Below are 55,520 nucleotides of genomic sequence, written 5' to 3' on the forward strand. Positions count from 1 at the left end.
GTAGGAACGGCGTTGTGGCTGCATGGAAAGACCCGCTTAAAAGGCTAGAAATGGTGTCCACTTAAATTAGGTGGACACCATCGCCTTTGGCGTCGGGGTCAGGAAGGTGTGTTGGCCGGACGCATACCTTGCGACGGTTCATGAGATCACTCATCTGACAGTTGAGTACCGCACCAAGTTGGGCGCTGACTCACCTGATCAGATCGTTCTGGCTTAGCAATGAACCCGCAGCACGCATAAGTTCGACGAGGAATTGAACAATGGCCAAGGACATCGAAAATCCCTGTATTTCTGTTTGCCAGCTGAACAGCGAACTGTGCGTTAGCTGCGGTCGCACCAAGGAAGACATCAGAAAATGGAAACGAATGAAGCGTCCAGAAAAAATGGCCGCTGTACAACGCGCGGCCCTGCGTCTGAAGAGCCTTCAAAAAAAGAACTCTTAAGCCACCGTCATTTACGTTTTCTACTGTTTCAGCCGAGACAGATGTCCTGATTCGGGAAGGTGCGCTGAGGGTGCAACGCCATCTCCGAACTTAACACTATCGCGATCAACTGCGCAGTGCTTGTCAGCATGCGGAGGATGGGGTCATCTCAAATTCTTATTGAGGACTGCTGTTCGGGGTTATCTGATTAGGCACAAGCATGCCTTTACGACGGCTGTTGATCGTCTTTAGCCATGGCTTGAGAATGAAATCGAAGGAGCATGTCCCGCTGCATGGTCATGAACGCTGACCATGCTGTGACGGGAGGGATGTGGTGGGATTAGTTTTGAGGGTACTCAGCAATGACCTGATCTGTGCCAGCTTTGGTCAGGCCGATTATCTGGTAGGCCTCATGCACTCCGTCGACTTCCATTCCTGGAGAACCAGGTGGCATGCCAGGAGCAGCGATCCCGAGAAGGTCGTCGCGTTTACTCATCGCAATTATTTGCTCAGCTGGCACGTGGCCTTCAACAAACTTCCCGTTGATCATCGCGGTGTGACAAGACGAGAGTCGTGGAGCGACACCCAGATCTTGTTTGAGAGCACTCATGTTGGTTTCTTCATGATCGATGACGGTGAAGCCATTAGCCTCAAGATGCTGAATCCATTTTTTGCAACATCCGCAGTTTGCATCACGATGCACATCGATGGTGAGGGCCTGCGCCGCTTGAGCCGTTGAGCCAATGAACAGCGCGGCGAATGTTGCGATACGCAGAGATCGACTTGAAAGTCGGAAGCTACCTGTCATGAATATTTCCTTTTCCCTTGGAGACGGCGAGATGTTCTACGAAGCAATAGAACCCCACTCAAGCGTTCATGCCGCTGCAAAGGTTGCATTGAAGGATCTACTCTAGAGTCGGGGAGCTAACTCCCCGATCATTAGAATTCGTAGGGCTAGTGCTCAAATCGCTTAGAACCACATCCGAATACCAGCTACAAATCGGGCCTCGTTTGTTTTTTCCCCTTCATCGCTGGCAAGGTCAGCCGTCTTACCGTATGAGCGATTCCAGCTAACTCCAATGTAGGGTGCGAATTGACGAGTAATTTCGTAGCGCAACCGCAGGCCTAGTTCGGTGTTGGCCAATCCAGATCCTATGCCGCGCTGAGGATCATTTTTCCCGTACAAGTTTACTTCGGCGGTCGGCTGCAAGATCAGGCGATTGGTCAACAGGATGTCGTAATCGCCTTCAAATCGAGCAGCGGTTTGACCGTTCTCACCAATATAAGCAGTCGCTTCAGCTTCAAAGTTATAGAGGGCCATGCCCTGAATACCGAGCGCTCCCCAGGTTTGAGGTGACCCAGGTTTGAAGTCTTGTCGAATGCCGGTGACGACATCCCACCATGGACCGATGGCGTGTCCCCACAGAGCCTGAAGTTCAGCGTTTTCGGTTACGCCATTTGTACGTTCACCTTCCGAACGCAACCAGAGGCGGTCGACGTCACCGCCGATCCACCCTTTTGCATCCCAAGCCAGCGCACTGCCGTTGTCAGCGTCTTGGTACTCAAATTTATCCAGGAGGATGAACGAGTTAATTTTTTTATCGTGCACACCATGGCCTGGTACGTCTGGAAAAGCGGCGGCCCGGTCAGCGTCGGTAAGTACGGGGATCGGGGTTCGGCTTGTGGTAGTCGCCCCTCCATCCATGCTTTCCATACCGTCCATTTGCCCGTTATCCATGCTCATCTTGCTGTGATCCATCGCCCCCATCTTGCTATGGTCCATGGCTCCCATTGAGCCGTGGTCCATCTTGGAGTGATCCATCGCGGCATCTTTCGCTTTGGCTGGTTTGGATTTTTGTGCAGTTGAAGGCTTTGCGTCCGCACTTGATGGCATCGCCATCGACGGATCCATCTCTTCAGCGGCTTGAGCCATAAAAAAGAATGCTGGACCGGTGGAGACTGCAAGTGCCATCAGCGTTGGGCGTAAAAACTTACTGGTCATGATCTCAATCTGCCTTTTTGGTTTTTTGGTCATGATCCATCGACTCATGGCTCATCTTGCTATGGTCCATTGACCCGTGATCTAGCTTCGAATCGTTTGCCGCTGCTGGCTTGTCCGTTGCTGTAGCAGGAACAGTGGTTGAATGATCGCTGCCATTTTCCTCTGCCAGCACCGTGGACGAGAGTCCACTCAGCAGGACAGCGGCAAAGAGGCAACCCACGAGGGAATTACGATTTAGGTATGTGCTCACAGATCGTCTCCTTTACTCATCAACCCGTACTTCACGGAACATGCCCATTTCCATATGGAAAAGCAGGTGGCAGTGATATGCCCAGCGGCCTAAGGCATCAGCGGTGACTCGATAGCTGCGTTTGGTACCAGGTGGCATATCAATCGTGTGCTTGCGCACCATGAACTTGCCGTTCTCATCCTCGAGGTCACTCCACATGCCGTGAAGGTGGATGGGGTGGGTCATCATGGTGTCGTTCACCAAGGTGATGCGCAGACGCTCGCCATACTTCAGGCGCAGCGGTTCGGCGTCAGAGAATTTGATGCCGTTGAACGACCACGAAAACTTCTCCATGTGACCGGTCAGGTGAAGCTCGATGGTGCGATTTGGCTCGCGGCCGTCAGGATCTTGGAAAGTGCTTTTCAAGTCGGAGTAAGTGAGCACTCGACGACCATTGTTCCGCAAGCCTATGCCAGGATCGTTCAGCTTTGGCGTTGGACTCATGGCTTGCATGTCAACCAAGGGATTGTTGGTTTCAGAGGCTGGGTGAGTCTGCATTTCTCCACCCATACCGCCCATGCCAGCCATCCCTGACATATCGCCACTGCCCATTCCTGCCATCTTGCTGTGGTCCATGCCAGCCATGTTGGACATGTCGCCTTTGTCCATGCCAGCCATCTTGCTGTGGTCCATGCCAGCCATGTTAGTCATGTCACCGCTGTCCATGCCGGTCATCCCGGTCATGTCACCTTGGTTCATCCCTGCCATCTTGCTGTGATCCATGCCGGCCATTCCACCCGAGCTGCCATGGTCCATACCAGCCATACCGCCCATCCCCATGTCATCCATAGTTACTATAGGACGTGGGTCAATCGCAGGTATCGGTGCCTTTAGGCCGTCACGCACTGCAAGTGTTCCGCTGGCGTAACCTGTGCGATCCATAGACTGAGCGAAGATGGTGTAAGCCTCATCAGTAGCAGTCTCCACAATAACGTCATATGTTTCAGCTACCGCAATACGAAACTCGTCGACGCTCACCGGCTTGACATGTTGACCGTCTGCGGCAACCACGGTCATCTTCAACCCAGGAATGCGGACGTCGAAATAGCTCATGGCGGAGCCGTTGATAAAGCGCAGACGGAGTTTCTCACCCGGTTTGAAAATACCAGTCCAGTTACCGTTGGGTGCCTGGCCATTCATGAGATAGGTATAGGTATCCGCGCTGACATCGCCGAGGTCAGTAGGACTCATGTTCATCTCAGCCCACATCTTTCGATCTGCTACCGTCGAAGACCAACCTTTGCTGCTGACATCGTCTATGAAGTCTCCGACGGTGCGCTTGTGATGGTTGTAATAGCCCGATTGTTTCTTGAGCTTCGCCATAACGCGACTGGGATCTTCGTCGGTCCAGTCAGTCAACATCACCACGTAGTCGCGATCGTATTGAAACGGTTCAGGTTCTTTCGAATCGATGACGATTGGACCGTAAACGCCTGCCTGCTCCTGCAAACCCGAGTGGCTGTGATACCAGTAGGTTCCGTTCTGATGAAGCTTGAATTTGTATTCGTACATGCCATCGGGTGCGATGCCATGGAAGCTCAAGCCAGGCACACCGTCCATGTTGGCGGGTAAGATGATCCCGTGCCAATGGATTGATGTGTCTTGGTCTAGACGGTTTTTTACACGCAGAGTGACGGTCTCCCCCTCACGCCAACGCAGCAACGGTCCGGGCAATGATCCGTTGATGGTCATAGCTGTGCGAGGCGAGCCTGTGATGTTTACAGGGCTTTCACCAATAAACAGATCAAATTCGTTACCGGAGAGTACGCTCGGCATACCAGGACTTGTCACCGCCCATACAGGAGTGCGCCAAAGGCCAAGGCCGCCGAGAATGCCACCAGCGGCCAAGCCTTTCACGAATGTCCGCCTAGAGGTTTTGGAGTGCATGCCGTTATGTCCAATCAGTCAAAAGGGAAGCCGCGCGAAACAACAAATGAATTGTCTGGATGAGACTCACTCACCGTTACAAAAGACGAACTCAAACGGTAAGCGAGCTCAGAAATTGCCACATTTAAACCACCACAGTGATTACATTTCTGTCAGCTTGTGAGCGTAGCTCAAATATTTAGCAATTTTTGTGGTCCATCGCCCTGGCTTTGCTTTCCGCGACAGGAGGCTGGGCATTTTTCGTTTGGGCTACTTGGTACGATTCCATCGAGTTACTCCTGGCCGCTTCCATACGTTCGAAAGTGCGGTCACCTCCGCCTTCAGCCATAGCAAAAGAAGATACGGTCAGAGCAGCGATGACGAACAAGGTTTTGATAGGGTTCATTTGGGTTTCCTCTGATAGATGGTAGCCCCTGAATCCACAACAAAGTTGTTGATGCTCAGGGAAGAGCTTAAGGCTCAATAGGACTATAAGACTGATTCCCTGTCAGGCAGCTTAGGCCAATATTACAGTTGTGTCAGGTTCCGATATTTCTCTTGAGCTGCGATGTACTTAATCCGTATGGTCTATCCATTGTCGGAATTCGCTGAAATCAAGCTCCTAAAATTTAGCCGTTCGGTGTTCTGTGCTTTCGGTCACTTTCACAGGGCTTGACGTTTTTTGAATTTGCACCGGAGTTATAAGCCGACTCAGACGCACCACATTCAACACATAAGTGTTTGATATAGGTGAAAATGGGAAATAGTAGCGTGACGGAAGGTGGCCGCTTGTGAGCATTAATTTTGAAAAAGCGCTTGGCTCCGCAGAAAGAGCGTTAGTTTATCGCAGCCAAAGAGCTGAGGTACTTAGCAATAATATCGCTAACGCTGATACTCCTAACTTTAAGGCTAGAGATTTGGAGTTTTCTGCTGTGCTCGCCAGCCAGACAAAACGAGGCTTGGATTCTCCGTTCTCTTTGAAAACAACAAACCTAAAACATATTGCCGCAAACGAATTAGCAAGTGATGGTCAAGGTGATGGTTTGTTTTACAGCACGCCTTACCAACCGTCACTTGATCAAAATACTGTGGATGCACAGCTTGAAGTGGCAAAGTTTACTGATAACGAAATTCATTTTGAAAGCGCTTTTAATAGATTGAACGGAGCATTTAAGGGGCTGCTTAAAGCTCTGCGAGGTGATTAGTAAAATTTACCCAACAATGAAATCGGCGCCTTAAGCGCTGATTTGCGATGGGAAACCGAGTGATTCGACAGCTTTACGAACTTGCTCTGGGTTTTCGCTACTTTCAACGCTTACCTTACCTGCCGCGCGATCCACGGAAACTTTAGCCTCGCTGTCCAACGATTGAATCGCTTTAGTGATTTTGCTGACGCAGCTACCGCAACCAATGCCTGATACGTTTAAGACGAACATGGTTATACCTCTTGTGCTGAGCGGTCTCTTTTCACCGCGATGACAGCATCAACGTTGACACCGCGGTAAGGTCAAGAGTTATGTTTTGTGGGGAGCGAGCAACGGTTGCGCTCAAGCTATATGGGTATTCCTCAGTCTCAAAGCATTGAAAACTACTGACGCAGAACTGACGCTCATGGCTAACGCAGCGATCATCGGCGACAGAAGGTGCCCCGTCAGCGGATAGAGTAGGCCTGCGGCCAAGGGAATACCCATTGAGTTGTAAAGGAAGGCGAAACCCAAGTTTTGCCGCATGTTTTTTACTGTCGCAACCGAAAGTGCCCGTGCCCGTAGAATCCCCATCAGGTCGCCTTTTACCAGCGTGAGCTGAGCGCTATTCATCGCGACATCAGTCCCTGTACCCATGGCAATGCCCACATCTGCACGCGCTAAGGCCGGTGCGTCGTTGATACCGTCGCCGGCCATGGCAACCTTTCGACCGTATCGCTGGAGGTCCGCCACCAGGCGCTCTTTGTCCTGAGGTTTAACTTCTCCATGAACCTCTTCAATACCCATCTCCTTGGCGACAGCACGTGCGGTGGTGAGCCCGTCTCCGGTGGCCATGATGATTTTTACGTTATCAGCTTTAAGCTTGGTGACTGCTTCTTTGGAGGTCGGTTTTATCGGATCTGAGACCGCCAGTAATCCTGCCAGAACCCCGTCAACTGCTAGATAGATGATGCTGATGCCTTCAAGGCGCAACAACTCTGCACGGTACTGTAAGACCTTAGTGCTTACACCGGCAGCGTCCATCAGTGCTGTGTTGCCCAGCTGTACCTTCTTGCCATCAACAAGGCCACTGACTCCAATCCCAGACCCGGACTCAAACGATTCAGGTTTGGTGAGCACGATATTTTCAGTTCGGGCATGGTCGACGATGGCGCGCGCCAAAGGATGTTCGCTGCCTTGATCAAGGCTAGCGGCCAGTTGAAGAACATCGTGTGGGTTGAAATCTGGTGTGGCGTCCACACTGTGAAATACCGGCCGTCCCTCTGTAAGGGTCCCCGTTTTATCGACAATCAGCGTGTCGATCTTGCAAAGGTTTTCAATAGCACTGGCGTCCCTGAACAGCACACCCATACTGGCCGCTTTACCCGTCGAAACCATGATCGACATTGGCGTTGCGAGACCAAGTGCACAGGGGCAAGCGATGATAAGTACGGCGACAGCGTTGATCAGGCCGAAGACCCAGCTGGGCTCCGGGCCGAATAGTCCCCAACCTAAGAATGTCAGCAACGCAATCGCGATAACTCCCATCACAAAGTAGCCGGCGATCGAGTCTGCCATTCTTTGCATTGGCGCTTTGGAGCGTTGGGCTAGAGCAACCATTTGCACTATCTGCGATAGCATGGTGTCGGCGCCGACCTTTTGCGCCTCCATCACCAAGCTCCCGTGAGTATTAAGCGTGGCGCCGATCAAACTATCCCCTGGTCTTTTCATTACCGGCACAGGCTCACCAGTGAGCATGGACTCATCCACCGCACTTTCTCCCTCGAGCACAGAGCCATCAACTGGCACCTTTTCACCAGGTCTGACCCGCAAATGGTCGCCCAAGTGAACATGGGTAAGAGGAATGTCTTCCTCCTGACCATCGGCGTTGATCTTGCGTGCAGTTTTGGGAGATAGGCCTAGAAGGGACTTAATTGCTGCGGAGGTTTGTGACCGTGCTTTTAGCTCAAGAATCTGCCCAAGCAAGGTGAGCGAGATGATGACCGCAGCGGCTTCGAAGTAAACGCCGATGCGTCCATCTTGCATGAAGGTGGTGGGAAAACTTTGGGGAAAGAGGGTTGCTGCGACGCTGTAAAGATAAGCTGCGGAAGTACCCAAACCTATCAGAGTCCACATATTTGGACTGCGATTTCTAACAGATGCTATGCCCCTTACAAAAAAGGGCCACCCTGCCCATAAGGTAACCGGTGTCGCAAGAGCAAACTCGATCCAGTTTTGAACCGAACCATGGAAGAGTTGTAATGAATGGCCCGCCATGGCTAGAACGGTCACTATCACGGTTAAAGGCAGAGACCACCAAAAGCGGCGCGCGAAATCACGGAGCTCGGTTTTGTCATCGTCATCTAGCGCCGGAATGACAGGTTCTAATGTCATGCCACATTTTGGGCAATTGCCGGGCCCTGGCTGTTTTACTTCCGGGTGCATCGGGCAGGTAAATTCAGTGGCTACTTGGAGCGCGGGTTCTGTAGCCGCGATGCTGGGTTCAGTGCTGGGATGAATACCACTGTAGTGCTCTGGAGCTGCCCGAAATTTCTCTTGGCATTTCTGGCTGCAAAACTGATAAATCTGTCCCTGATAAGACTCGCCAAATTTACTTGGAGGCGTAATCGTCATGCCGCACACCGGGTCACGTAGATCAGCGTCAGGGGGCGAAGCTGCGTGGGTAGGACCGTGATCGTGGTGGCTCGGTTTATTGGGCATAGCTATTTCTCTTCCTTGTTGGCTTGCGCCTGATTGCCATGGTCATGTGCGCCATGTCCATGCCCAAAAAAATGCATCAATGGACAGATCAACAGAATGAGATAGGGCAAGTATGTATAGACGTGGCTGAAATGCTCCCGCACCACGTAGAAGGCGCCGATCACAATGAACATAATCAGTACAACGCCTGTTTTGCGCGTCCAAAATGGGGTGGTGATGCTTCCAGCCGGATGCTGATGGTTATTCATGATCTAGACCCCAGTGTTTGAGCGAGTTGCTCTGATGTCTGCCTCAGAGCGTAGCCAACTCTTGAGGAGACGCGGGTTTAGCGGTCAGTTCGGGCTCACTTCAGGTCAAATTGACCGACCATCCCAGACTGGTAATGACCTGGTACGTTGCAGGCAAATTGAAGTCCAGTTGTATTGTTGAAGGTCCAGATCAATTCCTTTGTTGCTCCGGGCTCGATCAGCATGCTGTTCGGGTCGTTGTGTTCCATTCCAACCATCTTCATCCCTCCCATGCTGTGACCCATGCTGCCCGTCATTTTCCCTGACCCGGTGGGTGTAAGCGTTCCATTCTGGAACATGCTCGCCATTTCTTTTTGGTGCGCCGCATGAGCGGCGGCTTGGCCGATATTGAATTCGTGCAGCAGTGCGCCCTTATTACGAAGGACAAAACGAATAGTCTCACCAGGCTTCACATCGATGTTTTTAGGCATGAAGAAAATATCACCCATCTCCACATCTACCGTACGGGTCACCGCAGAAGCGACGCCAGGCTGGCCGATGTCCTCTTTGCCATGACCTACGTCTGCCATGGCCGTCGCACCGAGGAATAAGGTGATCGCCGCAATAACTGGGGTAACGAGCTTAGCTTTCATGATGACCTCAAGAGCAAATGGAAAACACTAGCTATGCTAAACGGATAGAGCTGCCAGCTAACTGACGTGAACACTACATTTCTGTCAGTTTCCAAGAGTAGTGCGGCGCGCTTATGACGCCGTACCAACCGAGCGGATCAAACAGCCCATCGGAGGTACCCGGTTACTGATGGCTCTCAGAAAGCATCAGTTTGTGTTCGCGCTGCATTTGGTTCAAAACGTCATCAACCATAGCGTCGTGCTTTTCCATCCAGGAAAGATGTTCCTGAGGCGACATTGATGCTTTTGGGTGATCCTGATGGAGTTGGTTCATGATCTCGCCCAGCAGTTTCATATGCTCGGCCATGTGTACATGGCGCTCTCCCTCTGGGGCTTTTTCAGCTTGTACCAAGGTCGCTTCTGCTTTGTCGCGTAGGCTTTCCATACGCTCCGCAATCCGATCTGCGCCACCTTCAGCCAAAGCAGACGCTGAGATGAGTATCGAACCCACAAAGAAAAGGATTTTTAGATGATTCATGAGGAAGCTCCTTTTTGATCTGTTTTCCGGCTCCCACAAGGTTTCATGCGGCGGCGTCGGTCGAGTACTAGGGAGTACTCATGCTCGAACCCTAGACAGCACTCGCTGACATCTACCTGAAGCCAATATTACTTTTCTGTCAGTTGCTGGTTGGCAGAAGCATTTCCTTGCAGACTCATCATCACAATCATTCGAGAGCCACCCCCATGAGACTTCTGGTTGCGGAAGACGAACCCAAAATAGGCATTTATTTGCAGCAAGGTCTTGCTGAGGCAGGGTTCAATGTTGATCGCTTTACCAATGGTAAGGAGGCGCTTCAACACGCGTTGAGCGAGGCTTATGACCTGCTGATTCTCGATGTGATGATGCCTGGGCTGGACGGATGGGAAGTACTTCAGAAGGTGCGGGCATCCGGAAAAAATGTCCCCGTGCTTTTTCTCACGGCGCGAGACCGCGTCGAGGATCGCGTCAAAGGACTTGAGCTGGGGGCAGACGATTACCTCATAAAACCCTTCGCTTTTTCTGAATTGCTGGCCCGCGTCAGAACGCTGCTGCGAAGAGGGAGTACAGCCCCCTCCCAAACTCATATGAAATTGGCTGATCTTGAGGTTGACCTGCTCAAGCGCAGGGTTGTCCGTGGAGGCAAACGTATAGATCTCACGGCCAAAGAGTTTGCGTTACTCGAATTGCTGCTCCGTCGTCGAGGTGAGGTGCTGCCTAAGTCGCTTATCGCTTCCCAGGTGTGGGACATGAACTTCGACAGCGATACTAACGTCATCGAGGTCGCCGTAAGGCGGCTCAGAGCAAAGATTGATGATGATTTTGAGGTCAAGCTTATCCACACCTCCCGAGGCATGGGCTACATGCTAGATGCGCCGGATTCTGGGACGGGGCTGGAATGAAGCGAATGTCTCTGACTACCCGCATGAGCCTGATGTTCATGCTAGCTGTAACGGCGGTGCTCACCGTCGCTGGACTCAGTTTTAACAGCCTTAGCCGGCATCATTTCAAAATGCTAGATCAGCAGGCGCTAAACGAGAAGCTACACTCGACCCAAAGAATTTTGACGGGATTGAGTAGCATTGACCAGTTCAGTGATGTTAAGCCTGAGTTGGAGGCGCTGCTGGGTGCTCACCGAGATTTGACAGCCCTGATCTTCGATGGTCACGGCAAGACCCTTTTTGCTGATCCAGGTCCAATCGATATTCCTGAAGACTTTCGCACGACCTCAAACAACAATGTTTGGGAGTGGCGTGATGATGAGCAAACGTTCCGGGGAATAACGGCGCAAGCGATTGTGACGGGACAAGAAAAACCGCTGACCGTACTGTTAATCTTTGACGTTACGCAACATATGGCGTTCTTTGAGACGCTTGAACGCTGGTTTTTGATAGGGTTGTTTATAAGCGCGCTGGTCAGTGCGGCGCTGGGCTGGATGGTCGCGAGCAGTGGACTAAGGCCTATTCGCCAGGTTACTCAAGTCGCTGCGTCAATGTCTGCTAAATCGCTCAAAGAACGAATTCCTTTAGCGGCCGTTCCTAAAGAGCTTCAGCAGATGGTGCTTTCTTTCAATGCAATGTTATCTAGACTGGACGATGCATTTGTTCGCTTATCAAACTTCTCTGCGGACATTGCTCACGAACTACGAACACCTGTCAGCAATTTGATGACTCACACCGAAGTGGTTTTATCTAGAAAAAGGAATATTGAGGACTACGAAGACAACTTGTACTCGAATCTTGATGACCTGAAGCGTATGGGCCGGATGATCGATGACATGCTTTTTCTAGCGAAATCTGACAATGGTCTGATTTCTCATGAAAACAAACCGATAGACTTGGTAGCACTAGTAGAAAAATTACTCGAGTACTACCGCTTGCTGGCTGATGAGCAAGGCATCGACCTCAAAGTGACAGGGAGAGGCAGCGTCCGAGGTGACGTTCTTATGCTCGACAGGGCTATCTCTAATCTGCTCTCAAATGCGCTCCGGTACACCCCCGCAGGGAAATGTATTAGCGTCGATATAAGGCAGGAAGGGACGTCAATCTCAGTCTCCGTGGAAAACCCTGGAGAACCTATCGCTCCTGAGCACCTTGAAAAACTGTTTGATCGATTTTATCGAGTGGACCCCGCTCGTAGAGAAGGAAACCCAAGTAATGCGGGGCTAGGCTTATCAATCACTCGATCCATTATCGAGTCGCATGGCGGCAAGATATGGTGCACGTCGTCAGATGGAAAAACAGCCTTTCATATACAACTCCCATGTGCGAGTGCAGAAAATGCATAGTCAACGACACCATATACACCCGAGCAGCTATGTGGTCTTGCGAACGGTTTTCACGGTGTGCACGTCGCAAAACGGAAGCCCGTTTTAACCATTTTTTCAAGAAATTCAGCGTCCCAAAGCAGGTCCAAGCTGACTGAAATGTAATCGAATAGTTTGCGTTCGTGTGGCATCGTGTACTTGCGCTGTGACGTTGGAATTCTTGTGATTATTCCTGTCCAGCCCGCCCTAGAACAAGGAATTTGCTAGGTAGCTCGCCAGTGTTTTTAATAAGCGTAAAAGTAATAACTAGATACTCATCAAAAACCTAGAATCAACAGCTTTTGCTGTGAGGAGTCTTGCATGTCATTCCTTAAAACCACCACCGTAGCTGTAGCACTGACAGCGGGTTTGCTTTTGAGTGCAGTTGCTCAGGCACATCCAAAGCTGCTTTCTTCCACTCCAGCAGAAGGGTCGGATGTTGCTGCTCCTGCGAAAATTGAACTGCAATTTTCTGAGAATCTAACGACTCAGTTTTCCGGTGCTAAGCTGATCATGACCGATATGCCTGGCATGCCTAACTCCCCAATGGGCGTTAAAGCAGCTGTTGCAGGCGGTGGAGATCCTAAGACGATGGTTATTACGCCTGCATCGCCATTGACCACAGGTACTTATAAAGTTGAGTGGCGTGCCGTCTCGTCTGACACTCATCCAATTACCGGCAATTTTTCTTTCAAAGTGAAATGATTCATGAGCGACTCAATAAATATAGCTGTTCGCTTTGCTCTATATTTTGATCTGATGCTGTTATTTGGACTGGCAATATTTGGTCTTTATAGCCTGAGAGGAAAAGAGAGAGTATCGGGAGCAGTTTTAAATTTTGAGTCGCTTCTTTACAGTACATCTGTTTTAGGTGTAGCTCTGTCTCTAGCAGCCATGTTGTTGCTTGCGAAAGCTATGAGTGGTGTGTCGGGCTTCATGGAGCTACATCACCATATTTTTCAAATGGTTCTCATGGGGACGGACGTCGGTTTGACCTGGATGGTCCGGATAGTGGCGTTGCTGACGGCTGTTGTCGGCGTTGCTCTGAGTAAGCGCTTTCCGACACTTAGTCTTTGGATTGTCAGTGTATGTGGCGCCATTGCGCTAGCGACGCTGGCATGGACAGGGCATGGTGCGATGGACGAAGGGAGCCGTCGTTACTGGCATTTTACTAGCGACATCTTCCATCTCTTGGCCGCAGGCGGTTGGTTGGGTGCGTTGGCAGCATTTGCACTGCTGCTGCGTTTAAAATCGCTGAAAGGTGATCAGGAAGTACGAGTTCTTGCTCGGGTACTGACAGGGTTTGAATCGGCCGGCGCGGTGATTGTAGTAATCATCAGTATAACGGGCGTGGTGAATTACCTATTTATCGTAGGACCAAGCCTCGATGAGGTGATGCTCAGCACTTATGGCCAGTTACTATTTTTGAAAATCCTGCTATTTGCAGGGATGATCGTATTAGCCACGCTTAACCGTTTTCATCTAAGCCCCTTATTGGAGCGATCAGTTCGCAATGGCGAATACGCTGTCGCGGTGAATGCCTTGCGCCGTAGCATGAAACTTGAGTTTTCAATGGCGGTCATCATTATCTGTCTTGTCGCATGGTTAGGTACTTTAAGCCCTGTCATGGAAATGAGCGCAGCATAGACGTTGGTAACAGCCAATACAGGAGTCTTAAGGGTGAATTGTAAGGGCCATTTGCACCGTCTACACTTTAGCCCATGAAACGCTATGTGCGGTTTTGCCTGATTTTCCTAATTAGCTTGGCGCTTCCCCTTAGCGGGATGGCGGGTGTTCAGGCATCGACTGAACCATGCCCGATGAAAACCATGGATATAGCGATGAAGGATGGTATGGGTCAAGACTGCTGTCACGACATGAAAAGTACCGCTGAGCATGGCAAACCTTGTAAGTCGGGCCAGGAATGCAAAACGGGCGGCATGCTGCAAGTCTCGATCATCAAGCCTCCTATTACCTTGTCCAGTCCAATCGTTCCGCCCTTCTCCAGCCATTTCCCACTCGTACAAACCCCTTCTGGGTTATGGCGACCGCCCCGTACTTGATTCCTGTACCACACTGAGCCTCATTCCGCGTTAGCGGGATGGCATATCTGCGCGCATGTCTTATGAAGCGCGCGGTGGATCATCACAGGAATCGTGAACATGAACTCCAACTGCTTTTGCACAGGTTGGTCCCTCGTGGCCGGCCTGGCGGCAAGCGTACTGGCATTGCCGAGCCTTGCTGGTGCATTGACACTCGATGAAGCGCTGCGGCTGGCCGAAAACAATGCACCGTCGTTGACCGCACAAGACGCCAAAATTCAAGCAGCCACCAGTGCGGCCATTCCCGCTGGCGAACTACCCGATCCCAAGCTACTGCTGGGCGTGCAGAACTACCCCATTGGTGGTGCCGACAGATGGAGCATCGACCAGGACTTCATGACCATGCAAATGGTCGGGGTCAGACAGGAGATGCCCAACAGCGATAAGCGCAAAGCACGTATCGAGGTCGCGGATGCGGCTGTTGATCGAGCGTCCGCTGAGCGTCGAGTGGCGCGTCTGAACGTCCGACAGTCCACGGCATTGGCCTGGATCAGTAGCTACTCGGTTGAGCGTAAAGATGCGATGTTCCAGGACTTCTACAAAGAAAACCGTCTTCTGACCGATACCGTCAGATCTCAGATTGCGGGTGGCCGCGCCCAACCCGCCGATGCGGTGACACCTAAACAGGAAGCTGCCCAACTGGCGGAGCAGCAGGATGATTTAGTTCGCCAACGTGCACAGGCCCGGGCGGCCCTCAAGCGCTGGATTGGCCCAGCTGCCAATGACAAACCGGCGGGCAGCTTGCCTGATTGGCCCATTGAAACCTCTGGATACTCCCATAAGCTGCAACATCACCCTGAATTGGCGGCGTATGTGCCGATGACCCGTGAAGCACAAGCCAAGATCCGTGAAGCTGAGGCGGAAAAGCAATCTGACTGGAGCTGGGAATTCGACTATCAGCATCGAGGCAAACAATTCGGTGACATGGTTAGCGTCCAGTTTTCATGGGATCTCCCGCTGTTTCCTGACTCTCGGCAAAACCCCAAAATTGCGGCAAAGCACGCCGAACTCAACCAGCTTGAGGCTGAGCGGGAAGCTCTGTCGCGCGAGCATACCCAGCAACTGGAGGATGAGTTGGCCGACTACGAGCGACTCAATCGTGCAGTCAACCGTAATCAGGAAAGCTTGTTGCCGCTGGCTAAAGAAAAGGTTGAACTCACCATGGCTAGCTACCGTTCCGGCAAAGGTGATTTGAACTCGGTTGTGGCCGCCCGACGCGAACTCATCGAAGCCCGTCTCAAGCAGATTGACGTTGAAGAGCAACGTGCTCTCACCAGCGCTCGCCTGTATTTCTCTTACGGGGAGCCCGCTCAATGAATTTCAAAGTATGGAAAGGGACTTTAGTTGTCGGCATCTCGATTGCCTTGGGTGTTGCCGGAGGTTACTGGTTAGCCCAACCGCGAATGAGCGAAGTAGCTGGTGTCGAGCCGGATCAGGAAGCCAAAGCCTCTCCTGATCGAAAGGTTCTGTATTGGTATGACCCCATGTACCCACAACAGAAATTCGATAAACCGGGTAAGTCACCCTTCATGGACATGCAGATGATCCCCCAATACGCAGATACCAAGGGGGACAGCGGCGGCATTCGAATTGATCCAAGCCTGACTCAGAACCTTGGTGTGCGACTGGCTAGTGTCAGTCGAGGGGTATTTGCCTCGACACTGAACGTGGTAGGTGTTCTGGCCTTCAACGAACGGGACGTTGCAGTCATTCAGGCCCGTACGGCGGGTTTTGTCGAGCGCGTGTACGCCCATGCACCTGGTGATGTGCTGAAAGTGAATGCCGCCTTGGCAGATATCTTGGTGCCGGATTGGGCAGCTGCTCAAGAGGAATTTCTCGCCCTCAAGCGTAGTGGCGATGCTGACTTGCTGACAGCGGCCCGCCAGCGATTGAGGCTCACCGGAATGCCAACTAAGTTAATTGCTCAAGTTGAGCGCAGTGGCAAAGTTCAACCGAACCTGACTCTGACCAGCCCTATTGGTGGTGTGCTTCAAGAGCTGAGTGTGCGTGAAGGTATGACGGTGGCCGCAGGCGAGACGCTCGCGCGTGTTAATGGTTTGAGCAGTGTCTGGCTGGCCGTGGCGGTACCAGAGTCGGAGGCTGGGTCAATCGTTGTAGGGCAAGCAGCCGAAGCGCGTTTGTCCGCGCTCCCTGGAGTTGTGCTCAAGGGCGTCGTCAGTGCGATTCTTCCGGAAACCAGTTCGGACAGTCGCACACTTCGCGTTCGAGTTGAGTTACCCAATCCGGATGGCCGACTCAGGCCAGGTTTGACCGCGCAGGTAAGTCTCAATCGTTCGACGGAGCAAAGTGTTTTGTGGGTGCCGAGCGAGGCCGTCATTCGTACCGGTCGACGTACGTTGGTCATGCTCTCTGAAGACGCTGGTCGATATCGCCCGGTGGAGGTGCAGTTAGGCCAAGATAACGATGGCAAAACGCTGATATTGAAAGGCTTGGAAGAGGGGCAAAAAGTGGTGACTTCTGGCCAGTTCCTTCTCGACTCGGAGGCCAGTCTCAAGGGCGTTGTCGCAAGCTCACTGGACGTTTCGCCATCTACTGTAACCGCAGGCGCTTTGCATGAGGCCGATGGTCAGATCGTTGAGATCAACGACAAAGAAGTCACGCTCGCCCACGGTCCCTTCAGAACATTGGGTATGTCAGGCATGACGATGACTTTCCCTCTCGCCGCTCCAGCTCTGATGAAGGATCTTAAAACGGGCGACAAGGTTCGGATCGCTGTCAGCCAGACGGAAGATGGTCTGCGCGTTGAGCGTCTGGAACGCTCTGGGACCCAGCCATGATCGCGGCCCTTATTCGCTGGTCGGTGGCTAACCGCTTTCTTGTGTTGCTGGCGACGCTGTTTGTCACGGCATGGGGGATCTGGGCGGTTCAAAGTACGCCCATTGACGCACTGCCAGACCTGTCGGATGTTCAGGTAATTATCCGTACACCTTATCCAGGCCAAGCCCCACAGATCGTAGAGAACCAGGTCACCTATCCATTGGCAACCACCATGCTCTCTGTGCCTGGTGCCAAGACTGTGCGCGGTTATTCCTTCTTTGGCGACAGTTTCGTTTACGTACTATTCGAAGACGGAACTGACTTGTACTGGGCTCGCTCGCGCGTATTGGAATATCTGAGCCAGATACAAAGCCGGCTTCCGGCCAGTGCCAAGCCCGCTTTAGGACCTGATGCCACTGGGGTTGGCTGGATTTTCCAGTACGCCCTGGTAGACCGAAGCGGCGGGCATGACTTGGCGCAGTTACGTGCCTTGCAGGACTGGTTCCTTAAATTCGAGCTTAAGACCCTACCGAACGTTGCGGAAGTGGCCACGGTGGGTGGCATGGTAAAGCAGTACCAGGTGCAGCTTGATCCGGTGAAGCTGGCCAGCTTGGGTATCACGCAGTCTGAAGTGACCGAGGCGATCGGCAAGGCCAATCAGGAAACTGGTGGGGCGGTGCTGGAGATGGCGGAGACCGAGTTTATTGTGCGGGCTTCCGGGTACTTGAAGACCCTCAATGACTTTCGTGCTATCCCACTCAAACTGGGCACGGGTGGTGTGCCGGTCACTCTGGGCGATGTTGCCACGATTCAGATGGGGCCTGAGATGCGTCGAGGCATCACCGAACTCGATGGCGAAGGTGAGACCGTCGGCGGCGTTGTAATTCTGCGCAGCGGTAAGAATGCTCGAGAAACCATTGCGGCGGTCAAGACCAAACTCGACGAGCTGAAAAGCAGTCTGCCGGCGGGGGTAGAAATCGTCACCACCTACGACCGCAGCAAGTTGATTGATCGTGCCGTGGAAAACCTCAGCCACAAGCTGATCGAAGAGTTCATCGTCGTCGCGTTGGTCTGCGGAATCTTTCTCTGGCACCTGCGTTCATCTCTGGTGGCAATCATCTCCCTGCCGGTTGGGGTGCTGATCGCCTTCATCGTAATGCGCTATCAGGGTATCAACGCCAACATCATGTCCCTTGGCGGGATTGCCATCGCCATCGGCGCCATGGTCGACGCTGCCGTGGTGATGATTGAAAACGCCCACAAGAAGGTCGAGGCTTGGCACGTGGCTAATCCTGGGGAGGAACTGAAAGGTGAACGTCATTGGCACGTGATGACTGAAGCGGCTGCCGAGGTAGGACCCGCATTGTTCTACTGTCTGCTGATCATCACCCTGTCGTTCATTCCGGTGTTCACGCTGGAGGCTCAGGAAGGACGTCTATTCGGTCCATTGGCGTTCACCAAAACCTACGCTATGGCCGCAGCGGCTGGACTGTCGGTAACTCTAGTTCCGGTGTTGATGGGGTATTGGATTCGCGGACGAATTCCTAATGAGCAACAGAATCCGCTAAATCGCTGGTTGATCCGGATCTACGAGCCCGCTCTGGACGCCGTATTACGTCGACCTAAAGTAACGCTGCTGGTTGCATTGCTAGTCTTTGTCAGCGCGTTGTGGCCGATCTCTCGTCTGGGTGGTGAGTTTCTTCCCCCGTTGGACGAAGGGGACCTGCTCTATATGCCGTCAGCTCTGCCTGGATTATCGGCGCAGAAGGCCGCGCAACTGCTTCAGCAGACTGACCGTCTGATAAAGACAGTTCCAGAGGTCGAACATGTTTTCGGAAAAGCCGGCCGCGCTGAAACCGCGACTGACCCGGCACCGTTGGAAATGTTCGAGACCACCATTCAATTCAAACCACGCGAACAGTGGCGCCCAGGCATGACCCAGGAAAAGCTCGTTGAGGAGCTAGAACAAGTGGTGCGTGTCCCAGGATTAACCAACATCTGGATACCGCCTATTCGTAACCGTATCGACATGCTGGCCACCGGCATAAAAAGCCCGATTGGCGTGAAGGTTGCCGGTACCAACCTGACGGAGATCGATGCCGTCACCCAAGCCATCGAGCGTGTTGCCAAGGACGTCTCAGGTGTCAGTTCAGCGTTAGCCGAACGACTGACCGGTGGCCGCTATATTGATGTGGATATCGATCGCAAAGCTGCGGCACGCTATGGGTTAAATATTGCCGATGTGCAATCAATCGTGGCCGGCGCAATCGGCGGTGAAAACGTCGGGGAGACGATTGAAGGGTTGGCTCGTTTCCCAATTAACGTACGTTACCCTCGTGAGTGGCGGGATTCGCTCGGCGCTTTGGAGCAGTTGCCGATCTACACCCCGCTAGGCAGCCAGATCACCCTTGGCACCGTGGCGAAGATCAAGGTCAACGACGGGCCGCCAATGCTCAAGAGTGAGAACGCACGGCCTTCAGGCTGGGTGTACATCGATGTGCGTGGCCGGGACATTGCCTCCGTAGTCGCCGATCTACGCCGGGTCGTCAGTGAGCAGGTCAAGTTGCAGCCCGGCATGAGCCTGAGCTACTCAGGTCAGTTCGAGTTTCTCGAAAGGGCCAACGCACGACTCAAACTGGTGGTGCCTGCCACGCTGTTGATCATCTTCGTGTTGCTCTACCTGACATTTGCACGCCTTGATGAGGCTTTGCTGATTATGGCCACGCTGCCATTCGCTCTCACGGGCGGGGCATGGTTTCTCTATCTGTTGGGATTCAACCTGTCGGTTGCCACCGGGGTCGGCTTTATCGCCTTGGCCGGTGTTTCTGCCGAATTTGGCGTGATCATGCTGCTCTACCTGAAAAATGCATGGACCGAGCGTCAAGACCTCGGTGACAACACAGAACGCGGGTTGATGGCCGCGATTTGTGAAGGCGCTGTCCAGCGCGTTCGACCTAAGGCTATGACCGTGGCAGTGGTTATCGCTGGTTTGTTACCTATACTTTTGGGAGGCGGTTCCGGTAGCGAGGTTATGAGCCGCATTGCCGCCCCGATGATTGGCGGTATGGTTACGGCACCCTTGCTATCGCTGTTTGTGATCCCGGCGGCCTATCACCTCATGCGTCGTCGACACTTGTCCGTTGAGCCTGGCAAGCACTGACGCGTAAAAACGCATACGAAAGGGGCTGCGCTTGCAGCCTCGTTTGAGCTGCGCAGCTCGTTTTCATCAGTCCTACATACGCTGTGGTCAGTGCCATTACCCACCAGCACTTGCCAGAAAACGAACGCCGCCACCACCGCCTTTCGATGAGCCAAAAAAGCATCCTGCTAAAAGGCGACTCAGCATTCGTCACCCTCAGATCTCTCTTGAAATCGGGACGAATGACCCTAATATGATCTTATCTTGCCATCATCGTTTTCAATCATGGATGTTTTTCGGGGGTCGGTCGAAATGGCAGAAAAAGAAGACGCTAAGCCCGCGAGCGGGCGCTTTAACACGAATGATGAGACGAAGCGGATCGTATGGACACAGACCGCTGGTCATTGTGAACTGTGCGGTACGGATCTAACGTTCGACTATCGTGCCGGCAAGCCAATGAAATGGGGCGAAGTGGCGCATATCTTACCCGCCAGTCCCAAGGGGCCTCGGGGACGCGCGGATCATGATGCTGAGGCGCACACTAACGATACTGCTAACCTGATGCTCCTGTGCCCAGGCTGTCATGACAAAATTGATCGTGACGCAGATGGCTACCCTGAAAATGATCTGAGCGGTTTGCACCAAGCGTACCTTGAACGCATCCGACTCGCCGCAACGACCCCCGATGGTGGCAGAGCCATTCCTCTCATCGTCCAGAGTCAGCACTTTCAGACGATCAACGATATCCCCGTTCGCGATCTGTTGACTGCGATGTCCGCCGAGGGATTAACCGCCTTCGATCAAGGCATCAAAATCGCCTTCGCTGCGCCCGGACCACGTGGCAGGGACACTACCTATTGGCAGAACGTCAAAGACAGCGTCCAGTATGAGCTGGAGCAGCAACTCAAGCGTCGCGGCGGCACTTATGGCGATTCGCCCGCGCTAGCAGTAGTCGGCTTGGCCGACATTCCGGCCTTGATGATGTTGGGCCAGAGTATCGGCGACCGTTCCAAACGCTTGATCTTCTCTTTTCATCGCGAGCATCTTTTGCGCTGGCCCGATCAGTCTGCTGAGCCGCCTAGTTTTCTGTTTACGCCTCCACCCAACGGCGATGGCCCACTGGCGTTGGTGCTCTCCATTTCTGCGCAAGTTCCAGTACGCGACGTGACCGACGCTCTACCCGGTGCACGTATTGCAGAGCTGTCGATCCCAGAACCAAGCTACGCGATGGTACAGAACCGTCGGGTGATTCATGCTTTTCGCGACGCACTTCAAATACGACTGAGCCAGCTTGAGGCTCTGACTCCTGACCCCATCCACGTCTTCGCCGCCATTCCTGCGGCATTGGCCATCGAGTTTGGCGCGTTGCTCACAACACAGCATCAACATACATACCTGATCTTCGATCGGGACAAAGAAAACCAAGATCGGTTTACGCAAACACTGCAATTGGGTCCCGTGGCCCAGGAGGCTATGTAATGCTTTTGAGCAACGAACAGACCAAGCGCAGCAGTTGGGAATATTTTCTGCTTCGCGCCGCGCGGGAGATCTCGCTGTCGGAAGCGCAGTACGAAAAAATCAATGACCGCTACTCCCAACTGGAAAAAATCCTCTCGGCTTCCGACAATCCGTTGCTCGCTGAGGCTCATATTTTCGTTCAGGGCTCAATGCGGCTGAAAACGACCATTAAGCCAATTCCCGGCGCGCCTGCGGATCTGGACACCATTGATGCGGACGCGATTATCTGGCTCCCTCACGCTCAAGGCGCTGGTGCGAAGGAAGTTCTAGAGGCGATTGAGCAGCGTTTTAGGGAAGGCTCCCGCGTTCAGGAAGAAGTTAAGCAACTACGTCGTGGTATTCGAATCGTTTATGCAGACGAAAATCCAGGTTTCCACATCGATGTCACACCTGCCCGGGCGATCAACGGAAATGGCGAAGCAAACGGCGAGGGTAAGCTTGAGGTTCCGGATCGAGTCACAGGATGGAAAGCGAGCAGCCCTATTCCTTACTCGAATTGGTTGCAGGTCGCTTCCGCCCAGGAAATCTCTCTGGAAAGCTTAGTGGTTGCCAAAAGCCAGCGGATGCTTGATGCCGCGACCCAAGATCCTTTGCCGCATTATCAGGATTACATCGATCAAGATCCCCTGCGTGCGACCATTAAGCTGCTCAAGCGGCATCGCGATGAATGGGCCATCAAGACAAGGAGCGCTGATACTCGCCCAATATCTGCGGTCATCACCACTCTAGCCACGCACGCATACCTGGATGTCGTAAAGGAGTCGCAGTCGAAGCCTCTGGCACCGCTCGATGCAATTTTGGAAATCGTTCGCAGAATGCCGCAGCACATCGCGCATAGAGGTAGCGACTGCTATGTCTGCAACCCTGCCGATAACGGCGAAAACTTTGCAGAGAAGTGGAATCGACCGGGCGAGGGGCAAGGCTACCGTCAGGCATTCGCCAAGTGGCATGCGGACGCCAGTGCATCTGTGTCATTAGGTTTGGAAAGTTTTGAATCCAATGACTCCTTTGCCGAGGCAGTGAAAAAGAACTTCGGTATTGCGCCGGCGTTCATCACGGCAGTGAACAATGAAATCCCTGCGAATTGGACGATGCCCGGTCGACCGGATGGCACTACTCGAAACTCTGCTTCGATGGGTTCGCTCTTCGGAGGGGCCAGCGGTGGCGGAACCTCTCAGTCGAGCGTAAAGCCAGTTGGACGCCTTGGCTGATCCTATTAAGACACCATTGCAGCGCGGAATCGCCGCACTGCGTAACACCCTAGGTCAGGATGCTGCCGATGCATTGCTCCAGCCCGCACCCATGCGGGCTGACGAAGCGGCGTGCTTTCACTTCCCCTTGCCCATCGATTACACGGGGCAGGAGCGGCGACTGCGTATAGGTTTCCCCTCCAACTTTCCCCGCGGGCTCTTGCGGCTGAACGTCGAACCCTCTCCATGGCTGGTTTGGCCGCATGCCACTAAGTCGGGGCTTTGCCTTCATGGCTTTCAGGAACGCCCCATCATGGGCTCCCCGGAGGTCGTGGTAGAGGACAGCCTTGCTCGCTTGGCCCAGATCGTTTCGTTGTCCAAGATGGGATCAAACCAGGCAACACGCGATATCGAATTTCAGAATGAGATCACTACCTACTGGTCGTTTCAGCACGGGCAGTCATTCCAGAACCTCTTACTGTTGGATCGACCTCAGGCTGCCTCGCAGTTGTTTGCGCTCAGCGATCCGCGCCGAGCTGTGCCATCCGGTCAGGAAACGGTTTGGTTAGCATCGAATGTAGCTGCACTCAAAGGGCATTACCGACGGGTCGTCGGGCGCTCTGCTGTCATTCGTGCGGCCGAAACTCCCGGTTTTTACGTCAAGCTTCAGACTTATCCGGATATCCGCACCCCGGATCCAGAAGATTTATTGCTGTGGCTAAAGCCACACCTTCAACCAGACGATGCCGAGCAATTGCTGGCATGGTTTGAGCTGCATGGAACGTTGGCGAGTCGATGGATTGTTCTGGAGCTTCCAGGAGGCGCAGATGCTCCAACATATTGTCTCAATGTGCGTTCGCTCGGTGTACAGCAGGAGCGGGGGGCAAAGTTTGGCTTGCGTACAGCTCGCCGGCGGCCAGCTATCGCAAATGCTCATCCTCCGGCGCTCGTCCGAGCAACTGCCCTGGATGTGCTTGATCGAGCGTCCATCCTGTCCCGCGATATAAGCGGCACTGCACAGCACCTTGAAAATGCTCGAGTCGTTTGTGTTGGCGTTGGCTCATTAGGCAGTACGGTGGCAATACAATTGGCACGATCCGGTGTCGGCCACCTTACCCTCATCGATCCTGACACTTTGGTGTCAGCCAATCTGGGGAGGCACGTTCTGGGAGCGGATAGCCTAGGGAGGCTGAAAGCCTCAGCGTTGAGGGACAAGATTCTGTTAGATCTTCCGACGACAGAATGCACCGCTTATTCGACTTTTGCCGAAGTAGTGATGAGTAGCAAACCAGAAGTGTTCGATAACGCAGATCTGGTGGTGATCACGACAGCAGACTGGCAGTCGGAGGTCACTGTATGGCGAACCAAATCCAGCGGCGCTCCTTGGGGGCTTTTACAAGCCTGGAGCGAACCGTATACCCAGGTCGGCCATGCTCTATTCGCACCAGGCGGCACCTTTGATGGCCGTCAGTTGTTCACGGACGTCGGCGATTTTTTGCATAGATTTACAGAGTGGCCGGGAGGCGGTGTTGTTCCACTGCCCGCGTGTGGCGAGAGCTTTATCCCAGGCGGCTCGCTGGGAATGACCAATATCGCCTCTATGGTGTCGCACACGGCCTTACGCGCATTGACCGGCAAGATCGCCACTGCATCTTGGGTCAGCAGCATTTATAGGCCTGAAGATGTGCTGAGCCTAGGAGGCCAATACCATGGGCCCAAACTGCCAGAGGGGACGCAGCAAATCCTACTCGAACGCGGATGGCCGGAAGATAAGGACGAAATGGTATGACGGATATCGCATGGCGCTGGCGATGGCCGGAGGTGGACTCCGAGCTATTGGTGTCCCAGGCGGTCGCGGACATCTTGGATAGTCATCGGCAGGGCCTTTTTGGCGTGGAGCGAGGTGGACAGTTATTCGTCAACCCTGTTGATCCGAAAGGTTTGCTGCTGGCCTTGGCCACGTTGCCTCATCGCGCCGATCGGTCAGGCTGGTCTTGGCTAGAGTTGGATGCGGCGCGGTGCCGTCAGGAGATCCAGGCTGCCAACGAACAAGGGTTACGCCTGGTGGGCTATTGGCATACGCATCCCCAATCCGTTCCGGTGATCTCTCCGGCAGACATCGGTAGTTTCTCCAAATTTGCTGCACGTTACACGCAGGATCTGCCGCACCCAATAGCCATTATTGTCGGCAAGTCCGAAAAACCAGAAGGTATCAAGGCGTGGTCGTTCAGGGACGGCAGATATGTTGAGGCAACCTGGGTCAGATGAACTTCAAGTCAGTGCGGTGGAAGGCAGGTCAGCGTTTATAGTTACCCGCCAGCATTAGGGCGAAGAGCTCTGCCTGAAAGCGGGCATCATCCAATGCGTTATGGTTCGGTTCGCTGAGTGGCTTCAGCACAGCGGTCATTTTGGATGATTTTGTTTCCTTCCAGCTGCAACCTACAGCGCCCATAAAGTAGGCCTTCATGTCGATAGCGGTAAAACCAAAGGGGTTGGTTTCTAGGTATTTGTGGAAGTAGTAATTGACGAATGACCAGTCAAACGGTGCATTGAGTCCTACGAAAATGACCTTTTGCCCCGTTTGGCAGGACGATCTCAGCCACTGATCAAATGTCAGCATCGCCTGTTGCGGAGCGAGACCCTCGCGCTCCAGCTTCTCCAGACTCAGCCCCGATACTGCCAGCGCTTCGGGGTCGTGTTTCGGACTGTCAGGCCGTAGTTCAAGATAGATGGACGTTTCAGGTTGGGCTACAAGACAAGCTCCAATGGAAAGCAGACTGTATTCGCCTGGTATAGGCCCAGAAGTCTCGACGTCGACGGAAACATAAAGCTCATCAGGGTGCATGTCATATCCTTTCGTGTAGTTAACTGATCACGCTCAGGCTCTTAGCCATGTGAAGGTGGAAAGGCAGGTATATCCATTGCCCCATTTTTTGCTGTTTCACTCGCTATCCGGCGTTCGAGCAGCGGCAGTGCCTGTCTACCAGCGGATTGCGCGTTCCTTTGGTCAGCTCTGGGCCCAACCATGATGATGTGTGTCATTCTCTGATGGCGGATGAGGGCCGGACGATCATGAGTGAAACTGAGCGTTGGATAGTAAAATCCCAGAAAACTGAGGACGGAACTGGCGACATCATCATTGATCTGCCTCAAGAGTTGCTTGACCAAATGAGGTTAGGTGTTGGGGACGACCTGGAGCTAACGGTAGCGAATGGCACATTAGTGCTGACGCCCGTGCACAACACAATATCAGTGCGGCCCATGTTTGCTGGCGTCCTGAGTCAGGATGTCTATCATGCTTACCGCATGCGTCTGGAGACGCTTCTTCATATCTCTGTCAATGCTTCGGATCTGGACGTTCACGACATGATAGTAGCTGGCTTCTCGGTCAGCCTGATAAAAATGCTTTGTGATGATGGAACCCTCAGCGACGAAGAACGCGACAGAATCATTCAACCCAAAACGCTTAAAACAAAACTGTCAGCCAATCAGCTTTTAACGTTGCATGAGAGCGATCGCCTGTTCCGGTTTGCACATATTAGCGCCATGGCCGAGGTGATCTTCGGTGACAAAGGGAAGGCCAAACAATGGCTTTCCAAACCCAAAGCCCGTTTTTTAGGAGAAAGCCCATCGGCGGTGGCCACTACAACCTTTGGCACACATCTAGTCGAAGAAATGCTGATTCAAGTGTCTGAGGGCATGTCATTTTGATTCAGTCGCAGCCAAACGGCTTCTACCGCTCCTTGAGTAACATGGATTTCATGCGCCTATGCCCGCGTCGCCTTGCCGAATACGGCATGCACGGGCATCCATGAAGCACTAGGTTTCACCCACATCGGAACCTACCGCGAGGTAAGGTTCAAGCACGGCAATGGCATAGCCGGGTACTGGCGTAAACCACTTTATCTGGTGACAGCTAGATAGAAATCATCCCGTTCAGTGGGATGAGGGGAGAAGGCGGACCAGCTGTAAAATGGCCCAGTGGTCGGCATAGGAACCTCGTGTGTCGCGGGGAGCTAAGCTGAATGATGCTTCTCGTTCGAATCAGTTTTTTTTGATCGGCCGGAGGTACAAATGAACCTGGCAGATTTTGTCTCAGTGCTTTCTGCGGGTGAGAAAATAGACGGGTGCCAACTCACCACCTCAGATGCTGTGGCCCTCGCCAGTCTGCATTTTCCTTCCCGTGCCTATTGTCTTGTTGCTGATTGGGCAATATTGGATCTCGACATTACAACACGTCAGCGAAAAGCCATTACGGATAGACAGCTAATACCTGCTCTCGTTTACGCTTTGACCGTTATCCAAGACAGTAAAGGCCGCTTCCCGCCTGGTGGTTGGGTCCGAACAACGCTGGGTGTTTCCTTCACCCATGGCTGCTTATTTCGAACAAAAAACACAGTTTATGTGCTGATGGGGACCGGTCGAAGGTTGCGCACGGATTTAGACATCGCACTGAGCCTGTGTTGAAAAAAGACTATTTCCGCACAGGTGAGTGACCGGTCGCGCTCACATAATATTTCGTGCCTGAATGAACGCTCGCTGTTGTGTCAATCTATGTTGTTACCAATCGGGCCCCGTATTTGAAGTGCGACCCGTCTGTGTCAGTCTATGTTGCTGTTGTGTGGATCCCGGGTCATCCTACAGGCCCCGATTTACGAGAAGGGCTGTGTCAAACTATGTTGTTGGCAACCAAGGGCTGAAACTACGAATCTGTCGCTGGCGCCTTCGCAGGGAACGTTGAAGGCGCCGCAAACGTGGCGGCGCCGTTAAGCTCCCCCTGCTACGGAGGCGAGAGCCGCCTGCGCATCGCAGGGACCAGGACGACACCCTCGATCAAGCGGTGAACCCACCATCGATGGTCAGGCTTGCTCCAGTGATAAAACCGGACTCCTCGCCTGCCAGGTATGCCACAAACGCCGCTATTTCCTCTGGGCGACTGAAACGATCCAAGGCCATTTGCTCTCTCATGAACCCTGAGAACTCGCCATCCTCGGGGTTCATGTCCGTAGCCACCGGACCGGGCTGGACGTTGTTGATCGTAATACCTCGGGGCCCCAGGTCGCGGGCCAGTCCTTTGACCAGGCCGACCAGGGCGGACTTGCTCATGGCATAAGCCGCACCCCCCTGGAAAGGCATGCGCTCGGCATTGCAACTGCCGATATTGATCACACGGCCACCCTCGGGCATGTGCTTGATTGCCGCCTGAGTGGCGACGAAGACCGCGCGGACATTGACCGCCAAGACCTGATCGAAACTCTCCAGGGAAAGATGCTCGATAGGTGCTATCACAGCCACCCCGGCGTTGTTCACCAGGATATCGATACCGCCCAGGGCAGCGACCGTCTGTTCGACCGCCGCGATGACACTCTGCGGCTCGGCGCTGTCGGCCTGGATGACCACGGCCCTGACACCCCGTTCACGGGCAAGCGTGGCCGTCTTTTCCGCGCTTTCGCGTTGACTCACATAGGTCAATGCTACATCGGCACCTTCTTCGGCAAGCCGCAGCACAATGGCGGCTCCAATACCACGACTACCCCCCGTGACCAGGACTCGCTTACCGGTCAATTTTTTACTCATGGGAACTCTCCAGTTATTGAGATCAACTTTTTCATGCTGAATACATCTCCCGAAGCAACAACAGCCTTCTCTTGGATAAAACTTTGCGGCGAACGAATAGATTGTTTATTTCTTATTAAGAAACTTCACCACCAACTCATTCATGGGCGCCGCGCACTCTTCTGGCAACCAGTGGCCACAGCCAGGAAGAATGTGGCCCTCTACATCATTTGCATATTCTTTCATCTGATCGATCTGAAACTGCCCCATACCACCGTGGCCACCACCGCTTAGCGCCATGGTCGGCATCGTCAACTTGGTTTTCGACAACTTGATGTTTTGTTCAATGCTCTTGTTCAGGGCCCGATAGTATTCAAAGGAGGCATTCAGGCTATGTGGCTTGGAATAAGACTTGGCATACAGGTCCAGCAACTTCTCGGTGAACACACTCGTATTCGTACCGTGGGACTTGATGAAATGACTGAGAAAGAACTTTTCCTTGCCGGTGATCAGGGTTTCAGCCAGCTTCCCATTGGCCGCGAAGAAGCTGAAGTGCCAGACCAGCGACTCGCCTTCGGGCGTGAAGGCCGGAAAGTCATAGGCTTTGGCATCTGGAATGGGGGCTTCCATATAGACCAGTTTGGCAATATCTGCCTGGTTCTTGACCACCATCGGATACGTGTTCCAGATACCAATGTCATGGGCGACAAGATTAAAAGGCTTATCCGGGCTGAAGTTTTTAGCGAGCTTGTACAAATAGGGTGCTACGTCCTCCCCGGAGTAAGCCTTGGGCGGCTCGGACTGCCCTAGCCCGGGAAGATCGGGAGCGACCACGGTGAAATTGCGCGCCAGTTCAGGCATCAATTGATGCCATTCGTACCAGGTCTGGCCAAAGCCATGCACCAGCATGACCAGGGGGCCACTGCCACCGGTAACGTAATGCATCTTCACGCCATCGACTTCCTTGTACTCACTTTTAAATCCCGGCGGCAGCGGAAACTCGGTTTCCGCCAGGGCCCATCCTGAAAAACTCAAGGCGACAGCAGCCAGCACACCCTTAATAGATGTTTTCATGGAACTTCCTCTTTAGTGTTTAATTGAAAACTTTCAGTATCAGAAAGTTTGTAGCGCCAACGACACGACCGACCAATGCTGCAACAGACACTTGTCGCTCCCTATATTTATTGCCTTATCGAACCGACAACTTGACGGGTTCCAGTCAATGACTCTTTTATCAATGTCCGATATTGACAGTAACCGTCGATACACCAGGCTTTTTGTCATCCGACAGGACGAAAAGCAGCAGCGCAACCACCGCGGCCACCAGGCTCAGTGCAGCCCCTACCCAACCGAGCAGAGACAACCCGCCACTCTTTATCACCAGCCCCCCGGCCACGGCCCCTAGACCGATCCCCACATTGCAAGCCGATACATTCAGGGAGGCCGCGAAGGCCGGCGCTTGTGGCGCGGACTTCATGACCCTTACTTGCCCGACGATAAACAGGGCCGCCTGGGCAACGCCCCATACCACCAGGCTGGCCATCAGCATCCAGGCGTCATGGATGACCAGCGTCAATGAACTCAAGCCGACCGCCATCATCAGAGCAAACACCAGCGTCGCGCCCAACGGGCTATGGTCCACGAACTTGCCTCCCAACCAGTTGCCTATCAGCCCCACCAGGCCAAACCCCATGAGCGTCCAGCCGACAAGCGCACCATTGAATCCGGCGAGGCGTTCGAGAATGTCGGCCAGATAGGTGTAGGTGGTGAACATCGCGGTAAAAACCAGCAGCGATAGCAGCAGATGCCCAAGCACCGAGGGACTGCGCAACACCCGGACCTGCTGACGCATCGACAGGACGGCATGCCCCTCCATGCGTGGCAGCAACAGCAACAGAATGGCCTTGGCGAAGGACATCACTGCCAGGATCGCGAACGCAGTCCGCCAACCCCAGGCATCCGAGATCAAGGTGCCGAGAGGTATGCCCAGCACAGTGGCCGCTACCACACCAAAAAACACCCACGATACGGCCCTTCCCGCCTTCGCTGGCCCGGCCAGTTGGGCTGCCGCTTCACTGGCCATGGCCCAGAACACCGGCAACGCCAGGGCCGGGAAAAAACGCGCGAGCGCCATGACCCAAAGGTTATTGGCTGACGCGGCTACTGCATTCGACACCGCAAAGATCAGCAGGCAACCGACGAATAATCGCTTGCGTTCGACATGGCTCAAGGCAGCGGTGAGGAAAGGACCAAAAATGGCGACGGAAAAAGCGAAAAGGCTTACCAGCAACCCAGCCTGGGAAATGCTGATCCCCAGGTCTCGTGCCATCGGCGGAAGCAGGCCGATGATCAGGAATTCGGTGGTGACAATGGTAAAGGCTGCCGAGGCGAGCAATGAAATGGGTAGCAACACGATAATACCCTCGATGGAATCCAGTGCCCCCTGGAGCGGTTAGCGCAAGGCGGGGCATCGCCGATTTACGTAGTGATCGCTATGCTAATTGAAAAAAGATCCTCGTCAAGTATATTTGTATCGATCGATATTTATATATTTAGAGGGCGCTACTGATGGCTATACGCGGAAGACCTCGGACCTTTGACAGGGAGAAGGCCCTGGCCTTGGCCATGGAGGTTTTTTGGGAGTACGGCTACGACGGCGCATCCCTGACACTGCTGACCGGCGCCATGGGCATCAGCACTCCCAGCTTGTACTCGGCATTTGGCAACAAGGAAGTTCTGTTTCGCGAGGCGCTGGCGCATTACCTGTTCTTGCATGGCCCGGACCACCAGGGCTCCCTGGGCAACGCCGCCACCGCCCGGGAAGGCATAGCCGGGTTATTGCGTGAAACGGTGGACATGCTTTGTACCCACCAGCAATCCCGTGGCTGCCTGATTGTGCTGGCAGCCTTGTCCGGAAACCCGGAGAGCAAGGCCGTACGAGATGCCCTGTGCCAGCAGCGCAAGGAGTCCGTCCGGTTGTTTCGACAGCGCCTGGAACAAGGGGCAACTGATGGCGAATTGCCGGTCGAGCGGATCGAAGAGTTGGCGGTGTTCTATTCCACTGTCCTGTTTGGCCTGAGCATCCAGGCTCGAGACCAGGTTCCCCGGGAACAACTGTATTCGGTGGTCGATACTGCGATGCGCGCCTGGCCGCAGGAATAGCCGTTGTGCCAGTCGCCCCAGACGGTCCGCATCAGGCACGGAAAGCGAGGCACCGTCCTTTGGGGGCACCTCGCGCCTGATGGACGAACACTGAGCTACAGGTGGAAATCGCCCGCAGCCTCCGGCTGGTAAAGCACTTTCCTGATCTCAATCCGGCGGGTCCGATCAGAAATCCGCCAGTCGATGGCGTCCCCTTCCTGATAGCCGAGGATGGCGGCGCCGATGTCGGAATACACGGAATGCTTCCCTGCATTGCTGTCGGCGTCTTCAGGGTAGACCAAGGCCACTTCGATCTCTTCTTCGTCCAGCTGCAGCAAAGTCCTAGAGTTCATCGTGACGACATTGCACGCCACCTGCTGCGGCTTGACGACAATGGCACGCTCAAGCTCATGTTCGAGGTCAATAACGGCTGGGCCTTGCTCGAGCGCGATCAGGCTCTCGAGCCTGGCCTTGTCGATTTCAGTGATGTAGATCCTGGTGGAGTCGCCAAAGGCGCCTTCGCGCAAGAACTGGAGGTAGCGCCCCGCCGTCATGGAAAATGATTTCAATGTCGGCGTTTCGCTCTCAAGCACAAAGCCGCTGCGCAGAAAGGCTTTCAGCGAGCGCGCGTTGTCCGGGTGGATCTTGGCGATGAGCTTCTTGGCCCGCATGTCGAGGAACGCCAGTTTCATGCCTTCGCGGATCGTGCGGGCGCCAAGGTTGCGGCCCCATTTGTCGCTGTCTCCGATGACCAGGACGATCTCGCAATCTGAGCCGGTCTTGATTAGACGGACAAAGCCCACCGGGGCGTCATGCCGGTCATAGGCCATGAAGAATCGACCGCCCCGGTTGAATAGATGGGTCAGGATCGGCAATTGAGTCCGATCGATGGCTTGCTCGATGGAGCGGGAGACATGACGCGAATCGCTCAGATAGCAGGTGACGCGCTCATCCTCCAACCAATCCATCAGCGTCAGCGCGTGCGCCCGAGTAATTTCAGGGCACAGCGAAATGAAAGGCTTGTTCATCTTCAGCACACTTATTTGTAGTCGAAAAGGATGGAAGCCTGTCATGGCTATGGCCATGACGGTTCTTTCGGCAACCGGCTATGTTAAGACATAACGCGGGTAATGCCGAACAGCCTGGAACAGATGGCGCCTGACATTACGTTTTCGTGAGCAAGCCCGCACATTCGATCGCCGTTAGCCTTTAGACAGGTGTGACTCAGGTCCACCAATACCGCACCAAATGAAAGAAAATCGGCGCCGCAAAACACACCGAATCCAGCCGATCCAGCATCCCGCCGTGTCCTTCGATCATATGTCCCCAGTCCTTCACGCCTCGGTCGCGCTTAATCGCCGACATCACAATCCCGCCGGCAAAACCCAGCAGGTTGATCAGCAGTGCAATCAGGAAGGACTGCCAGGGGTTGAACGGGGTGGTCCACCACAGCGCTGCGCCGATCAGGGAGGACAGCAGGATCCCGCCGACAAAGCCTTCGACGGTTTTCGACGGTGACAGGTTGGGCGCGATCTTGTGTTTGCCGAACAGTTTGCCGCACACGTACTGCAATACATCCGAGAGCTGCACCACGATCACTAGGTAGGCGATCAGCAGCAGGTTGCGGCCCTCGTAGCCGACGATATCGAGGGTCAGCAGCGCTGGCACGAAGGACACGCAGAACACCGCGATCATCAGCCCCCACTGCACTTTCGACGCTCGTTCCAGGAAGTGCGTGCTGTCGCCGCCCAGCGAGGCCAGGATGGGCAGCAGCAGGAACACGTAGACCGGGATAAAGATCGAGAACAGGCCGTACCAGTCAAAGTAGATCAGCAGGTATTGCAGGGGCAGCGCCAGGTAGAACGCGGCGACCAGTGCCGGGTAGTCGCTGCGGCGAGTGGGTGTGAGGGTGAGGAATTCGCGCAGGGCGTAGAACGATACGGCGTAGAACAGCAGGATTACCGCGCCGGTGCCGAGCCAGAAGGCGATGCCGATCATCACCACCATCACCCACCAGGCATTGATGCGAGCGTTGAGGTTGTCGATCACCGCGTTGGGTGTGCCACGGGTGCGCAGCTTGAGGATCAGGCCGATCAACGAGGCGAGCACCAGGATCAGGCCGATGCCGCCGAACAACATCAGGGTTTGGCTATCCATGTCAGGAAGGCTCCGGGGCGAGGGCGAGCAGGGCGTCGCGGCTGCGGGCGAGAAACAGGGTTTTGTCTTCACCGTCTGCAAGCTGCAGCGGTGCGCCAAAACTGGTGGTGCACAACAGCGGCAGCGGCAGCACACGGCCCTTGGGCATCACACGGTTGAGGTTGGCGATCCACACCGGGATCAGTTGCGCCTGTGGGTAACTTTTTGCCAGGTGATACAGGCCACTCTTGAAAGGCAACAGGCCATCTTCCAGGTTGCGCGTGCCTTCGGGGAATATGATCAGCGAGTCGCCGTGCTCCAGGGCTTCGAGCATCGGTTGCAACGGGTTGTCCACAGGGTCTTTGCGTTCGCGGTCGATCAGCACGCCGTTGAACACCCGGTTGATGATGTAGCGGCGCAGTGCACTCTTGTTCCAGTAGTCGGTGCCGGCCACCGGGCGCGTGGCTTTGCGCAGGTTTTGCGGCAACGACGCCCACAGCAGCACGAAGTCGCCGTGGCTGCTGTGGTTGGCAAAATAGATGCGCTGCACCGGTTCCGGGGCGCAGCCCAGCCACAGGCTGCGGGCGCCGGTTACTGTGCGGGCCATGGAGGTAATCAGGGTCGCGACCAGGGGTTCGAGCATGAGGATTCTTTATCCGGCGAAGGGCAGCCACGGGCTGGCCAGGATGACGGCCAATGTCAGTAACACTTGCGCGCCCAGCAGGTAAGCCTGTTTGCGCAGTAACTTGAGGGCGCCACGCCGGCGTTCGGTCCAGGGCCGGCTGGGGCGGTTGGCGGGTTGCAGGCCCAGGGTCTGTAGGGTCTGGTCCAGCTCGCCGGTACGTTCTATGTCCTTGGCCATCAGCGCAAACAGATCGGCGTCGAAGGCCACCCGTAGTGCCCAGTACTTTTGCAGCAGTCCGAGGATAATCATCCACAGGCTCAGCAGCAGGCAGATCGGCGTGATGCTGACCATCAACCATTGCGCCAGGCCAAACAGCACCCCGAGCAGGGTCAGGCCTGTGGATAACTGATCCAGGGAGCGGCCTCGGCGTAGCAGGCTGGCGACCACCTGGAGTTGCATATCAGCGGGCATAAGGCAGTGCTCCCAAGGCTTGACGATGATTGGCGTGCAGGACCACATCCGGTCGTGCTGTACGAATAATAGCCAGCGCTTCATCCACTGTGCTGGCGCGCCCGCTGTGCAGCAGCCAGGCCGCCACGGCGCTGGCGCTGCGGGAGTAGCCAAGGGCGCAGCACACCAGCAACGGCCCGTGTTCGCGCAAGCGCTCAATGGCTTGGGCCGCTTCCAGGCACTGCGCAGGTGTAGGGGCGGTCAGGTCGAGGACGGGCAGGGCATGGTATGCGCGGCCCTGTGGATAAATAGGCAGTTCGGCACACAGATCGACCACGGCACTGAATGAATTCAGCTGCGCTGGCGTCGGAATCCGCCCCAGCCACACGTTATCCACAACCCGGTCTGGCTGCGGATGCTTGCGCGTCCATAGCCGCGAGTTGAGCCACGCCGCCGCGAGATAAGGCGCATACAGCCAGCGTGCTGCCGGGCTGAGGCGGCCATCGGCGCGTTTCTGAAAGCCTGCGGCGCCCAGCAGCCAATAGTTGAGTGCCACCAGCAACACCGCGACGGCAGGCCACAGCAGCCATAACCAGGCGCCGCCCCCGGTAAAGGCGGCTATCGCCAGCCCCAGGGCGCCCAGTGCGTAACGCAACCCCAGGCGCCAGCGTTTCGGGTCTTTGGCCAGCCGCGCATTCAGCAGCGGGCTTGGATGATCCACCGGCCAGAGCCACACACACAGCCAGCCGGCCAGGGCACCTGTGGGTAAGTCGATAAAGTGATGCTGGTAAGTGGTCAGCACCGAGATACCAATCAGCGCAAACCAGCCATGCACCAGCCAGCGCCACAGGCCTTGGCTATGCCGCTGGTACATGACCCACAGGATCACCAGCAAAGCGATATGCAGCGACGGCGCCTGGTTGAACGGTTTGTCGAACCCCGCCAGCACCGCGAACAGCCAGCCGAACACGCCGTCCATTTCCGGGCGTTCAAAGGTGAAGCGCAACGGCCAGAGCAGGAAGCAGCTCACGGCAATCACCTGGGCACTGAGCAGGCGCAGGGCATGTTGCTTGAGCTCATGGCGGCTGTTGGGCAGCAACAGGGAGAAACCGTAGAGCAGGTCGATCGACCAATAGGGCACGATGGTCCAGGCCCAGAACGGCATATGGGTTTCCCAGCCGAACACCAACGTGCCGACATCGCTGCGCTGGCTGGTGACCCAGGTGGCAAAGCCGTAGGTGCTGAAAAACAGCGGCGCCAACAGCAGCAGCCACAGCAACGCGGGTTTGAAGAGGCCCGGTTCGCGCATGGTCAGATCTTCTGCGCCAGCGATACGCTGAAAATGCCCCACTCATCCACACGCTGGGTGATCTTGCGAAAGCCCGCCGCTGCCACCAGTTGATCCATTTCCGCCTGGCTGCGACGGCGCATCACCCAGGCCTGGCCCTGGCGATGGCTGGTCAGGGCACGGGCGATCAGTTCCAGTTGCGGGTGCCACGGTTGGCCGGTGTACACCAGGTAGCCACCGGGCTCCACGGCTTCGGCCAGGCCAGCGAGGGAACCTGCGACCATAGCGTTGTCGGCAAACAGCTCATACAGCCCGGACACCACCGCCAGCGTCGGCTTGGGCGCCAGTGCCGCCAGGTCGGCCCGGTCGAAGGCATCGCCTTTGACGAACTGCGCAATATCCCCCAGGCCTTTCTCGCGAATCAGCGCGCCACCGTCGCGCACGTTGATATCGCTGTAGTCGCGCAACAGGATCGATTCCGGCAGTGGGGAAACGCCCTGCAAGGCTTCCAGAATGTACCGACCGTGCCCTGCGGCGATGTCGACGATACGCACCTCGCGCCCGTCGTCCCGCAGCTGGGTCATGGCCAGGCGCAGCAACTCTTCGGCATGCAGCTTGCGCTGGCGGATCCCGCGCCAGCCAATTGAGTTCAGGTAGTTGGTATCGATCATCCGCCCTAGCGCGCCCTTACCGGTGGGGGTATTGCGGTACACGTAGTCCAGGGTGCTGCCCGAGTCGAAACCGGTGTCGAAGCCCAGCTTCACCCCCTCGGACAATTGGCGGCCCAGGCCCATGCTGGCGCGGGTCATGCGCCAGTACAGGTCGCGCAACGAGTTGCGCGGCAGCGGCGCGGCGAGGGCTTCGGATTCGGCGCAGGTCGCGCCGAGCTTGTCGGCATCCAGCAGGCTGGCGCGGTCCAGTGGGTGGGCAAAGTTTTGCAGGATAAAACGCCTGGCGCTGGCCAACGCCACGGCGCGGTCACGTTCGCCGAGGGTGTCGTGGAAAAAGCCGGGGAGGATGTGCAGTTCCTTTTTCAGGCTGCCAAGGCGCTCAAAGAACTGTTGCTGGGGTTTGCGATGCACCACAAAGTCCGAGCCGGAGATCAGCAGTTGGGTCGGCACCTGGATGGCCTGGGCATCGGCGACTACGCGGTCGGCCGCTTCGTACAGGCCCAGCAGCACATTCACCGAGATCGCCTTGGTGATCAGCGGGTCAGTGTCATAGGACGCGACACGCTCGGGGTCATGGCTGAGGAACTTGGCCTTGACGTAGCTGTTGACGAAAAAGTTGCCGCGAAAGCGCCGCATCAACGCCAGGCCCGGGCGGGCGAAGGGCACGTAGAGCTTGACCTTGAAGGCCGGGGAGGCAAGCACCAGGGCGCGGATGTTCGGCGCGTAGTCATGGACCCAGGTGGCGGCGATCACCGCGCCGACGCTTTGGGCGATGACGGCGAGGTTGTCTGGCGCGATGCCATAGGCGCTGCCGATATGGTCGCAGAAGGTCTGCACATCCCGCGCGCTGGTGGCAAAGCTTGGGCTGTCGCCACGCTCGCCGGGGGACTGGCCGTGGCCACGGGCGTCCCAGGCGAAGAAATCGAAGTGCGGCAGGTCCAGTTCATCCACCAGGTGTGCAATGCGCCCGGAATGCTCGTGGCCCCGATGGAACAGCAGGATCGCCTGGCGTGGCTCGGGCCCGGTGGCGGTGGTCGCGGGCCAATGCCGATAGAAAAGCTCTACGCCATCATGGGTGCTGAAGGTGTGCTGTTGCTGTTCGCGCATCGCAAGATCCTTATGCCGTCGGGGAGATGTCGGGTTGTTCTTTAAGGCCCTGGCGCACTCGATTGACCAGGGTATAGGCGAGCAGTGCAGCCACCAGCCACATCACCCCATCGACCCAGCCTGCGCCGAGCCAGCCCAGGGCCACGCCGGTGGCCAGCACACCGAGGACAAATGCACGATCACTCTTGCCCATGGGGCCGTCATAACGCCGCGAGGCACCGACCATGGGCCCGAGCACGCCGGCGTATTCGCTGAACACCGCCAGCAGCGTCACCAGCAACACCGGCGCCAGGCTGGCCCCGGGGATCAGCGCAAACGGCAGGATCAGCGCACTGTCGGCGATCACATCGCACAGTTCATTGAGGTAGGCGCCCAGGCGTGATTGCTGGCCGAACTCCCGGGCGAGCATGCCGTCGATGGCATTGAGGGCCATGCGCAGGATCATCCACAACGGGATCAATATGAACACCCAGGCGTGCTGGGCGAAACCCGCGACCAGCAGGCCCACCAGCAACGACACGACCCCGGCCAGCACGGTGATCTGGTTGGCGGTGGTGCCGTTGTCATACAGGCGCTGCACCAGGGGCCGCAGCAGGTTTTGAAAACGCGGTTTGAGCTGATAGATCGAAATCATGAGAGTGACGCTTCCTTGTCCGTGATCCCGCGAAAAATCTGGTGTGAGTGTGACGATAAATCGCGGTGGGCACTAGTGATGGTTCCTACAAGGATTCAGGAAACCACGAAAATTCTCACAGCGTTGTAACGCCTCTCAGGCACCTCACTCTAGTGCTGTGTCGGGACTGAACAAACCGTTCAGCCGACCCCCTACAGACCCATGAGGAATACCACAATGAATATCAAGAATGCCGTTTCCGGTGCTGCCCTGGCCATTGCTGCCGCCACGATGTTTGCCGGTGTCGCGACCCAGGTCCAGGCGGCCGATGAAGCGAACGTGCATTGCTATGGCGTGACCTCCTGCAAAGGCATGAACGACTGCAAGACCGCCGAAAACGCCTGTAAAGGCCAGGCTGTCTGCAAGGGCCATGGCTTCAAGGCCATGACCAAGGCCGCCTGCGATGCGGCGGGTGGCAAAGTCGGCGAATAACCGCGAATACGTGATCCCGCAGCGGTGTGCACGTCGCTGCGGACACTTTCCAGGAGTTCGTCATGTCGCTATCGGTTCCTTGCCTGGGCTACGGCCTGGGATTACGCAGCACTTACTATCAACAGATTATCGAGCAGTCGCCGGATGTGGACTGGTTTGAAATCGTCTCCGAGAATTATCTGGTGCCGGGCGGCAAGGCCCTGTACTACCTGGACGCCATCGCCGAGCGTTATCCGTTGGTGATGCATGGGGTGTCCCTGTCGATCGGCGGGCCCCATGCCCTCGATAGGGATTACCTCAAGCAACTCAAGCAATTGGCCGACCGGGTCAAGCCGGCGTGGGTGTCCGATCACCTGTGCTGGAGCCGTGGCAACGCCCATCAACTGCATGACTTGTTGCCGCTGCCCTATACCGGGGAAAGCCTGCGCCACGTCGCGGCCCGTGTGCGGCAGGTACAAGATGTGTTGCAGCGGCCATTGGTGCTGGAAAACGTCTCCAGTTATGTGCGATCCAAGGACGATGAATTCACCGAGTGGGAATTCCTCAGCGCCTTGAGCCACCTCAGCGGTTGCGAGCTGCTGTTGGACGTCAACAACGTGTATGTCAGCTCGCGCAACCATGGCTTCGACCCCTGGACCTTTATTCGCAACCTGCCGCCGCAGAGCATCCGCCAACTGCATTTGGCCGGACATATGGACTACGGCGACTATGTGGTTGATACCCATGACCATCCGGTGTGCGATCCGGTGTGGCAACTGTTTCAACAGACCCTGGAACACCTGGGGCCGGTGGCCACTTTGCTGGAGCGTGATGACCACTTCCCGCCGTTCGCCGAGTTGCTCGATGAGCTGGGCAAGGCCCGTGAGTTGGGGGCTGGCGCCTTGGCCCGGAGGTCGCTATGCGCCTGATCGACTGGCAGCTGGCATTTGAACGGCATCTCTTGGCAGAGGCTGGCAACTGTGGTTTTGCCAGCACCTTGATCGGTGGCCCGACCCTGGGTGTCGAGACGGGCCTGGCGATCTATCACAACGCCTATCGGGCCCGTTTGCTGGAAGTGATGCAGGGGGATTTCCCGGCCGTGTGGCATTGGCTGGGGGATGATGAATTTGCCGGGTTGGTGGCGGCCTATGTGCAGCGCTATCCATCGGCGCATTTCAGCTTGCGCTGGCTGGGGCAACGGTTTGCAGACTTTATCGACGAGCATCTGGTCGCCGAACAAGCCGCCCCCCTAGTGGAGCTGGCGCGCCTGGAATGGGCCTTTACCCTGGCGTTTGATGCGCCTGCGGGCCAACCCCTGAGCCTGCCGGACATGGCCCGGCTGGCGCCCGAGGCCTGGCCATTGTTGCAGGTTGAGTGGGTGCCGGCAGTGCAGCAGGTGTTGTGTCGCTTCAACAGCCTGCAGATTTGGCGTGCGGTCAAGGCACAGGCTGGGTTTCCCGGCAGCCAGCCGTTGCCGCTGGCCGAGGTGTGCCTGATCTGGCGTGACCAGCAGGTGTGCCGCTACCGCAGCCTGGAGCCCGCCGAGGCATATGCCCTGGCCGGGATGGTCGACAAGGGGTGGACGTTTTCAGAACTGTGCGCCGAATTGGCAGTCACTTATCAAGAGGGCGCGCCGCTGCAAGCTGTTACCTGGTTGAAACAGTGGGTTCAGGACGGTTTGCTGCAATGTCGGGCACCATAGAATGGGGCTATTAAATCGATAGCCTGCTACTTTTTTATGGATGGTCTACCCTCATTTCAGACGTCTGAAACGAGGGGGACTACTCATGTTTGCGCAACTTCCACCGGCCTTACAGAATCTTCAGCTTCCGCTGCGTCTGCGACTCTGGGATGGCCATGAATTCAACCTGGGCCCGGAGCCCAGCGTCACCATCGTGGTCAAGGACCCGGTGATGGTGACGCAACTGAGCCATCCCACGCTCGACTCCCTGGGGTCTGCCTTCGTGGAAGGCAAACTGGAGCTGGAAGGCTCCATCAGTGATGTTATCCGGGTGTGTGACGAATTGAGCCATGCCCTGGTCGAGGAGGCTGAGCACACCGGAGCGGTGCGCTCGATCCACGACAAGGCCACGGACGCCGCCGCGATTTCCTACCACTACGACCTGTCGAACGAGTTCTACCAGCTCTGGCTGGACCGTGACATGGCCTATTCCTGCGGTTACTTCGAGACCGGCAGCGAATCCCTCGACCAGGCCCAACAAGACAAATTCCGCCACCTGTGCCGCAAGCTGCGCCTGCAGCCTGGGGAGTATCTGCTGGATGTCGGTTGCGGCTGGGGCGGGTTGGCGCGTTATGCGGCGCGTGAGTTCGGGGTCAAGGTGTTCGGCATCACCCTGAGCAAGGAACAACTGGCATTGGCCAGGGAGCGGGTGCTCGCCGAGGGCCTGGAAGACCGGGTGGAGCTGGCGTTGCTCGACTACCGCGACTTGCCACAGGACGGGCGGTTCGACAAAGTGGTCAGCGTCGGTATGTTTGAACATGTCGGCCACGCCAACCTGGCGCAGTACTGCCAGACCCTGTTTAGCGCCGTGCGTGAAGGTGGCCTGGTGCTCAACCATGGCATCACGGCCAAACATACCGATGGCCGCCCGGTGGGGCGTGGTGCCGGGGACTTTATCGAGCGTTACGTGTTCCCCAATGGCGAGCTGCCGCACCTGGTGATGATCAGCGCCGAAATCAGCGAAGTCGGCCTGGAAGTGGTCGACGTGGAAAGCCTGCGCCTGCATTACGCGCGCACCCTGGACCACTGGAGCGAGCGCCTGGAAGACAACCTGGAGGCGGCGGCAAACATGGTCCCGGCCCAGGCGCTGCGTATCTGGCGCCTGTACCTGGCGGGTTGCGCATATGCGTTTGCCCGGGGCTGGATCAACCTGCACCAGATCCTGGCGGTCAAGCCCCATGCCGATGGCAGCCATGAGTTGCCGTGGACGCGGGAAGATCTCTACCGCTGAGATCTTTGGCTACGTTGAAATACTAAATGTGGGAGCTGAGCTTGTGTGGGAGCTGGCTTGCCTGCGATGCAGACACCGCGTTTTTTCAGTTACAACGCAGTGATGCAATCGCAGGCAAGCCAGCTCCCACATTTTGTCCGGTGCAATTTATAAGATGGGGGAAATCAACCGCGCCACGCGCATCCCCAGTTGCTGCAGGCGGCGAGTCTGCTGGCTTTCTTCCTGGCTGGTTTCGTGGGCCTGGGCGAAGTCGTCCAGCAGCATATGTTCCACTTCGCTGGCGAAGGCTTTATCGACGGTCAGCAACATCACTTCAAAGTTGAGGCGGAACGAACGGTTGTCCAGGTTCGCACTGCCGATGGCGCTGATTTCGCGGTCTACCAGCACCACTTTCTGATGCAAGAACCCCGGCTTGTAGCGGAATACCCGCACGCCGGCGCGCACCGCCTCAATCGCGTACAGGCTGGAGGCGGCGTAGACAATGCGGTGGTCGGGGCGTGACGGCAGCAGCAGGCGCACGTCCACGCCGCGCAACACCGCCAAGCGCAGTGCGGCGAATACGGCTTCGTCAGGGATGAAATACGGGCTGGTGATCCACACCCGCTCAGTCGCCGCATGAATGGCTTCGACGAAAAACAGCGAGCAGGTCTCATACGGGTCCGCCGGACCGCTGGCCAGCAATTGGCAGAGCACGCCGTCATCGGCATAGGTGTCGGGCAGGATCAGCGGCGGCAGTTCACGCGCGGCCCAGAACCAGTCTTCGGCAAACGACTCCTGCAGGCACGCCACCACCGGGCCGCTGACTTGCACATGGGTGTCGCGCCAGGGGGCCAGCGGTGGTTTCTTGCCCATGTATTCGTCGCCGACGTTATGCCCGCCGACAAACCCGGTCAGGCCATCGACCACGACAATCTTGCGGTGATTGCGGAAATTTACCTGGAAACGATTGAACCAGCCGCTGCGGGTGGCAAACGCCTTGATCTGCACCCCGGCGTCACGCAGCGATTGCACATAACCGTGGGGCAGGGAATGGCTGCCGATGCGGTCATACAGCACATAGATGGCCACACCCTCGGCGGCCTTGGCCTTGAGCAGGCTGTGCAGCTGGCGCCCCAGTTGATCGTCATGAATGATGAAAAACTGCACCAGCACCGCAGTCTTGGCGGCACCGATGGCGTCGAAGATGGCGCTGAAGGTGGCGTCGCCATTGACCAGTAAACGCACCTGGTTATTGGCCAGGCACGGCATGCGTCCCAGCTTGGGCATGGCGCGCAGCGAGGCATAGGCGTGGGAGTTGCGCGCGGCCAGGGCTTCTTCGACCCAGGGGCGCCAGTTCAATTCGGTGATGGCCTTGTGCATTTCCTGGTTGGCCTGGCGCCGGGCCTGGATATAGGCATCGAAGCTGCTGCGGCCAAAGATCAGGTAGGGGATCAGCGTCAGGTACGGCATGAACATCAGCGACAGTGCCCAGGCAATCGAGCCTTGGGCGGTACGCACGGTCAGCACCGCGTGCAGGGCGGCCAGGGAGCCGAGAAAATGCAGGGTGGCGATAAAGTAGCCAAGCAAATGCGGGCCGAAGAAATCCATGGACAACGATACTCCTGACGATCCAATGCGTAACAGACCATGTTCGACGGCGATTGTCGCTATTTTATTGAGCATGCAACGCCGAGCGCTTTGCGACGTCTAACGCCGACAATTACCCAGGAGTTACCCGATGAATGCTCGTCTGCTTGGTTTGGCCATGGTTGTAGGGTTGACGCTGCCTGTGGCAGCGCAGGCGCAGATGTTGGCGCCGGGCTTGTGGGAATTGACCACCAGCAATATGAAAGTCGATAACCAGAACCTGCCGGACTTGTCGTTGATCCTCGGCCAACTGAAACAACAGATGACCCCGGAACAGCGCGCGATGCTGGAAAAACAGGGCATCACCATGGCCGGCAAAGGTGTGCAGGTCTGCCTGACGCCGGCCCAGGTAGCCTCCGATACCATCCCGCTGACCGACCCGCAATCGGGTTGCAAGCAAGAGGTCACCGACAAGACTGGCAACCAGTGGAAATTCCGCTTCAGTTGCCCGAAAGCCCAGGGCACGGGCGTGGCCACATTCCAGAGCCAGAAGGCATTCACCACCACGGTCAACGGCACCTTCAATGCCACCGGCGTGCAGCAGAACGGCAGCCTCGACACCCAGGCACAGTGGCTGGGTAACGACTGCGGCACGGTCAAGCCCCGCGCCTGAACGGCTCCTGGGTTTTAGCGCAGAAAATGCAGGGGCAGCCCCTGGCAACTGTCAATGACCTGCCCCTGGTGCCAGGCCACATGGCCTGACACCAGGGTAGTGCTGACGCTATGGCGAAAGCTGCGCCCGGCAAAGGGTGTCCAGCCGCAGCGGGCGAGGATCGGCTGGCTGCTCACCGGCTTGCCTGCGGGCTCGGGCTTGATCAGTACCAGGTCGGCCCAGTAGCCCTCGCGTAGATAACCCCGGTCAGGAATGGCGAACAGGTCGGCGACGCGATGACTGGTTTTCGCCACCAGGGTGGTCAGGGGCAACAGGCCGTCAGCCACCAACTCCAGCAATGCCGGTAGCGCATGTTGCACCAGGGGCAATCCCGCAGGCGCTTCGCGGTACGCCCGTTGTTTTTGCTCCCAGGTATGAGGCGCATGGTCGGTGCCGATCACATCCAGGCGATCGCTCAGCAGTGCCAGGCGCAGGGCATTGCGGTCGGCGCGGGTCTTGATCGCCGGGTTGCATTTGATCTGGTGCCCGAGGCGGGCGTAGTCGCGGTCATCGAACAGCAGGTGATGCACGCACACTTCTGCAGTGATGCGTTTTTCTGCCAGCGGTTTGTCTTCAAACAGTGGCAGTTCCCGGGCGCTGGTCAGGTGCAACACATGCAGGCGCGTACCGTGGCGGCGCGCCAATTCCACGGCCAGGGACGAGGAGCGATAGCAGGCTTCGGCGTCGCGAATCAGTGGGTGGGCGACGGCGGGGATTGCCTCGCCAAACCGGTTTCGCAAACGTTGCTCATTGGCCTGGATGCTCGGCGTGTGTTCGCAATGGGCCAGGAGAATGGTCGGCACCTCGGCAAACAGGCGCTCCAGAACCCTTGGATCATCCACCAGCATATTGCCGGTGGAGGCGCCCATGAAGACTTTGACCCCGGCGACCTGCCGCGGATCAAGGGCGGCCACGGTGTCGAGGTTGTCGTTGCTGACGCCAAAGTGAAACCCATAATTGGCCACCGAGTGCAGCGCGGCGCGGCGTTTCTTGTCGGCCAGGGCTTCCAGGGTCAGGGTCGCCGGTTGGGTATTGGGCATGTCCATGAAACTGGTGATGCCACCGGCCACCGCGGCGCGGGACTCGCTGTAGAAACTGCCTTTATCCGATGCCCCCGGTTCGCGGAAATGCACCTGGTCGTCGATCATGCCCGGCAGCAACCATTGGCCTTGGGCATCGATCTCGATCTCGGCCGTTTGCCCCTGGAGACTACTGGCGATGTTTTCGATACGGCCGTTGGCGACCAGCACGTCGGCGTCGAATTCCCGGCCCTCATTCACCAGGCGGGCGTTGCGGATCAGCAGGCGGCTCATGTTCAGAACTCGTTTTGCAGGGCTTTGTAGCCGCGCACCAGGTCGACATTGGTGCGCGCCACGTCTTCGGAAAACTCCGACGCGCTGACGCTGACGGGCGGGAACTGCGACAGGTCGGTATTGGGCCCGATACGGGTGGTGGACGGCACGTAGAAGGCGGCCGGCAAGTCGCGGCCATCGACCACCGAGTTGTGCCGCACCACGCAGCCATCGCCGACCACGCAGTTGAACAGCACGCTGTTGAAGCCGATAAACACCCGGTCGCCGACGGTGCAGGGGCCGTGGACAATCGAGCGATGGGCGATGGAGGTGAATTCGCCGATGGTCACCGCCGCCCCGGATTTGGAGTGGATCACCACGCCGTCCTGAATATTGGAGTTGGCGCCGATGGTGATCGGGTCCATGGCGCCGTCGGCGTTGACTTCGTCGGCGCGGATCACCGCATAGGGGCCGACAAATACGTTCTCGCCGATGATCACCTTGCCGCAGATGATCGCGGTTTTATCCACGTAGGCCGATTCGGCAATCACCGGCAGATCGCCGGAAGGGTTCTTGCGGATCATGCAGCAGGTTCCTTGAGGGGCGCGGTGAGGATATGCACTTGGTCGTCTTCGATGGCGTTGTAAAAGCAGGTGGGGCGGCCGGTATGGCAGGCCGGGCCTTGTTGGTCGACGATCAGCAAGATGGCATCGCCGTCGCAGTCCAGGCGTGCTTCGATCAATTGCTGCCAGTGGCCGGAGCTTTCGCCTTTGCGCCACAACTGCTGGCGTGAGCGTGACCAGTAGCAAACCTGGCCGCTGGTGAGGGTTTCGTCGAGGGCCCGGCGGTTCATCCAGGCCAGCATCAACACCTCGCCGCTGCCGTGTTGCTGGGCAATGGCGGCGATCAGTCCGTCACGGTTCCACGGCAAGGCCTCCAGCACCGGGGCCAGGGGAAAGCGGCTGCCCACGGCGGCGGCTTCCAGGTCGAGCATTGTCAGCTTCATGGTGTGCCCAAGGCCGCCCTCGTCCAACGGCTTTCGGCCACCGCGTCATGGGCGTGCAGGCTTTCGGCGTGGATGACCTTCAGGTGAAAGGCTTGCACCGTATCCAAACGTTTTAGCGCCAGATTCAGACGGCGAGCGGCGTCCTCGCAGAACATCAGGTTCTGGCCATTGGCCAAGGCGAAGGCTTGTTCATCGGCGCGTTTTACGGCGGTCTGTACGGCGGTGCCGAGGGCTGCTTCAGCCTGGTCAATCACGTCAGTCAGGGGCAAGGCTTGAACGCCGGGTTGCAGATGGACCTGCAACAGCGCACTGCTGCGTTGGCTGTGGGGGGTGGCGACGATGCCGTTGGGGCTGCCCAGCCAGGCCAATACCTCTTCGTGTTGCAATGAGGTGTTGGCGAAATCATCGACAAATTGCTGTTGAATCAACTGCCTGGCGAGGGCGGCTGAGCACGGACAGGTTGAGGAGTAGCTCACGTCAATTTTTAGTTCCACGTGGAACATCTGTTTTTCCAGACGCGCTTCGATGGTCACTGGGTAGGTCTTCCAGCCTGATAGCGGGCTGACCAATGCCGGGCGTTTAAGCAGCAAGTCGCTATGAATCCGCAGGTAGGCGCTGCTCGATAACCCTTCGTGGCTATCGAGGAATTGCTGCAACACCTGGCGCAACAGCGCCGGCCGCAGGTCTTGTTGCTCAAGCATTGCCAGCGCCAGGTACAGGCGCGACATATGAATGCCGCGCGCCGCGCCGTCATCCAGGCTCACGCCCGCATCGGCCTTGGCGCTCAAGCGTTGGCCGTCGATCAGGATAGGAAGGGCAATGCCGCACATGCCCACCCAGTCGAGAGGCAAGGCTTGGCGAGAAGCCTGCGCGGCGATATCCGGCAGAGTCAGCGCATTCATGAGCAGGTCCGTCGTTGAAAATAATCCGACATGTTATATTATAACAATTGAATCGACGATTATTTTTCTACGACAGGCCTAGCACCCACTGATCCGGCTGCAGGTGAACTTGGCGCTGGAACCCCCCGAACTGGAAAACCGGTTGATCGTGGTCCAGCCCACACGCCGTGTGTAGCCGACCCACGCCTCACCGTCGGAGGCCAGCCCGGTAAAGAACGTCAATTGGCCATAGCGGCTATTAGTCTGCGCCCAGTAGCGCTTGCCGATCACCTCGAACCCGCGCAAATACGTGGTGTTGCCTGCGGTCGCGACACTGTAGGCATTGCCCTGGGCATCGACGCAGGCCAACAGGGTGGCACTGCGGGTGCAGGTGGCCAGCGGGCCGGGCACTTGGGCGCCGGCCTGGGTCGCCGCCAGCAGCAACACGCTGCATAACAGGTATCTCATCGCGGTTCTCGGGGCATGGAGGGGCTCAAGGATTGCGCCCTTCGTCGTGACGGGCAAGAGGGGATTGGCTTATTTGTATTGTTATACTATAACATAAAAGCACAGCCTGACCCGTGAACCGTCCCGATGACTGAACAAGACCTGCTTGCCCAACCGCCTGCGGATTACATGAATGAGGCCCAGCAAGCCTTTTTCCGCGAGCGGCTATTGGACCAGCGCGATGACCTGCAAGCGCGCATCGAAGCCGAATTTATCGTGCTGCGCGAGCAAGAGCCCAACAGCGACCTCGCCGATATCGGCAGTGCCGAAGAACAGCGCCAGTGGCAATTGCGCCTGCTGGAGCGGGAAAAGAAGCTGCTGGACAAGATCGACGAAGCCCTTGAGCTCCTGGCGCGTGGTGAATACGGCTGGTGCCGCGAGACGGGCGAGCCGATTGGCCTCCAGCGTCTGTTGCTGCGGCCCACCGCCACCCTGTGTATCGAAGCCAAAGAACGTGAAGAGCTGCGCGAACGCCATCAACGGGCGATTTGACCGGCCACCCTGATGAGGAACACCCGATGACCGACCGTCTACCCGTTACCGTGCTCTCCGGCTTTCTCGGCGCCGGTAAAAGCACGCTGCTCAATTACGTCCTGCGCAACCGCGAAAATCTGCGGGTGGCGGTGATCGTCAACGATATGAGCGAAATCAACATTGATGGCGCCGCAGTCCAGCGCGACGTCAGCCTCAATCGCGCCGAAGAAAAACTGGTGGAGATGAGCAACGGCTGCATCTGCTGCACCTTGCGCGAAGACTTGCTGGTCGAGGTAGGAAAGCTCGCCAGGGAGGGTCGGTTCGATTACCTGCTGATCGAATCCACCGGCATTTCCGAGCCGCTGCCGGTGGCGGAAACCTTCACCTTTCGCGATGAAAACGGCCAGAGCCTGGCGGATATTGCGCGGCTCGACACCATGGTCACCGTGGTCGACGGCATGAACTTCCTGCTCGATTACCAGGCGGCCGAAAGCCTGGCGTCCCGCGGCGAAACGTTGGGTGAGGACGATGAACGCTCCATCACCGACCTGCTGATTGAACAGATCGAGTTCGCCGACGTCATTCTGATCAGCAAGATCGACCTGATCAGCCGCCACGAACGTGAAGAACTGGTGGCCATCCTGGAGCGCCTGAATGCCCAGGCGCGCATTATCCCCATGGTGATGGGCGAGGTGCCGCTGGCCGAGATCCTCAATACCGGGCGTTTTGATTTTGAGCGCGCGGCCCAGGCGCCGGGCTGGTTGCAGGAGCTGCGCGGCGAACATGTGCCGGAAACCGAGGAATATGGCATCGCCTCCACGGCTTATCGGGCGCGCCGGCCATTCCATCCCCAGCGCTTTTTCGACTTTATCGACCGCCCGTGGAGCAATGGCAAGCTGCTGCGCTCCAAGGGGTTTTTTTGGCTGGCCAGCAAGCACCGCGACGCTGGCAGTTGGTCCCAGGCCGGTGGCCTGATGCGCCATGGTTTTGCCGGTCGCTGGTGGCGCTTTGTGCCGAAAAGCCAATGGCCCGAGGACCAGGAAAGCGTCGCGGCAATCATGGGTAACTGGCAACTGAGCACCGGCGATTGCCGCCAGGAACTGGTGTTTATCGGGCAGAACATCGATTTTGTGCAGATGCGTATGGAACTGGACGCGTGTCTGCTGACGGATGAAGAAATGGCCCTGGGCGCCGAAGGTTGGGGCCTGCTGGCCGATCCTTTTGGCCCTTGGTACGAGGAGGCAGCCGCCTGATGCTGGCACCTGTGATTCAACTGCGCCCGGTGATTCGCCAGACCCGTGGGGAAACCCCGTTGGCCCTCGCCGACATCCTGGATAACGGCGTCAACCTGGCGCTGTGGCAGCGCCAGTTGCCGCTGCACATCGCCGAGTTTGGCGCGTTGCTGGTCTCGCTGGACGAGCCGCTCGCCGAGTCGCTGGTGGTGGAGTTGGACAGCGAAGACGCCGAACCCAACTTGCAGGGGCTGGCCGCAGGCTGTCGTGACCTTGAGGGCTACGAAGGCTTTATCGCTGATGTTGCCTGGCTGATCAGCGCTTTTGCCTGCCTGTTGGGCGCCAAGCGTATTGGCGTGCGGCTGAGGCTGCTGGACAAGGCCATGTGCCCGCGCTTTCACGTCGATCACGTGCCCGTGCGTTTGATCACCACCTATGCTGGCATCGGCAGCCAATGGCTGCGCGAAGGGGTGATGGACCGGCGCCAGTTGAGCCAGGCAGACGCGGAACCCCGCGAGCGTATCGAGCAGATCCACTGTGGCGAAGTCGCCCTGCTCAAGGGCGAAAAGTGGCGCGGCAATGAAGGCTATGGCTTGATTCACCGCTCGCCGACGCTGGCCGCCAACGAGCGACGGCTGATTCTGACGCTGGATTGGCTGGCATAACCGGGTAGGATCAAGCGTCTCTACACGGCCTGAATAATGTCCACGATGCTGCAGAATATTCCCACGCATGTGATTGCCGGCCCATTGGGGGCCGGCAAGACCAGTTTGATCAAACACCTGTTCACCCAGCGTCCGGCCAACGAGCGCTGGGCCGTGTTGATCAATGAGTTCGGGCAGATCGGCCTGGATGCCGCGCTGCTGACCCTGGATGACGACGGCATTGCCCTTGGCGAAGTGGCCGGTGGCTGTTTGTGTTGTGTGAACGGTGCGCCGTTCCAGGTAGGGCTGGGCCGCCTACTGCGTAAGGCCAAGCCGGACCGGCTGTTTATCGAGCCCTCTGGGTTGGGGCACCCGGCGCAATTGCTTGCGCAGTTGCGCCAGGCGCCCTGGCAAACCGTGCTTGCCGTCCAGCCTTGTGTGCTGGTACTCGACGCCCAGGCACTGGCGGCGGGCAGACCGTTGCCCGACGCGCAACGCGAGGCATTGGCCAGCGCCGGGTTGCTGGTGCTGAACAAGGAAGAAGGGCTGGACCCCGCGCAACGAACCGCGATCGAAAGGGCACTGCCGGCCTGCGAGGTTTACTGGGCGCGGCAGGCGCAGTTGCCATTGGCTCGGCTACCGGGGTTTGGTGCACAGGCCGGGGCGGCTGTGGATAACTTTCAAGTGCCCAAGGGAGTGGCGCAAATCCCGGCAATCTGGAGCGATCCGTGTGTGCCGATTTGCCTGCATCAGGCCCAGGAGGGGGGCTGGAGCATCGGTTGGCGCTGGCACCCGAGCCAGCAGTTCGCCCCCACGCTGCTGCGGCAATGCTTGCAGGGCCTGGACTGGCGTCGTGCCAAATTGGTTATCCACAGCGCCGCGGGTTGGGTCTCGGCCAACGCTGTGGATAACACCACGCTCACCTGGCAGCCCAGCGAATGGCGCCGGGACTCGCGCATCGAGCTGATCTTTCGCGAAGAGCAGGACGTGACAGCACTGCAAAAAGCCCTGGCCGCTTGCCGTCAGTGACGGCCCTTGCCGTGCTCCTGGCGCCACTGGCTCAGTTCAATCACTTCGGCGCTGGGCTGTGGTGTCTTTATTTCAAACGGGTAGGGCGCCAGTTCGATCTGCGCACTGTGGGCCCCAAACTGGGTGATGGTGCCGGGATGACGGGCTTCGCCGGTCACGGTGAATTCAAAGTTGTAGACCCGCGCCAAACGCCGTCGGCCGCTGGCGTCCTTGACGAAACCGATGCGTTTCAAGGCCACGGCACCATCGAGCAGTTCGATGTCGAGCTTGGCGCAATGCTGTTTGACCCTCTCCAGCGCGCGCTCGCGCAAGCCGTGGTTGTGCCACACCCAGGCGGCAGCCGCCGCCAGCAGCATCAGCACAAAGATATTTCCCAGGGTCAGCATGCGATTTGCTCCAACAAAGTAAGGCCAGCTTAACTGTGTCTCCGGTCTGTCGTACAGGCTGCTTTTAGTCGCATACTGCGCGGCCAGAATTTAACGGTTTTACGGAAGTTTCCTGCATGAAACGTACTCCTCATCTGCTTGCGATCCAGTCCCATGTGGTCTTCGGCCATGCCGGCAACAGCGCCGCCGTGTTTCCCATGCAGCGGGTGGGGGTGAATGTCTGGCCGCTCAACACTGTGCAGTTCTCCAACCATACCCAGTATGGCCAGTGGGCGGGAGAAGTGTTGGCGCCGCAGCAAATTCCTGCGCTGGTGGAGGGGATTGCGGCGATTGGCGAGCTGGGCAACTGCGATGCAGTGCTGTCCGGCTACTTGGGCAGCGCCGCCCAGGGCCGGGCGATCCTGAGCGGTGTGGCACGGATCAAGGCGATCAACCCCAAGGCCCTGTACCTGTGCGACCCGGTAATGGGCCACCCGGAAAAAGGCTGCATCGTGCCCCAGGAAGTCAGTGATTTTTTGCTGGACGAAGCGCTGGCCATGGCTGACTTCTTGTGCCCCAACCAATTGGAGCTGGACAGTTTTTGCGGGCGTAAACCGCAGTCGCTGTTCGATTGCCTGGGCATGGCGCGGGCCCTGCTGGCCCGTGGACCGAAAGCGGTGCTGGTCAAGCACTTGGATTATCCAGGCAAGCTGGCAGAGGGTTTCGAGATGCTGCTGGTGACGGCTGAAGGCAGTTGGCACCTGCGTCGGCCATTGCTGGCCTTTGCGCGCCAGCCGGTGGGGGTCGGCGACCTGACGTCGGGCCTGTTCCTGGCGCGGGTGTTGCTGGGCGACAGCCTGCTGGCGGCCTTCGAGTTCACCGCCGCAGCCGTGCACGAAGTACTGCTGGAAACCCAGGCGTGCGCCAGCTACGAGTTGGAATTGGTGCGGGCCCAGGACCGCATCGCCCATCCGCGTGTGCGCTTTGAAGCCACGCCGATCAGCCTCTAACACCACCAGCCCAATGTGGGGTCCACAGCCTGGGATCAGAGAGTGTCAGCCTTGATCTCCTGGTAGCGCTTCTCCAGCTCCTGGCGAACCTGCCGGCGCTGTTTGGCCTGGATAAACCGGCGCTTGTCTTCACTGCTCTGTGGCTGCAACGTGGGCACGGCGGTCGGTTTGCGGTCGTCGTCGACGGCGACCATGGTGAAGAAGCAACTGTTGGTATGGCGTACCGAACGCTCGCGGATGTTCTCGGTGACGACCTTGACCCCCACTTCCATCGACGTATTGCCGGTGTAGTTGACCGAAGCCAGGAATGTCACGAGCTCGCCCACATGGATCGGCTCGCGAAAAGTCACCTGGTCCACCGACAGTGTGACTACGTAGCGGCCGGCATAACGGCTGGCGCAGGCGTAGGCCACTTCGTCGAGGTATTTGAGCAGGGTGCCACCGTGGACATTGCCTGAAAAATTGGCCATATCAGGGGTCATCAATACCGTCATCGACAGCTGGGCGTTTCCGGGTTCCATAGCACACTCACGGTTGTAGGCATTGGTTGGGGGGCACCTCTGCGGATGCTGGAATCATTACAGCGCCATCCCTTACGGGACGCCGGGGCGGGGCTTGCCGTCACGCCCGGGTCGATCTGTTTCCATATATTGCACCGGCTTTCTGCCGCAAGTCGCGGTGTTACCCTTGAAAAGCTCATTTCAAGGGCATTTCTTACGAATAACACAGACTTTTCCTTCCGCACATTGCGCGCCGTTGTGGCGGCTGCGTGGAACCTGGGAACGTGCCAGTACCCTCAAGGAGCCCCTCGCCATGCACGCCATCAGCTTTATCCAGGACTTGGCGGTGATCATGCTCGTGGCAGGGGTGGTGACCATCCTGTTCCACCGTCTCAAGCAGCCGGTCGTCCTGGGGTACATCGTCGCCGGCTTTATCATCGGCCCGCACACCCCGCCATTCGGCCTGATCCACGACGAAGACACCATCAAGACCCTGGCTGAGCTGGGGGTGATCTTCCTGATGTTCTGCCTGGGCCTGGAGTTCAGCCTGCGCAAGCTGTTCAAGGTGGGCGCCACGGCGTTTATCGCGGCCTTCCTGGAAATCATCCTGATGATCTGGATTGGCTACGAAATTGGCCAATGGTTCGACTGGAACACCATGGACTCGCTGTTCCTCGGCGCGATTCTGGCGATTTCCTCGACCACCATCATCGTCAAGGCCCTCAACGACCTGAAGATGAAAAACCAGCGCTTTGCCCAACTGATCTTTGGCGTGCTGATCGTCGAAGACATTCTGGGCATTGGCATCATCGCCCTGCTGTCGAGTATCGCCGTCAGTGGCACGGTCAGTTCCGGCGAGGTGTTTTCCACGGTCGGCAAGCTCTCGCTGTTCATGATCGTGGCCCTGGTGATCGGCATCTTGCTGGTGCCACGGCTGCTGGCCTACGTGGCCAAGTTTGAAAGCAACGAGATGTTGCTGATCACCGTCCTGGGCCTGTGTTTCGGTTTTTGCCTGCTGGTGGTCAAGCTGGAGTACAGCATGGTGCTGGGCGCCTTCCTGATCGGTGCGATCATGGCTGAATCCCGGCAGTTGCTGAAAATCGAGCGCCTGATCGAGCCGGTTCGCGACATGTTCAGCGCGATCTTCTTTGTGGCCATCGGCTTGATGATCGACCCGCAGATCCTGCTGCAATACGCGTGGCCGATTGCGGTGATTACCGTGGCCGTGGTGCTGGGCAAGATGCTGTCCTGTGGCCTTGGCGCGTTTATCGCCGGTAACGACGGCCGCACCTCGTTGCGGGTGGGCATGGGGCTGTCACAGATTGGCGAGTTTTCTTTCATCATTGCGGCGCTGGGGATGACCTTGCAGGTCACCAGCGACTTTCTCTACCCGGTGGCGGTGGCCGTGTCGGCGATTACCACCTTGCTCACGCCGTACCTGATTCGTGGTGCCGACCCGTTGTCCTTGAAGATCGCGGCGGTGATGCCGCAGCGCCTGAGCCGGGTGTTTGGCCTGTATGGCGAATGGCTGCGCAGCATCCAACCCCAGGGCGAAGGCGCGATGCTGGCGTCGATGATCCGCAAGATCATCCTGCAGGTGGGGGTGAACCTGGCGCTGGTGGTGGCAATCTTCTTTACCGGTAGCTTTTTCGCCGCGCGGATTGGCGGGTATCTGCAAGGCTGGATCAGTGATCCAAGTTGGCAGAAGGCATTGATCTGGGGCGCTGCGTTGTTGCTGTCGCTGCCATTTTTGATCGCCGCGTATCGCAAGCTCAAGGCGCTGTCGATGTTGCTGGCGGAGATGAGTGTGAAGCCGGAAATGGCCGGGCGCCATACCCAGCGCGTGCGGCGAGTGATTGCCGAACTGATCCCGATCCTCTCGCTGTTGGTGATTTTCCTGCTATTGGCAGCCTTGTCGGCCAGTATCCTGCCGACCAACAAGTTGCTGGTGTTGATTGCCGTGGTGGCGGCGGCAGTGGCCGCCGTGCTCTGGCGCTGGTTCATCCGCATCCATACGCGTATGCAGGTAGCCTTGCTGGAGACCCTGGACAATCACAAGGACACGCCGGAGCACTGACCGTATGTGGCGAGGGGGCAAGCCCATCGCCACGTAAACCGGCCTGTCACAGGCTTGGGATCAGCTTTCCAGCCACACGTCCCGTGCCCAGTGCCACACCGACTCCCAGGACTCTTCGGTCACCAGTTCCTCTTCACCGGACCACAACACCACCGTGCCGTCTTCTTCGACGCAGTAGTAGTCGTCGCCGTCCTGGCAAATCGGGATCAGCTCGCGAGGCACGCCAATATCCCAGGCATTGGCGGCGACTTCCGGCAGATAGGTGTGGGACTGGGGGTCGGT

General features: G+C 56.9%; 58 protein-coding genes (1 of these 58 running past the window's edge). 28 read left to right on the forward strand and 30 right to left on the reverse strand.

Annotated features, from left to right (window positions below; translation table 11 throughout):
* The first annotated feature begins 260 nt into the window (after positions 1 to 260).
* Positions 261 to 443, forward strand: coding sequence for a DUF1289 domain-containing protein (locus BLL38_RS13715; protein ID WP_038444670.1), 183 nt, complete (start codon positions 261 to 263; stop codon positions 441 to 443).
* A 319-nt stretch (positions 444 to 762) separates the two neighbouring features.
* Here BLL38_RS13715 and BLL38_RS13720 read toward each other — a convergent pair whose 3' ends face one another.
* The 5 genes from BLL38_RS13720 to BLL38_RS13735 form a co-directional block, all read right to left on the reverse strand.
* Positions 763 to 1,230 carry a DUF411 domain-containing protein gene (locus BLL38_RS13720; RefSeq protein ID WP_017341649.1) on the reverse strand — a complete coding sequence of 156 codons (468 nt, stop codon included), beginning with the start codon at positions 1,228 to 1,230 and terminating at the stop codon, positions 763 to 765.
* Positions 1,231 to 1,392: 162 nt separating this feature from the next.
* Positions 1,393 to 2,457 (reverse strand): copper resistance protein B, encoded by a 1,065-nt coding sequence (locus tag BLL38_RS13725; protein WP_038444668.1) that lies wholly within the window; start codon positions 2,455 to 2,457, stop codon positions 1,393 to 1,395.
* Positions 2,429 to 2,674: a hypothetical protein gene (locus tag BLL38_RS30530; RefSeq protein WP_099170805.1), complete on the reverse strand. Its 246-nt coding sequence runs from the start codon at positions 2,672 to 2,674 to the stop codon at positions 2,429 to 2,431. Before BLL38_RS30530 ends, BLL38_RS13725 begins: the two co-directional genes overlap by 29 nt.
* A gap of 12 nt (positions 2,675 to 2,686) precedes the next feature.
* Complete coding sequence (locus BLL38_RS13730; RefSeq protein ID WP_038444665.1) at positions 2,687 to 4,600, reverse strand: copper resistance system multicopper oxidase; 1,914 nt, start codon at positions 4,598 to 4,600, stop codon at positions 2,687 to 2,689.
* A 178-nt stretch (positions 4,601 to 4,778) separates the two neighbouring features.
* Positions 4,779 to 4,985: a co-regulatory protein PtrA N-terminal domain-containing protein gene (locus tag BLL38_RS13735; protein ID WP_032856636.1), complete on the reverse strand. Its 207-nt coding sequence runs from the start codon at positions 4,983 to 4,985 to the stop codon at positions 4,779 to 4,781.
* A gap of 385 nt (positions 4,986 to 5,370) precedes the next feature.
* Here BLL38_RS13735 and flgB point away from each other — a divergent pair, with 385 nt between their 5' ends.
* On the forward strand, positions 5,371 to 5,784 hold the full coding sequence (gene flgB, locus BLL38_RS13740; RefSeq protein WP_076963049.1) for a flagellar basal body rod protein FlgB: 414 nt from the start codon (positions 5,371 to 5,373) through the stop codon (positions 5,782 to 5,784).
* Between the two features lie 30 nt (positions 5,785 to 5,814).
* Here flgB and BLL38_RS13745 read toward each other — a convergent pair whose 3' ends face one another.
* The 5 genes from BLL38_RS13745 to BLL38_RS13770 all read right to left on the reverse strand — a co-directional run bounded on the left by BLL38_RS13745 (position 5,815) and on the right by BLL38_RS13770 (position 9,881).
* Entirely contained in the window at positions 5,815 to 6,015 is a 201-nt protein-coding gene (locus BLL38_RS13745) for a heavy-metal-associated domain-containing protein (RefSeq protein ID WP_074321237.1), read from the reverse strand.
* Positions 6,016 to 6,126: 111 nt separating this feature from the next.
* Positions 6,127 to 8,484, reverse strand: coding sequence for a heavy metal translocating P-type ATPase (locus tag BLL38_RS13750; RefSeq protein ID WP_080727722.1), 2,358 nt, complete (start codon positions 8,482 to 8,484; stop codon positions 6,127 to 6,129).
* A gap of 2 nt (positions 8,485 to 8,486) precedes the next feature.
* The gene (locus BLL38_RS13760; protein ID WP_051903179.1) at positions 8,487 to 8,732 is read right to left on the reverse strand and encodes a DUF2933 domain-containing protein; all 246 of its coding nucleotides are present in this window, start codon (positions 8,730 to 8,732) and stop codon (positions 8,487 to 8,489) included.
* A 95-nt stretch (positions 8,733 to 8,827) separates the two neighbouring features.
* Positions 8,828 to 9,364 carry a cupredoxin domain-containing protein gene (locus BLL38_RS13765; RefSeq protein ID WP_038444662.1) on the reverse strand — a complete coding sequence of 179 codons (537 nt, stop codon included), beginning with the start codon at positions 9,362 to 9,364 and terminating at the stop codon, positions 8,828 to 8,830.
* A gap of 163 nt (positions 9,365 to 9,527) precedes the next feature.
* The gene (locus tag BLL38_RS13770) at positions 9,528 to 9,881 is read right to left on the reverse strand and encodes a co-regulatory protein PtrA N-terminal domain-containing protein (RefSeq protein ID WP_038444660.1); all 354 of its coding nucleotides are present in this window, start codon (positions 9,879 to 9,881) and stop codon (positions 9,528 to 9,530) included.
* A 206-nt stretch (positions 9,882 to 10,087) separates the two neighbouring features.
* On the opposite strand from BLL38_RS13770, the gene BLL38_RS13775 reads away from it, so the two are divergent.
* The 12 genes from BLL38_RS13775 (at position 10,088) to BLL38_RS13830 (ending at position 25,181) form a co-directional block, all read left to right on the forward strand.
* Positions 10,088 to 10,783: a heavy metal response regulator transcription factor gene (locus BLL38_RS13775; protein ID WP_017341638.1), complete on the forward strand. Its 696-nt coding sequence runs from the start codon at positions 10,088 to 10,090 to the stop codon at positions 10,781 to 10,783.
* Entirely contained in the window at positions 10,780 to 12,168 is a 1,389-nt protein-coding gene (copS, locus tag BLL38_RS13780; protein ID WP_038444657.1) for a copper resistance membrane spanning protein CopS, read from the forward strand. The genes BLL38_RS13775 and copS overlap by 4 nt, the downstream gene beginning before the upstream one ends.
* Before the next feature lie 339 nt (positions 12,169 to 12,507).
* A complete protein-coding gene (gene copC, locus BLL38_RS13785) occupies positions 12,508 to 12,891 on the forward strand; it encodes a copper homeostasis periplasmic binding protein CopC (RefSeq protein ID WP_017341635.1) in 384 nt (127 codons plus the stop codon).
* 3 nt (positions 12,892 to 12,894) lie between these two features.
* The gene (copD, locus tag BLL38_RS13790) at positions 12,895 to 13,833 is read left to right on the forward strand and encodes a copper homeostasis membrane protein CopD (protein ID WP_038444655.1); all 939 of its coding nucleotides are present in this window, start codon (positions 12,895 to 12,897) and stop codon (positions 13,831 to 13,833) included.
* 74 nt (positions 13,834 to 13,907) lie between these two features.
* Positions 13,908 to 14,249 carry a hypothetical protein gene (locus BLL38_RS31415; protein ID WP_076963050.1) on the forward strand — a complete coding sequence of 114 codons (342 nt, stop codon included), beginning with the start codon at positions 13,908 to 13,910 and terminating at the stop codon, positions 14,247 to 14,249.
* A gap of 99 nt (positions 14,250 to 14,348) precedes the next feature.
* The gene (locus BLL38_RS13800; RefSeq protein ID WP_019334916.1) at positions 14,349 to 15,605 is read left to right on the forward strand and encodes a TolC family protein; all 1,257 of its coding nucleotides are present in this window, start codon (positions 14,349 to 14,351) and stop codon (positions 15,603 to 15,605) included.
* Positions 15,602 to 17,086 (forward strand): efflux RND transporter periplasmic adaptor subunit, encoded by a 1,485-nt coding sequence (locus BLL38_RS13805; protein WP_019334917.1) that lies wholly within the window; start codon positions 15,602 to 15,604, stop codon positions 17,084 to 17,086. The genes BLL38_RS13800 and BLL38_RS13805 overlap by 4 nt, the downstream gene beginning before the upstream one ends.
* Entirely contained in the window at positions 17,083 to 20,226 is a 3,144-nt protein-coding gene (locus tag BLL38_RS13810; protein WP_038444652.1) for an efflux RND transporter permease subunit, read from the forward strand. Before BLL38_RS13805 ends, BLL38_RS13810 begins: the two co-directional genes overlap by 4 nt.
* 291 nt (positions 20,227 to 20,517) lie before the next feature.
* Complete coding sequence (locus BLL38_RS13815; RefSeq protein ID WP_025992777.1) at positions 20,518 to 21,684, forward strand: SAVED domain-containing protein; 1,167 nt, start codon at positions 20,518 to 20,520, stop codon at positions 21,682 to 21,684.
* Positions 21,684 to 22,934, forward strand: a complete 1,251-nt coding sequence (locus BLL38_RS13820; protein ID WP_019334920.1) for a nucleotidyltransferase domain-containing protein — start codon at positions 21,684 to 21,686, stop codon at positions 22,932 to 22,934. The genes BLL38_RS13815 and BLL38_RS13820 overlap by 1 nt, the downstream gene beginning before the upstream one ends.
* Positions 22,918 to 24,702, forward strand: a complete 1,785-nt coding sequence (locus BLL38_RS13825) for a HesA/MoeB/ThiF family protein (protein ID WP_038444650.1) — start codon at positions 22,918 to 22,920, stop codon at positions 24,700 to 24,702. The genes BLL38_RS13820 and BLL38_RS13825 overlap by 17 nt, the downstream gene beginning before the upstream one ends.
* Entirely contained in the window at positions 24,699 to 25,181 is a 483-nt protein-coding gene (locus tag BLL38_RS13830; RefSeq protein ID WP_019334922.1) for a Mov34/MPN/PAD-1 family protein, read from the forward strand. Before BLL38_RS13825 ends, BLL38_RS13830 begins: the two co-directional genes overlap by 4 nt.
* 28 nt (positions 25,182 to 25,209) lie before the next feature.
* On the opposite strand, the gene BLL38_RS13835 is transcribed toward BLL38_RS13830, so the two are convergent.
* Positions 25,210 to 25,758 carry a 3'-5' exonuclease gene (locus BLL38_RS13835; RefSeq protein ID WP_038444646.1) on the reverse strand — a complete coding sequence of 183 codons (549 nt, stop codon included), beginning with the start codon at positions 25,756 to 25,758 and terminating at the stop codon, positions 25,210 to 25,212.
* A gap of 227 nt (positions 25,759 to 25,985) precedes the next feature.
* Here BLL38_RS13835 and BLL38_RS13840 point away from each other — a divergent pair, with 227 nt between their 5' ends.
* Positions 25,986 to 26,624 (forward strand): antitoxin Xre/MbcA/ParS toxin-binding domain-containing protein, encoded by a 639-nt coding sequence (locus BLL38_RS13840; protein ID WP_306474135.1) that lies wholly within the window; start codon positions 25,986 to 25,988, stop codon positions 26,622 to 26,624.
* A gap of 363 nt (positions 26,625 to 26,987) precedes the next feature.
* Positions 26,988 to 27,380 (forward strand): DUF6957 family protein, encoded by a 393-nt coding sequence (locus tag BLL38_RS30540; protein ID WP_074321239.1) that lies wholly within the window; start codon positions 26,988 to 26,990, stop codon positions 27,378 to 27,380.
* A 366-nt stretch (positions 27,381 to 27,746) separates the two neighbouring features.
* On the opposite strand, the gene BLL38_RS13850 is transcribed toward BLL38_RS30540, so the two are convergent.
* The 3 genes from BLL38_RS13850 to BLL38_RS13860 form a co-directional block, all read right to left on the reverse strand.
* Positions 27,747 to 28,490, reverse strand: coding sequence for a 3-oxoacyl-ACP reductase family protein (locus tag BLL38_RS13850; protein WP_076963051.1), 744 nt, complete (start codon positions 28,488 to 28,490; stop codon positions 27,747 to 27,749).
* A 105-nt stretch (positions 28,491 to 28,595) separates the two neighbouring features.
* Complete coding sequence (locus BLL38_RS13855) at positions 28,596 to 29,543, reverse strand: alpha/beta fold hydrolase (protein WP_076963052.1); 948 nt, start codon at positions 29,541 to 29,543, stop codon at positions 28,596 to 28,598.
* Positions 29,544 to 29,703: 160 nt separating this feature from the next.
* On the reverse strand, positions 29,704 to 30,882 hold the full coding sequence (locus BLL38_RS13860; RefSeq protein ID WP_076963053.1) for an MFS transporter: 1,179 nt from the start codon (positions 30,880 to 30,882) through the stop codon (positions 29,704 to 29,706).
* 212 nt (positions 30,883 to 31,094) lie between these two features.
* On the opposite strand from BLL38_RS13860, the gene BLL38_RS13865 reads away from it, so the two are divergent.
* Positions 31,095 to 31,631 carry a TetR/AcrR family transcriptional regulator gene (locus BLL38_RS13865; RefSeq protein WP_242627612.1) on the forward strand — a complete coding sequence of 179 codons (537 nt, stop codon included), beginning with the start codon at positions 31,095 to 31,097 and terminating at the stop codon, positions 31,629 to 31,631.
* A gap of 95 nt (positions 31,632 to 31,726) precedes the next feature.
* Here BLL38_RS13865 and BLL38_RS13870 read toward each other — a convergent pair whose 3' ends face one another.
* The 7 genes from BLL38_RS13870 to BLL38_RS13900 form a co-directional block, all read right to left on the reverse strand.
* Complete coding sequence (locus BLL38_RS13870; protein WP_169866709.1) at positions 31,727 to 32,695, reverse strand: bifunctional GNAT family N-acetyltransferase/nucleoside diphosphate kinase regulator; 969 nt, start codon at positions 32,693 to 32,695, stop codon at positions 31,727 to 31,729.
* 139 nt (positions 32,696 to 32,834) lie between these two features.
* A complete protein-coding gene (locus BLL38_RS13875; RefSeq protein WP_076963055.1) occupies positions 32,835 to 33,767 on the reverse strand; it encodes a phosphatidate cytidylyltransferase in 933 nt (310 codons plus the stop codon).
* A 1-nt stretch (position 33,768) separates the two neighbouring features.
* Positions 33,769 to 34,389: a lysophospholipid acyltransferase family protein gene (locus tag BLL38_RS13880; protein ID WP_076963056.1), complete on the reverse strand. Its 621-nt coding sequence runs from the start codon at positions 34,387 to 34,389 to the stop codon at positions 33,769 to 33,771.
* A 9-nt stretch (positions 34,390 to 34,398) separates the two neighbouring features.
* Positions 34,399 to 34,842: a hypothetical protein gene (locus BLL38_RS13885; RefSeq protein ID WP_076963057.1), complete on the reverse strand. Its 444-nt coding sequence runs from the start codon at positions 34,840 to 34,842 to the stop codon at positions 34,399 to 34,401.
* On the reverse strand, positions 34,832 to 36,130 hold the full coding sequence (locus BLL38_RS13890; protein WP_076963058.1) for a phosphatase PAP2/dual specificity phosphatase family protein: 1,299 nt from the start codon (positions 36,128 to 36,130) through the stop codon (positions 34,832 to 34,834). Before BLL38_RS13890 ends, BLL38_RS13885 begins: the two co-directional genes overlap by 11 nt.
* A 2-nt stretch (positions 36,131 to 36,132) precedes the next feature.
* Positions 36,133 to 37,887, reverse strand: a complete 1,755-nt coding sequence (locus BLL38_RS13895) for a bifunctional alpha/beta hydrolase/class I SAM-dependent methyltransferase (RefSeq protein WP_076963059.1) — start codon at positions 37,885 to 37,887, stop codon at positions 36,133 to 36,135.
* A gap of 10 nt (positions 37,888 to 37,897) precedes the next feature.
* The gene (locus tag BLL38_RS13900; RefSeq protein WP_076963060.1) at positions 37,898 to 38,521 is read right to left on the reverse strand and encodes a CDP-alcohol phosphatidyltransferase family protein; all 624 of its coding nucleotides are present in this window, start codon (positions 38,519 to 38,521) and stop codon (positions 37,898 to 37,900) included.
* 216 nt (positions 38,522 to 38,737) lie between these two features.
* Between BLL38_RS13900 and bufA2 the strand changes: the two genes are divergently transcribed.
* The 4 genes from bufA2 (at position 38,738) to cfaB (ending at position 41,943) form a co-directional block, all read left to right on the forward strand.
* On the forward strand, positions 38,738 to 38,992 hold the full coding sequence (bufA2, locus tag BLL38_RS13905; RefSeq protein ID WP_076963061.1) for a BufA2 family periplasmic bufferin-type metallophore: 255 nt from the start codon (positions 38,738 to 38,740) through the stop codon (positions 38,990 to 38,992).
* Positions 38,993 to 39,054: 62 nt separating this feature from the next.
* Entirely contained in the window at positions 39,055 to 39,900 is an 846-nt protein-coding gene (gene bufB, locus BLL38_RS13910) for an MNIO family bufferin maturase (protein ID WP_076963062.1), read from the forward strand.
* Positions 39,891 to 40,673, forward strand: a complete 783-nt coding sequence (locus BLL38_RS13915; RefSeq protein ID WP_076963063.1) for an HvfC/BufC N-terminal domain-containing protein — start codon at positions 39,891 to 39,893, stop codon at positions 40,671 to 40,673. The genes bufB and BLL38_RS13915 overlap by 10 nt, the downstream gene beginning before the upstream one ends.
* Positions 40,674 to 40,758: 85 nt before the next feature.
* On the forward strand, positions 40,759 to 41,943 hold the full coding sequence (gene cfaB, locus BLL38_RS13920) for a C17 cyclopropane fatty acid synthase CfaB (RefSeq protein WP_076963064.1): 1,185 nt from the start codon (positions 40,759 to 40,761) through the stop codon (positions 41,941 to 41,943).
* Between the two features lie 147 nt (positions 41,944 to 42,090).
* On the opposite strand, the gene cls is transcribed toward cfaB, so the two are convergent.
* A complete protein-coding gene (gene cls / locus BLL38_RS13925; protein ID WP_076963065.1) occupies positions 42,091 to 43,530 on the reverse strand; it encodes a cardiolipin synthase in 1,440 nt (479 codons plus the stop codon).
* A 130-nt stretch (positions 43,531 to 43,660) separates the two neighbouring features.
* Here cls and BLL38_RS13930 point away from each other — a divergent pair, with 130 nt between their 5' ends.
* Positions 43,661 to 44,182: a DUF3617 domain-containing protein gene (locus BLL38_RS13930; protein ID WP_076963066.1), complete on the forward strand. Its 522-nt coding sequence runs from the start codon at positions 43,661 to 43,663 to the stop codon at positions 44,180 to 44,182.
* Between the two features lie 14 nt (positions 44,183 to 44,196).
* Here BLL38_RS13930 and BLL38_RS13935 read toward each other — a convergent pair whose 3' ends face one another.
* From BLL38_RS13935 to BLL38_RS13955, 5 genes are all read right to left on the reverse strand, one after another.
* The gene (locus BLL38_RS13935; protein ID WP_076963067.1) at positions 44,197 to 45,534 is read right to left on the reverse strand and encodes a dihydroorotase; all 1,338 of its coding nucleotides are present in this window, start codon (positions 45,532 to 45,534) and stop codon (positions 44,197 to 44,199) included.
* Between the two features lie 2 nt (positions 45,535 to 45,536).
* On the reverse strand, positions 45,537 to 46,097 hold the full coding sequence (locus BLL38_RS13940) for a gamma carbonic anhydrase family protein (protein ID WP_076963068.1): 561 nt from the start codon (positions 46,095 to 46,097) through the stop codon (positions 45,537 to 45,539).
* The gene (gene hisI, locus BLL38_RS13945) at positions 46,094 to 46,519 is read right to left on the reverse strand and encodes a phosphoribosyl-AMP cyclohydrolase (protein ID WP_076963069.1); all 426 of its coding nucleotides are present in this window, start codon (positions 46,517 to 46,519) and stop codon (positions 46,094 to 46,096) included. Before hisI ends, BLL38_RS13940 begins: the two co-directional genes overlap by 4 nt.
* Positions 46,516 to 47,421 (reverse strand): GTP cyclohydrolase FolE2, encoded by a 906-nt coding sequence (gene folE2, locus BLL38_RS13950; protein WP_076963070.1) that lies wholly within the window; start codon positions 47,419 to 47,421, stop codon positions 46,516 to 46,518. Before folE2 ends, hisI begins: the two co-directional genes overlap by 4 nt.
* Positions 47,422 to 47,499: 78 nt before the next feature.
* Positions 47,500 to 47,868: a glutamine synthetase gene (locus BLL38_RS13955; protein WP_076963071.1), complete on the reverse strand. Its 369-nt coding sequence runs from the start codon at positions 47,866 to 47,868 to the stop codon at positions 47,500 to 47,502.
* A gap of 126 nt (positions 47,869 to 47,994) precedes the next feature.
* On the opposite strand from BLL38_RS13955, the gene dksA reads away from it, so the two are divergent.
* The 4 genes from dksA to BLL38_RS13975 are packed head-to-tail and all read left to right on the forward strand — an operon-like array spanning position 47,995 to position 51,286.
* Positions 47,995 to 48,399: an RNA polymerase-binding protein DksA gene (gene dksA / locus BLL38_RS13960; protein WP_076963072.1), complete on the forward strand. Its 405-nt coding sequence runs from the start codon at positions 47,995 to 47,997 to the stop codon at positions 48,397 to 48,399.
* Between the two features lie 26 nt (positions 48,400 to 48,425).
* Positions 48,426 to 49,634, forward strand: a complete 1,209-nt coding sequence (zigA, locus tag BLL38_RS13965; protein ID WP_076963073.1) for a zinc metallochaperone GTPase ZigA — start codon at positions 48,426 to 48,428, stop codon at positions 49,632 to 49,634.
* Positions 49,634 to 50,278, forward strand: coding sequence for a DUF1826 domain-containing protein (locus BLL38_RS13970; RefSeq protein WP_076963074.1), 645 nt, complete (start codon positions 49,634 to 49,636; stop codon positions 50,276 to 50,278). The genes zigA and BLL38_RS13970 overlap by 1 nt, the downstream gene beginning before the upstream one ends.
* A gap of 45 nt (positions 50,279 to 50,323) precedes the next feature.
* Positions 50,324 to 51,286 (forward strand): CobW family GTP-binding protein, encoded by a 963-nt coding sequence (locus tag BLL38_RS13975; RefSeq protein WP_076963075.1) that lies wholly within the window; start codon positions 50,324 to 50,326, stop codon positions 51,284 to 51,286.
* Here the strand turns inward: BLL38_RS13975 and BLL38_RS13980 are convergent.
* Positions 51,280 to 51,672: a DUF3301 domain-containing protein gene (locus tag BLL38_RS13980; protein ID WP_076963076.1), complete on the reverse strand. Its 393-nt coding sequence runs from the start codon at positions 51,670 to 51,672 to the stop codon at positions 51,280 to 51,282. The two genes, BLL38_RS13975 and BLL38_RS13980, sit on opposite strands and share 7 nt — an antisense overlap.
* Positions 51,673 to 51,788: 116 nt before the next feature.
* Between BLL38_RS13980 and pdxY the strand changes: the two genes are divergently transcribed.
* Positions 51,789 to 52,661, forward strand: a complete 873-nt coding sequence (gene pdxY / locus BLL38_RS13985) for a pyridoxal kinase PdxY (RefSeq protein WP_076963077.1) — start codon at positions 51,789 to 51,791, stop codon at positions 52,659 to 52,661.
* 35 nt (positions 52,662 to 52,696) lie between these two features.
* On the opposite strand, the gene BLL38_RS13990 is transcribed toward pdxY, so the two are convergent.
* The gene (locus tag BLL38_RS13990) at positions 52,697 to 53,182 is read right to left on the reverse strand and encodes an acyl-CoA thioesterase (protein ID WP_076963078.1); all 486 of its coding nucleotides are present in this window, start codon (positions 53,180 to 53,182) and stop codon (positions 52,697 to 52,699) included.
* A 292-nt stretch (positions 53,183 to 53,474) separates the two neighbouring features.
* Here BLL38_RS13990 and BLL38_RS13995 point away from each other — a divergent pair, with 292 nt between their 5' ends.
* Entirely contained in the window at positions 53,475 to 55,238 is a 1,764-nt protein-coding gene (locus BLL38_RS13995; protein ID WP_076963079.1) for a cation:proton antiporter, read from the forward strand.
* 60 nt (positions 55,239 to 55,298) lie between these two features.
* On the opposite strand, the gene BLL38_RS14000 is transcribed toward BLL38_RS13995, so the two are convergent.
* Positions 55,299 to 55,520, reverse strand: the 3' portion of a protein-coding gene (locus BLL38_RS14000) for an SMI1/KNR4 family protein (protein ID WP_029290059.1). The gene runs 186 nt beyond the window's last position; only the last 222 of its 408 coding nucleotides appear in the window; its start codon lies off the right edge, out of view; the stop codon is at positions 55,299 to 55,301.

Source organism: Pseudomonas gessardii, assembly GCF_001983165.1.
Taxonomy (GTDB): Bacteria; Pseudomonadota; Gammaproteobacteria; order Pseudomonadales; family Pseudomonadaceae; genus Aquipseudomonas; species Aquipseudomonas gessardii.

Coding starts and splice junctions, on each gene's coding strand:
- BLL38_RS13715 (WP_038444670.1), top strand. CDS start 261: ATGGCCAAGGACATCGAAAATCCCTGTATTTCTGTTTGCCAGCTGAAC.
- BLL38_RS13720 (WP_017341649.1), bottom strand. CDS start 1,230: ATGACAGGTAGCTTCCGACTTTCAAGTCGATCTCTGCGTATCGCAACA.
- BLL38_RS13725 (WP_038444668.1), bottom strand. CDS start 2,457: ATGACCAAAAAACCAAAAAGGCAGATTGAGATCATGACCAGTAAGTTT.
- BLL38_RS13730 (WP_038444665.1), bottom strand. CDS start 4,600: ATGCACTCCAAAACCTCTAGGCGGACATTCGTGAAAGGCTTGGCCGCT.
- BLL38_RS13735 (WP_032856636.1), bottom strand. CDS start 4,985: ATGAACCCTATCAAAACCTTGTTCGTCATCGCTGCTCTGACCGTATCT.
- BLL38_RS13745 (WP_074321237.1), bottom strand. CDS start 6,015: ATGTTCGTCTTAAACGTATCAGGCATTGGTTGCGGTAGCTGCGTCAGC.
- BLL38_RS13750 (WP_080727722.1), bottom strand. CDS start 8,484: ATGCCCAATAAACCGAGCCACCACGATCACGGTCCTACCCACGCAGCT.
- BLL38_RS13760 (WP_051903179.1), bottom strand. CDS start 8,732: ATGAATAACCATCAGCATCCGGCTGGAAGCATCACCACCCCATTTTGG.
- BLL38_RS13765 (WP_038444662.1), bottom strand. CDS start 9,364: ATGAAAGCTAAGCTCGTTACCCCAGTTATTGCGGCGATCACCTTATTC.
- BLL38_RS13770 (WP_038444660.1), bottom strand. CDS start 9,881: ATGAATCATCTAAAAATCCTTTTCTTTGTGGGTTCGATACTCATCTCA.
- BLL38_RS13775 (WP_017341638.1), top strand. CDS start 10,088: ATGAGACTTCTGGTTGCGGAAGACGAACCCAAAATAGGCATTTATTTG.
- copS (WP_038444657.1), top strand. CDS start 10,780: ATGAAGCGAATGTCTCTGACTACCCGCATGAGCCTGATGTTCATGCTA.
- copC (WP_017341635.1), top strand. CDS start 12,508: ATGTCATTCCTTAAAACCACCACCGTAGCTGTAGCACTGACAGCGGGT.
- copD (WP_038444655.1), top strand. CDS start 12,895: ATGAGCGACTCAATAAATATAGCTGTTCGCTTTGCTCTATATTTTGAT.
- BLL38_RS31415 (WP_076963050.1), top strand. CDS start 13,908: ATGAAACGCTATGTGCGGTTTTGCCTGATTTTCCTAATTAGCTTGGCG.
- BLL38_RS13800 (WP_019334916.1), top strand. CDS start 14,349: ATGAACTCCAACTGCTTTTGCACAGGTTGGTCCCTCGTGGCCGGCCTG.
- BLL38_RS13805 (WP_019334917.1), top strand. CDS start 15,602: ATGAATTTCAAAGTATGGAAAGGGACTTTAGTTGTCGGCATCTCGATT.
- BLL38_RS13810 (WP_038444652.1), top strand. CDS start 17,083: ATGATCGCGGCCCTTATTCGCTGGTCGGTGGCTAACCGCTTTCTTGTG.
- BLL38_RS13815 (WP_025992777.1), top strand. CDS start 20,518: ATGGCAGAAAAAGAAGACGCTAAGCCCGCGAGCGGGCGCTTTAACACG.
- BLL38_RS13820 (WP_019334920.1), top strand. CDS start 21,684: ATGCTTTTGAGCAACGAACAGACCAAGCGCAGCAGTTGGGAATATTTT.
- BLL38_RS13830 (WP_019334922.1), top strand. CDS start 24,699: ATGACGGATATCGCATGGCGCTGGCGATGGCCGGAGGTGGACTCCGAG.
- BLL38_RS13835 (WP_038444646.1), bottom strand. CDS start 25,758: ATGCACCCTGATGAGCTTTATGTTTCCGTCGACGTCGAGACTTCTGGG.
- BLL38_RS13840 (WP_306474135.1), top strand. CDS start 25,986: ATGAGTGAAACTGAGCGTTGGATAGTAAAATCCCAGAAAACTGAGGAC.
- BLL38_RS30540 (WP_074321239.1), top strand. CDS start 26,988: ATGAACCTGGCAGATTTTGTCTCAGTGCTTTCTGCGGGTGAGAAAATA.
- BLL38_RS13850 (WP_076963051.1), bottom strand. CDS start 28,490: ATGAGTAAAAAATTGACCGGTAAGCGAGTCCTGGTCACGGGGGGTAGT.
- BLL38_RS13855 (WP_076963052.1), bottom strand. CDS start 29,543: ATGAAAACATCTATTAAGGGTGTGCTGGCTGCTGTCGCCTTGAGTTTT.
- BLL38_RS13865 (WP_242627612.1), top strand. CDS start 31,095: ATGGAGGTTTTTTGGGAGTACGGCTACGACGGCGCATCCCTGACACTG.
- BLL38_RS13870 (WP_169866709.1), bottom strand. CDS start 32,695: ATGGCCATAGCCATGACAGGCTTCCATCCTTTTCGACTACAAATAAGT.
- BLL38_RS13875 (WP_076963055.1), bottom strand. CDS start 33,767: ATGGATAGCCAAACCCTGATGTTGTTCGGCGGCATCGGCCTGATCCTG.
- BLL38_RS13880 (WP_076963056.1), bottom strand. CDS start 34,389: ATGCTCGAACCCCTGGTCGCGACCCTGATTACCTCCATGGCCCGCACA.
- BLL38_RS13885 (WP_076963057.1), bottom strand. CDS start 34,842: ATGCCCGCTGATATGCAACTCCAGGTGGTCGCCAGCCTGCTACGCCGA.
- BLL38_RS13890 (WP_076963058.1), bottom strand. CDS start 36,130: ATGCGCGAACCGGGCCTCTTCAAACCCGCGTTGCTGTGGCTGCTGCTG.
- BLL38_RS13895 (WP_076963059.1), bottom strand. CDS start 37,887: ATGCGCGAACAGCAACAGCACACCTTCAGCACCCATGATGGCGTAGAG.
- BLL38_RS13900 (WP_076963060.1), bottom strand. CDS start 38,521: ATGATTTCGATCTATCAGCTCAAACCGCGTTTTCAAAACCTGCTGCGG.
- bufA2 (WP_076963061.1), top strand. CDS start 38,738: ATGAATATCAAGAATGCCGTTTCCGGTGCTGCCCTGGCCATTGCTGCC.
- bufB (WP_076963062.1), top strand. CDS start 39,055: ATGTCGCTATCGGTTCCTTGCCTGGGCTACGGCCTGGGATTACGCAGC.
- BLL38_RS13915 (WP_076963063.1), top strand. CDS start 39,891: ATGCGCCTGATCGACTGGCAGCTGGCATTTGAACGGCATCTCTTGGCA.
- cfaB (WP_076963064.1), top strand. CDS start 40,759: ATGTTTGCGCAACTTCCACCGGCCTTACAGAATCTTCAGCTTCCGCTG.
- cls (WP_076963065.1), bottom strand. CDS start 43,530: ATGGATTTCTTCGGCCCGCATTTGCTTGGCTACTTTATCGCCACCCTG.
- BLL38_RS13930 (WP_076963066.1), top strand. CDS start 43,661: ATGAATGCTCGTCTGCTTGGTTTGGCCATGGTTGTAGGGTTGACGCTG.
- BLL38_RS13935 (WP_076963067.1), bottom strand. CDS start 45,534: ATGAGCCGCCTGCTGATCCGCAACGCCCGCCTGGTGAATGAGGGCCGG.
- BLL38_RS13940 (WP_076963068.1), bottom strand. CDS start 46,097: ATGATCCGCAAGAACCCTTCCGGCGATCTGCCGGTGATTGCCGAATCG.
- hisI (WP_076963069.1), bottom strand. CDS start 46,519: ATGAAGCTGACAATGCTCGACCTGGAAGCCGCCGCCGTGGGCAGCCGC.
- folE2 (WP_076963070.1), bottom strand. CDS start 47,421: ATGAATGCGCTGACTCTGCCGGATATCGCCGCGCAGGCTTCTCGCCAA.
- BLL38_RS13955 (WP_076963071.1), bottom strand. CDS start 47,868: ATGAGATACCTGTTATGCAGCGTGTTGCTGCTGGCGGCGACCCAGGCC.
- dksA (WP_076963072.1), top strand. CDS start 47,995: ATGACTGAACAAGACCTGCTTGCCCAACCGCCTGCGGATTACATGAAT.
- zigA (WP_076963073.1), top strand. CDS start 48,426: ATGACCGACCGTCTACCCGTTACCGTGCTCTCCGGCTTTCTCGGCGCC.
- BLL38_RS13970 (WP_076963074.1), top strand. CDS start 49,634: ATGCTGGCACCTGTGATTCAACTGCGCCCGGTGATTCGCCAGACCCGT.
- BLL38_RS13975 (WP_076963075.1), top strand. CDS start 50,324: ATGCTGCAGAATATTCCCACGCATGTGATTGCCGGCCCATTGGGGGCC.
- BLL38_RS13980 (WP_076963076.1), bottom strand. CDS start 51,672: ATGCTGACCCTGGGAAATATCTTTGTGCTGATGCTGCTGGCGGCGGCT.
- pdxY (WP_076963077.1), top strand. CDS start 51,789: ATGAAACGTACTCCTCATCTGCTTGCGATCCAGTCCCATGTGGTCTTC.
- BLL38_RS13990 (WP_076963078.1), bottom strand. CDS start 53,182: ATGGAACCCGGAAACGCCCAGCTGTCGATGACGGTATTGATGACCCCT.
- BLL38_RS13995 (WP_076963079.1), top strand. CDS start 53,475: ATGCACGCCATCAGCTTTATCCAGGACTTGGCGGTGATCATGCTCGTG.